The organism is Brotaphodocola sp. (assembly GCF_050873365.1).
Lineage (GTDB): Bacteria > Bacillota > Clostridia > Lachnospirales > Lachnospiraceae > Brotaphodocola.
Genome location: NZ_JBNMIQ010000019.1, coordinates 1 through 57,671 on the forward strand (window position 1 = coordinate 1; position 57,671 = coordinate 57,671).

Genomic DNA, 57,671 nt, shown 5'->3' on the forward strand with positions numbered 1-57,671 from the left:
ATCACTTTATTTCGATACTTAATGCACATAATCAGATGATAATTTAGTAAAAATACTGAATGATTATTCGTGTCAAGATTCATTTTATAAATACCTCTTATCTCAATTACGACTGAATGATAAGAAGATTATAATATGACCAAAAATAAAAGTCAACGCCGTGTATCTCGCAATTCATCCCACCACCTACACATTTGTTTAGAGGTGGGGGATTTCTTGCTCACAGCGTGTTAAATTTGGGTATAAAAAATACACCCCTTGCAGGGTGCTCGGAAAATGATATAATTCAGTTGCGCTTTGGATTACATCATCTTCCGGACAACCGGCAAGAGTAATTCTGCGAAAAGACCGTTCCTGTTGGCGCAGGGGCGGTTTTTTCATGTTTAACAGAAAAATGTTTGATCGTTAAATTGTTTTATCCATTCTTCTATGATGTCAGCACTGTTCGCTTCTATCATTCTAAGAATTCCACGAAGAATTTTGGGCGGAATTTTTGAATTGTTATTGCAAAGCAGAGCATGACCAGTTTTTGTGATCCAGACTTTAGTAGCGTTCTGGTAAGGCTTTCCTTCTGCGATATGCACATGAACTGGCTCTAATGGTCTTCCTTCGTTTGACCAGAAGTAAACCCTGTAAGATCCAATCCTAAAAATTTGAGGCATTCAATACGCCTCCTTCTTGTGCAAACTCCATGATAAGATGAGCATTATCTTGAATCAGACGCTTAAAATAGTCCATTTCTTGTTCGGAATATCCATGAATACTTTCCCATGTGTAGTCCGGAAGATAACAAGTTGCATCATGAAAACCATCTTTCTCATCGGGTGTTTCAATATAAACCTTTACTCGACCATCTGGATGCATCTCAGAGTGCGTGATCTCAGTATCATCATTTAGTGTCATGTATGGGTACATCATAAAGAACACATCCTTTCTAAAACTCAATCTGCATATTCTGTCAATTCTGTAAAGTCATCGATGGAATTAGTGAAACTTCTTCTCAAATAATCATTTCCGCCATCAACTGCAACTTTGCCACAACTACAAAATTTAAAATCATGTCTATCTTTTGATATGATAATATCTCCGCAATAGTTGCACTTAATCTTATTTACTTTTATCTTTTTGTCCATACAGCTTTTATAAACAACTCCTAAATCTACTCTAATCAATCAGATCATCAATCCTGATCGTCAGTCCCTGATAAATTCCAACAGAAATTTCTTGTGAGAAAGAATAAATGACTGGTGCAGCGTCCTCTTCGTAATGATACACCGTCACGCGTTCTTTGGCAGGATCAACAATCCAATATTCTCGAACACCAGCTTCTGAATAGATAGTGTTCTTCAAGCTATAATCCATTTTTCGGCTGGCAGGTGATACGATTTCAAAAATCAGATCTGGAGCGCCTGTGCATCCACGATCAGTCAGTTTGTTTGGATCACAGATCACGGAAATGTCCGGCTCTACCCATTTTCGATCATCAGCGTCAAGATTTACGGCAAATGGCGATGGATAAACCTGACAATTTCCGTGATGGCTCCGAATGAAGTCGCGGATTGTTCCAGACAGTTCCATTACCAGACGCTGATGAATTCGGCTCGGCGGTGCCATTGCATAAAGACGACCATCAATCAGTTCGGCGCGTTCGCCTTCCGGCAAGTTCCAGTAATCTTCAGATGTATATACCTTTGGTAATGGCATAAGCAAGACCTCCTTTTTCTTCTTGATAAAAAATTCTTTTGCCCCCAAATGTTATCCGCAAAAATCGTGAAAGAATAAATTCGCCATATTCCTTTATGTGCGTAGCAACAAATGGTAGTCATAGCACAAATTGCTTATTTCATTTATATTTTCCCTTATGTTTAAGTAATATTATAGGTAAAAAATAGAAACATGTCAATTTGGGATGTCTAAGCAGGATGTAAGATTTATCAAACATTTTTCAGATAAAAATAAAAGTTCCTTTTCAGTCTACGATATGGTAAAATTAAAACAGAATAGCACGAAAAGAAAACACAGAAAGGAAAGTAAACGAATATGGGACAGCAGGATAAGAGCAATAGTCTTGGAAAATTTATTTCTTTTATTTTACGGCATCATCCAGAAGCTGTCGGTATTGAAGTGGATGAGCATGGTTGGGCAGATACAGAAGAGTTGATTCATGGGATCGCACAGAGCAGAAACTTTGATATGCAGATGTTGGAAGAAATCGTGAGAACGGATTCGAAACAGAGATATTCTTTCAATGAAGATAAAACGTTAATCCGGGCAAATCAGGGTCATTCCATTCCTGTGGATGTTGAATTGGAACAAAAGAATCCGCCAGAAATCTTATGGCATGGGACCGCCGAGAAGTATGTGGAATCCATCAACCAGATTGGATTAATCCGCAAATCCAGACTGTATGTGCATTTATCAAAAGATTATGAGACTGCAAAAACAGTTGGAAGCCGGCATGGAAAACCATTTGTCTATCAGGTAAATGCAAAACAAATGGCAGATGATGGATATCCGTTTTATTTGTCTGTAAATGGAGTGTGGTTGACAAAAGAAGTACCTGTACGGTATCTCAGTATCACACAGTTGTAAAAAGAGTCGTAGAAGAACCAGAATACAGAAAAGAAGAGAACAAAAGGATAAAATCTCAAGACAGTAAAGGTCAAGATAATATAGGCAAAAAATAATAACAAAAAGAATAAATCATGCAGAATAATAAAAAATAATTCAGAACACAATATGCAGAATGAAAAATGAAGGAGGAAGAAAATGAGTAGAGTTGATTTTGGTGCGAAGCCGATTTTGTATCCAATGCCGGTATTGATTGTCGGAACATATGACGAGAATGGAGTTCCGGATGCGATGAATGCCGCTTGGGGATCGATCACCGATATGAACGAGATCTCCATCAGCATGTCCGAGCATAAGACAACGGAAAATATTGCAAAAACAGGAGCTTTTACTGTCAGCATGGCGACGGAAGATACGGTTATTCCCTGTGATTATGTGGGTGTGGAATCTGCGAAGAAGACGCCTGACAAATTTGCAAGAGCAGGTTTCCATGCAGTGAAGAGTACCCGCGTGAATGCCCCACTGATTGAGGAGCTTCCTCTGGCACTGGAATGTAAGCTGAAGAGCTTTGAGGATGGAATTCTGATTGGTGAAATCGTCAATGTGACGGCGGACGAGAGTATTCTCACCGATGGAAAAGTAGATCCGGCAAAGCTCAAACCGATCATCTTTGATCCGGTCAATAATACCTATATGGGACTGGGAAAGGTTGTTGGCAAGGCATTTGTGGATGGAAAACAGCTCAAATAAAAATTCAGACAATACAAAGAACCCAAAAAGCCAAGAACACTAAGAAAATAAAAAACTAAGAGAGCGAATTAAAGAAAGAGACGAGGCTCTGGAATATACCGACTTCCAAAAGTTAGACACAAGATCTAATAATTGGCAGTCGGTATTTTTATGGCCAAATATAGCGATGAAAATATAGCGATGAATTTGAGAAAAAAGTGAAGCTATTTAAAATTGTGTAAATTTTTCGTTAAAATTGACAGAAATTAGGATATGAGTATAATAACATATAGGATTAAACTTATAGGTGTTATATGTACGAGGTATAATGAGACACAAAGCCACAAAGTCAAAAATCGGAGATTGAGAAAATAGGAGATTGAAAGTGTATGGGGAAACTGTTCAAATTTATCAAGCTTATCAGGCAGGCAGATCAAAATGACTAAGGGGAGGGGCAGACAACAGATATGAATAAGATAAGAATTTCTATGCAAAAATATGGATCGATTCTTTTGTTCCTTGTTCTGTTTCTGACAGTGCTTTCTCCAATTTATGTATCAGCAAATGAATTTTCAAATTTTTCAAATAATTTTTCAAACAAATCTTCAAATAAATCTTCTATTGAATCCTTCAACGAATCCATGAATGACTCTTCAAAAGAGTCTTCAGAGTCTTCCGATGAGTCGTTAAACGAATCCTCCAAGAAGGTTGTTCGGATCGGTATGTTTGAAGATACTTATAACGTTGTCAATGAAGATGGGGAAATCAGCGGGTATGGATATGAATATATCCAGAAAATTGCGGGGTATACAGGCTGGACGTATGAGTATGTGCAGGCAGACTGGTCGGATTGTTTTGAAAAGCTGAAAAACGGGGAAATCGATATCCTGAATGGTATTTCCTACACCGAAGAGCGTGCCGAAAATATGCTTTTTTCTGACATTCCGATGGGGCAGGAACGGTATTATATTTATGCAGATATAGCGAATACAGATATCTCCTTTTCTGATCTGAATTCATTTGATGGGAAACGGATTGGAGTGCTCAAGGATAATATGCCGGAGATTGTGTTGAACGAGTGGGAAAAGAAGAATAATCTGCACTCACAACACATCGGTATTTCGAGCGGGGAAGAAGTCCTAAATAATTTAAAAAATGACAAAATGGATTGTTTTGTCTCGGTAGAGGAGCATTGGGACCAGGAAAACATCTTACCGGTAATCAATATCGGTAGCTCAGACATCTATTATGCGATCAATAAAGACCGTTTGGATCTGAAAGAAGAGTTGGACGGAGCGATGCGTCGAATCACAAATGACAAACCATTTTATGCAGATGAACTTTATAATCAGTATCTCTCCACTCCAAGAGTAGCGATTCTTTCCAAAGAAGAGCGGGTGTGGTTAAAGGAACATGGTCCGATTCGGATTGGTTATCTCTCAGATGATCCCGGTATTAGCCTCACGGGTTTCGCGAATTCCGGTCAGAATAAGAATAAAAATGTGATTGACGATTATATCAATTATGCGAAGAATTGTATGACAAATCAAGAACTATCTTTTGAGACAGTAGGATTTGACTCGATTGAGGCACAGCTTGAAGGATTGAAAAATGGCAAGATCGATCTGATCTTTAAAGTTCCAATGAATCCCTATTATGCGGAGAAAAATAACCTCTCATTATCAGATGTTGTCATGTCAATTCCGTATATTGCTGTCACCACGCAGGGATTTTTGGAAGAGAACGATGAGAGAACCGTTGCCATAGAAAAAGATAATCTGGAACAGAAGTGGTACATAAATTATAGCTATCCGAGTTGGAAAATTGTGGAGTGCGACTCAGTGAAAGAAGCCGAGCAAATGGTTCGACATGGGACGGCGGATTGTCTGATTGCCAGATCCGGACAGCTCAGAAAATACATGAAGAGCAATAAATTTCATGTATTCTTACTCGAAAAGAATGAAAAGATATCGTTTGGCGTAAACCGGGAAGAGGAAAAGCTGTTGTCGATCCTGAATAAGACGCTGATCACTATGCCATCTTCCATGCTTACAAATGCGTTGTCCATGTATGATGACAGCTTGAAGAGAGTTACGGTGACGGATTTTATCAACGATAATTTCTGGGGTGTTCTCATAACCTTCACCATTATAGTTGTGTTTATCTCTATCATTCTTGGACTGTTGAGAAAATCAACGCTTGCGGAAACAAAGGCGAAAGAGGCAATGAAACTTGCAGAAAGTGCGAATAATGCAAAATCTAATTTTTTGTTTAACATGTCGCATGATATTCGCACACCGATGAATGCAATTCTCGGGTTTGCGGAGTTAGCTGAAAAGAAAGTGGACGAGCCTCAGATGATTAAGGATTATCTTCATAAAATCAGAGTGAGCGGAACAGGAATGATGCTGATCTTGGATAAGGTGCTTGAATTTTCTCGCATTGAATCCGGAAAGACCATTCTGGAGGAGAGTCCGCAGGACTGCGAAAAAGTGTTGGAATCCTGTATGATCATGATGAATCCTTCCATAGAGAAGAAACATCTTCAGGTAACCATAGAAAAGCATCTTCAAATGCCATATGTCTATTTGGATGAGGCACGGATGACGGAAGTTGTTTTGAATATTCTCAGCAATGCAATCAAGTACACTGCGGATGGTGGAAAGATTCACTGTACAATGAGGCAATTCTCACATCCTACTATGGCTGATAAGATTTATCTGGAATTGTCAGTTGCCGATAATGGAGTTGGAATGTCGAAAGAATTCCAGAAACGCATTTTTGAATTATTTGCGAGAGAGCACTCCACAACGATCAGTGGAGTCCCGGGCACCGGACTTGGTATGGCGATCACAAAAAAACTGGTTGAATTGATGGATGGAACAATTCGTGTTGAAAGTCAGATTGGAGAGGGTTCTACGGTATCGGTCAGAGTTCCATTGCGCATCGCCTCCTATGAGGATACACAGCCGAAAAAAAGCAGTACATTTCTTGCCGAGAAAGAGCAGTTGCATGGAAAACGCATTCTGCTTGCAGAAGATAACGACCTCAATGCAGAAATTGCAATAACTCTGTTAGAAGAGGAAGGCTTACAGATTGATCGAGTGGCAGATGGCGTAGAATGTGTAGAAAAACTGGATCACTCTGATCCGGGATATTATGCACTGATTCTTATGGATATCCAGATGCCAGATATGAATGGATATCAGGCAACAGAAAAAATTCGTCAGCTTCCGGATAAAAGGAAAGCCGATATTCCTATTATTGCGATGACGGCGAATGCGTTTGCAGAGGATAAGGCAAAGGCAATCTCAGTCGGAATGAATGACCATGTAGCAAAACCGATTGATATGAATGTTCTCATTGAAAAAATATTGAATTATCTATAAGGAATCATAATGTTGAATGATCTATTGAATGATCTATATTGTTTATGAAATAATCTTTGACGCGACTGTCATAAAGAAAAGGGGAAAACGTGGACATTTTATCAGATAGAATCTGCGAGTGAATAAACTTTAAATCGATTTGCATCTTATGCGGATGACTTGGATGGAATATCCTCCTGAAAAAAATATGAATAAAAATAATAACAAGTTAAGTAAGCAGATTCGTTTTTACAAGCAAATCCGTATCTTTTTGAGCTTTGTTTTGCTTTTCTCGATGAGTGTTTCTCAGATTCCGATCTCTGCAAGAACAGAAGAAATGCAAAAAGCAGAGAAAAAAATAGAAGGAAGCAAAAGCACAGAGAAAAATACAGAAGAAAATATAGACGGAAACACAAAAGAAGGCACAAAAGAAGACACAAAAGAAAGAGCAAAAGAAAGCACAGAAGGCAACGCAAAAGAAACCGAACAGGCAAACGAGGGAAAACAGGAAGAGGAAAGCCGACAGGAAGGCAAGCAGGAGATCGTTCGCGTAGGCTGGTATGAAGATTCTTACAACATCACCGGAAAGAATGGCGAGCGGAGCGGATATGGTTACGAATTTCAGCAGGCAGTGTCTGCTTATACCGACTGGACTTATGAATATACCGTGGCCGACTGGTCTGAGTTGCTTAGGAAAGTACAGAATGGTGAAATTGATCTGATGAGTGGAGTCTCCTATACGGATGAGCGAGCAAAATCCATGCTGTTTTCTGAATTGCCGATGGGAGAGGAGAAGTATATCCTGTACGCAGATCTCACCAATACCGATATTTCCAGCTCGGATTTAAAAACCCTGAATGGAAAGCGCGTCGGTGTGCTGGAGGGAAGTATACACGAAACTTTCTTCAATACTTGGGAAAAGGAACACAACCTGCATCTGCAACATGTGTACATCACCGGTTTTGAGGATGCGAAGGAAAAAATTGCAAACCATGAACTGGACTGTCTGGTCTCTGCGGAAGCACCTCAGTGTGTGGAAATTGGTCTGTCTGCGATTTTCACGGTTGGAGGATCAGGGATTTATTTTGCGATCAACAAAGATCGCCCGGATTTAAAAGAAGAACTCGACAACGCCATGCGCGAATTGGAGCGGGATAAGCCGTTTTTTGCAGACCAGCTTTATCAAAAATATCTCTCAGCGGTCTCGAGCCCGACGCTTTCCGCAAGAGAGCAGGAATGGCTTTCCAACCACGGAGCCATTAAGGTTGGCTATGTGGATCATGATTTGGGTGTCAGTGCAGTCGATTATGAAAATGGTGAGATTGTTGGCATTATCAATGATTATGTAGCATATGCAAAAGACTGTCTCGGTCCTCAGACCCTGGATTTTGAGCTGGTCGGTTTTCACTCTCAGGAGGAGCAGTTTGAAGCCTTAAAGGATCACAAGATCGATATGGTTTTCCATGTCAGTCAAAATCCTTATGTGGCAGAGAAAAATCAGTTTGCACTGTCCAATACCGTCTGGACGTTTAACTTGGCTGGCATCACATCCAACCGAGTTTTTGATGAGAACGAGGAAAACAGTGTGGCCGTTCCCAAAGATGACTTTGTGTTAAAAGCCTACATTTCGTATAATTATCCAAAATGGGAAATTGTAGAGTGTGATTCCATGAAAGACGCGGAGCAGGCAGTACGAAAAGGACAAGTCGACTGCTTTCTCGTCAATGCCAGCAAGGTGGCGACCTACACAGAGAATCATCTGTTGCGCAGTGTCTTTTTGACGCAACAGAACAATACCTCTTTTGCGGTTAATCGGGGCAATACTATTTTGCTTTCCATTTTGAACAAAACCTTGAAGACCATACCGAGTTCCATGCTCACCGGGGCTTTATCGATGTATGACAGTGTGGTTGGAAAAGTTACGATTGTTGACTTTGTGAAGGATAATTTGCTGGTCGTTTCGCTTACCCTTCTCTCGCTGTTTTTGCTGGTTTTACTCGTAGTTCTCAACTTCTTAAAGAAAGCGAGAAAAGCGACGGCTCAGGCTTTAAATCTGAATAAAAAGTTACAGGAAAGCCAAAATGACTTGCAATCTGCATTATTGCAGGCAGAGAGTGCCAATTCGGCAAAGACAACCTTCCTCAATAACATGTCACATGACATCCGAACGCCGATGAATGCGATTGTCGGAATCACGAATCTGATGGAACATGAGGAGGGCACATCTGAGAAAATGCATTCTTACATACAAAAAGTGCAGATTTCCAGTCGCCACCTGCTTGGATTGATCAATGACATTCTCGATATGAGCAGAATTGAGTCCAATGAGGTTGTGTTAAATCAGGAGGAGGTCAGTCTCGCTGAGCAGATTGGTCAGATCGACAGTATTATTCGCGCTCAAACAAACGAAAACCATCAGACGTTTCATATTTATGTCAATGAAATCAAGCATGAATATCTGATCGGGGATGGAGTCAGACTGCGACAGATCTTCCTGAATTTGTTGTCGAATGCGGTGAAATATACGCCGAACGGAGGAACCATCACCTTTGAGTTGACAGAAGTTCCCTGTGAGATTTCGGGATATGCAAGGTTTGTGTATACGGTGACAGACAACGGATACGGAATGACAGAAGAATTCATGAAACATATTTTTGAACCCTTTACCCGGGCAGAGAACTCCATGATCAATAAAGTGCAGGGAACAGGACTTGGAATGACGATCACAAAGAACATCGTAGATCTGATGGGCGGAGAAATCCATGTTGAGAGTGCAGTCGGAAAAGGCAGTCGCTTTACCGTTACGCTGGTGCTCCCGATTGATGAAACGGTCAGTCATGAAGTGGGAGTCGATCGTGTTCTTCTGGTCTCAGCAGATGACAGACTGATCAACAATGTGAAGGCAGGAATTGCGGAGAGCCATGTACGACTTGGAATTGTATCAACGGAAGAGGAGGCAAAAGCGTGGCTGGAACAAGAGGGAACGGATGTCATTATGTTGGCAGGCTGTCTGAAATATAAGAGTCTTGCAGAGACAGTATCCACGTTGAGGGCAGTGGCAGAAACAGCGATTCTTGTCTTCTGTGTGGATTATGCGCAGGAGGATCATGTACAGTCGATGCTGACTGCCAGCGGAATTGACGGAATGATCTTGCGCCCGTTCTTCCTTTCGAATCTTGCGCTTGCCATCGCCCGGACTCGGACAAGTTCCGTTACCCGGACGAAAAACAGCACGATTTTGAATGGAATGCATTTCCTTTGTGCGGAAGACAATGAGCTGAACGCAGAAATTTTGTCAGAGCTTCTGCATATGTATGGTGCTTCCTGCACGATTTATCCGGATGGCGAAAAGATTGTGGAAGCCTTCAAAACGCTGAAACCGGGAGATTGTGATGCAATTCTGATGGATGTTCAGATGCCGATTATGAACGGAATTGAGGCAACAAGAGCAATCCGAGACAGCAAAAATCCTCTCGGAAAAGAGATCTTGATCATTGCAATGACGGCGAATGCCTTTTCCGAGGATGTGCAACTTTGTCTGGGAGCCGGAATGGACGCTCATATTTCCAAGCCTCTCGATATAGCCGTGCTGGAGAAAACATTGCGCGGACTCGCAGAGAAAAGACACAGATAGGAGGATATGATTCTTTCTAAAATGTTAAAGAGGACAATCCGGACACCTGCAAAAAGAGGAGTGTATGTGAAAATGCACTCCTCTTTTTGCAAAACAGACGAAAAAATGACAAACATCGACATGAAACTATAAAATTTCAACAAAAACATTGGTTAGAAAATGTTTACATATTCCCCAAGACATGTTATATTTGAGACAGATCTTATAAATCTGTCTCATTTTTTAAGGGGAGGAACTATGATTACCTATCAGGATGTCAAAACGGTTTACGATCTCGTGCAGAATGCCGGTCGTGAACACGGAGACCGTGTGTTTCTGGAGTATGAAGAGAATGAAAAGGTATTTCGCGTGACGTATCGCCAATTTGCAGAGGATTGCGATGCGATTGCAACGTGGGCGAGAGAGAAGAGAGCAAAAGTTGGTCACAAGCTCAAAGTGGGACTGCTCGGAATCAGCAGTTACCATTACCTTGCTGTGCTTCTCGGTGTGATGTCGGGCGGTGATACGGGAATTCCGCTGGATGTGCAGATGAATGCGGAGAAACTCGCAGATTGCCTCAATCGTTCCGATGTGGATGTCCTGTTTTACGACTGGGAGTTTCATCCGATCACCGATGATGTGCGCCCGAACTGTCCAAATGTGACCGAGTACATTTCGTTACAGCACGGCAAACACGTTCCATGCTCCGACCAGATTCTTAAGAAGTATGCCGGACAGAAAGTTCCGTCGGACGCAAAGGAAGATGAGTGTGCTATGATTCTCTTTACTTCCGGAACAACCGGACGGGGAAAAGGCGTCATGCTTTCCAATGGAAATCTGATGGACAATACGTTTTGTACAACAGATCTGCAGAATCCGGAGGATGAAGTTTACCTGAATGTTCTGCCGATTCACCATGTATTTTGCTTAAACGGAGATGTTTTCACGGTCATGCGCTATGGCGGAATCCTGTGCTTAAACCGGGATATGAAAAAGCTCGCGGATCACATTTTGCTGTTTGAGCCGACTGTGATGCGCCTAGTTCCGATGATGGCAAAGACGCTCTACAATCGAATTGCGATTCTGAGCCGTCAGAAACCGGAGATCCCGATCCGAAAGATCAAGGAGCAGATTCTAGGTCGACGCCTTCACAAGATCATCAGCGGTGGCGGTTACCTCGCACCGGATCTTGCAAAGAATTATCAGCGACTTGGAATCTCGATCGCACAGGGATACGGAATGTCCGAGTGTTCCCCTAAAATCTCCTCGCCGGATTGGTCACGACCGGATAAAGTGGATTCCGTCGGAAAGATTGTTGATCGCTGTCAGGTTCGCATTGTCGATGGAGAGATTCAGGTCAAGAGTCCGTCGGTGATGATGGGATATTACAAAGAGCCGGAGAAGACTGCGAAGGCGATCACCGAGGATGGATGGCTGTGCACCGGTGATCTCGGACGCGTGGACGATGAGGGCTTTTTGTATCTGACCGGAAGAAAGAAGAACCTGATTATCCTCAGCAACGGCGAGAATGTGGCACCGGAAGAAATCGAAAATATGTTTGAGGATGATCGCCTGATCGAAGATATTCTCGTGTACGGGGCAGATGATATGATCTGTGCGGAAGTTTATCCGAATTACAAATACGCGGAAGTCGCAGGAATCGAGGACATTGAAAAAACGGTATCCGCGATTGTCAAGAAGCACAATCAGGAGTTGCCAACGTTCAAGCGCATCATGCGCTGTACAATCCGTGAGACTCCGTTTGCAAAGACATCCTCCAAGAAAATCATCCGCAACCAGTATTTTGAGGGAAAGAAACTTGAAAAACAGGAAGAGCAGAATCTTCGCATGCCGGAGACGGAGTGTCAGAAACGGATTTATGAGTGTGTCGCAGGGGTACTCGGTCACAAAAAATTTGGAATCGATACGCCACTTTATGAGGCAGGACTTGACTCACTCGGAAGTGTGCTGTTGCTGACAGATCTCTATAAAACCATCAAGCTCTCGATGACGCTTGACGATCTTGTGAAGCATGATACCATCTTAAAACTGGAAGCTCTGGCAAGTACAGAGGACGAGAAGCATCAAGTCGATTACAGCGTTCGCCCGGTCTATCCGCTCACGAATCTTCAGCTGTATTTTGCCTATGTGATGAGAGGAAACACGACTGCCAATCTGCCGTTCCTCTATAAGCTGGATGAGAGGGTCGATCTGCGAAGACTGAAATTTGCGGTGGAATGGCTGTTTGAGATTCATCCGGAACTCAAGGCGATTATTCAGATGGCAGAGGGAAGATATCAGATTTTCCGTGATGACAAGCGAAAGATTGAGATTCCGATCACACATCTGAGCGATGAGCAGTGGGAGAAGACAAGAGAGAATCTGCTCTACCCCTATCTGTATGGAGAGGGCGAGAATTTGTACCACATTGGAATCTATCAGACGGATTCTGCAAATTATTTCTTCTTCGATATTGCACACATTATGGGCGATGGCATGACGATGAATGTGCTGTTTGAGGATTTGAATCAGCTTTATCTCAGAAAAGCGGTGGAGCCGGAGAGCTATACGTTCTACGAGTACATTCTCGATGAGAAAGATCGGGATGCAAGAGGACTTCGCACAAAGAATGAAGAGTATTTCCAGAACCTGATGAAGGGATTCAAGATTCGAAAGAGCATTCTGACGAGACCGGATGATTACGATCTTGAGCATGGAATCGATGCGGTTTTAAGAGGGCGTTTCCAGAAACTCAGCCGTCATCAGGTTACGGCATTTTGTAAGAAATACGGCGTCTCCGAGAATGTCTTTTTCCTGACCGCATACAATCTCAGCATTGGTATTTTCAGCAATGAGGACGACACCGTATGTTCATCGATTCACAGTGGAAGAACGGACAGCCGTTGGAATCGTCTTGCCGGTCCGCTGTTTTTGACCTACTATTTCCGCTGCACGCCAGACATTGACCAGACCGTGCCGGAACTCTTAAAGGTCTCCGGAAAACAGATCGTCGACACGATGCGCTGTTACATCTCTAATCTTCATGCGGACGAAATGTTCTTCCAGTACCAGGGCGATCTCTTGAACATTGGAACAATCGGCGGTTATCCGGCAAAGCGCGAAAAAATGCAACTCGATGCACTTCCGTTCCATCTTCAGGTATTCACCGATGAGAAGGGATATTACTACGAGCTTCGCTACTGGGAAAATCGTTTTGACCGGGCACAGCTTGAGTGCTTCATGACGATCATGGAGACTCTGATGGAAGCAATGCAGGAAGAAACTCTGGTTCGCCGTCTGAAACGTCATCTTCCGGACAAGCTCTTCCCTCTGCACTACACGGTGACCGCAGATCAGTTAAATCACACGGTTCAGCACCAGCTCTTAAGAAATGTGGATGGAAAAGAGCCGGTTAAGGTTTATGTATTTGATAAAAACTGCCGGAAAAAACCGTTTGGTGCGTGGGGCGAACTCTATGTGATGGATTATGAGCCGGACACTTGGAAAGATCGCATCACAAACCCGTATGGTCCTGGCATGCTCTACCAGACTGGATACATCGCGAGAATTCTTCCGGACGGATCGCTTGATCTTTTAGAAAATGGTGGACGCACGATTCTTCAGGAAGGTCTGACCGGTCGTCATTTCCTTGATCTGTATAAACTTGAGAGCACGCTCTGCCATTATCCGGGAATTGAACATGCCGAAGCCTATGTGCGCTATGCGGAGGGAAATAAACTGATTCTCACAGCGGAGGTGAGTCCTAAGGTGGAAGCGGGACCGTCTGGATTTGGCAAAAAAGCCGAGCTTGACACCGAAAAAATTCGGGAATATCTCGAGGACACTTGCGAAAAACCATTAATTCCGGCAGAAATTCGGATTGTGGAGCCATCAGAATCCGATGATGAAATGTAAAAAAACACTTGAAACCTTCTTTAAAATGATCTATAATACATCTATCGAACATTTGTTTGCTAATGGCGGGTTTCTGTGAGAATTGGAAAGATTCATGGGTCTTTTCTTCTTGTTCTCACACTTTCCGTGATCAGAGAGACTTGCTTTTTTCAAACAATTCTGTGATAATATGTCTCAGCGCCCGCACATGAAAGGTGTGCGGGCATCTGTTTCTCCTTTTGCGAAAAATTAAAATGAAATAATAAATCGTGATAAATCGTAAATTGCGATAATCATAAGTGATGGATGAGCATAAATAATAACCGTATCTAAAAGATAATGACAAACAATCAACTATTATAATAAATGATACTAAATGATTATAACCAATAATTATAATTAACAAAATTAATGATCATAATAAATCACAATAATAAGTCACAATAATAAATTACAGCGATAATCACAGCGATGATTGATGATCCGAATCGGACATGCAAAAAGCATAAAAAGCGCGAAGGAGCAGAAGAACAATGGAGGGGAAAGATTCATGGCAAAGACACAATACAATGCAGACAGCATCACCGTACTCGAAGGACTTGAAGCAGTCCGCAAGCGCCCTGGTATGTACATCGGTGGCGTTGGCAACAAGGGACTGAATCATCTGATCTACGAGATCGTGGACAATGCGGTGGATGAGCATCTTGCGGGTTACTGTGACAAAATCTGGGTAACTCTGGAAGCGGACGGTTTCTGTACCGTCAAGGATTCCGGACGAGGAATCCCGGTTGAGATGCATAAGAAAGGGGTTTCCGCGGAGCGCGTTGTCTTCACGACACTTCACGCAGGCGGAAAATTTGATAACAATGCATATAAGACAAGCGGAGGTCTTCATGGTGTAGGCTCCTCAGTTGTCAATGCACTGTCTGCCCATATGGATGTAAAAGTATATAAGAACGGACAGATTCACCACGATGCCTACGAGAGAGGAATCCCGACCGTGAAGCTTGTTGATGGTCTTCTTCCGGTTCTCGGAAAGACGAGATCGACCGGAACGGAAATCAACTTCCTTCCGGACGGAGAGATTTTTGAGAAGACGCGCTTTAAGGCAGACTGGTTAAAGAGCCGTCTCCATGAGACCGCTTATCTGAATCCCAAGCTGATGATTTTCTATGAGAATAAGCGTCAGGGCGAGGAGGAGAGCATTACCTATCATGAGCCGGAAGGCATCATCGCCTATGTCAAGGAAGTGAACAAGGGCAAGACACCGATTCATGAGCCGATCTATTTTAAGAGTGAGACAGCTGGAATCGAAGCCGAGATTGCATTCCAGTTCGTAGATGCGTTTGAGGAGAACATTCTTGGATTCTGTAACAACATCTTCACTCAGGAGGGTGGTACGCATCTGGTTGGATTCAAGACCCGCTTCACCCAGTTAATCAATTCCTACGCAAAGGAACTCGGTATTCTGAAGGATAAAGATCCGAACTTCACCGGAGCAGATACGAGAAACGGTATGACCGCGATTGTTGCCATCAAACACCGTGATCCGATTTTCGAGGGACAGACGAAGACAAAGCTCGCGAGCGCAGATGCGACAAAAGCCGTGTTCTCCATTACAGGAGACAAGCTCCAGCATTACTTTGACCGAAATGTGGAGACGCTCAAGGCGATCATCGGCTGTGCGGAAAAGTCCGCAAAGATCCGCAAGGCGGAGGAGAAGGCCAAGACGAACATGCTGACAAAATCCAAGTTTTCTTTTGACAGCAACGGAAAACTTGCAAACTGTGAGAGCAAGGATGCCGAGAAGTGCGAGATCTTCATCGTAGAAGGTGATTCCGCAGGCGGTTCTGCAAAGACGGCGAGAAATCGTCTCTATCAGGCGATTCTTCCGATCCGCGGAAAGATCCTGAATGTCGAGAAGGCTTCGATGGACAAGGTGCTTGCGAATGCAGAGATCAAGACGATGATCAATTCCTTCGGCTGTGGATTCTCAGAGGGATATGGAAACGATTTTGATATTTCCAAACTGCGCTATCACAAGATTATTCTGATGACGGATGCCGATGTAGACGGAAGCCATATCGATACTCTGCTTCTGACTTTTTTATACCGGTTTATGCCGGAACTGATCTACAATGGACATGTATACATTGCGATGCCACCGCTTTACAAGGTGATTCCGAGCCGTGGACAGGAGCAGTATCTGTATGATGACAAGGAGCTTGAGCGTTACAAGAAGAGTCATACGGGCGAATTCCGCTTACAGCGCTACAAAGGTCTCGGTGAGATGGATCCGGAACAGCTCTGGGAGACGACACTCGACCCGGAGCGCCGTGTGCTCAAGCAGGTCGAGATCGAGGATGCGAGACTTGCATCTGAGGTGACTGAGATGCTGATGGGAAGCGATGTTCCGCCGAGACGCCAGTTTATCCACGATCACGCGGATGAGGCAGAGATCGACGCATAAATTATGCATGCGGATACGGGAAATCAAAGATAAAAAAATAAGAAAAGTAGAATAAGCAGAAAAAATAAGAATAACAGAAAATAGGAATAAGAAACAAGAAACAAAAAACGAACAGGAACCATACAAGAACAGTAAAACAAGAAGAAATAAGAAAAAATAAAAAGAAGAAACAAGAACCAGAACGAAATAAAAATCAGAACTAGAAGTAGATAGACGAAGAACTAACTAGAAATAGACAGGGGAACAGAAACAATGTCAGAAAAGATTTTGCGAACAGAATATTCTGAGGAAATGCAACGCAGTTATCTGAATTATTCGATGAGCGTTATCACCGCGCGCGCGATTCCGGATGCCAGAGATGGTCTGAAACCGGTACAGAGACGCGTGCTTTACGATATGGGCGAGCTGAAACTTAGTCACGACAAACCACACCGAAAGTCGGCGCGTATTGTCGGAGATACGATGGGTAAATACCATCCGCACGGAGACAGTTCGATCTACGAGACACTGGTCGTTATGTCCCAGAACTTCAAGAAGGGCATGGCACTTGTGGACGGACACGGAAACTTTGGCTCCATCGAGGGAGACGGTGCCGCTGCAATGCGTTACACTGAGGCGCGCCTTGAGAAATTTGCAGAGGAGGTCTACTTAAAAGACCTCGATAAAACCGTAAATTTCGTGGCAAACTACGATGGATCGGAGAAAGAGCCCGAAGTTTTGCCGGTTCGCGTGCCGAACCTTCTGATCAACGGTTCTGAGGGAATTGCAGTCGGTATGAGCACAAGCATCCCGCCACACAACCTCGGAGAAGTCATCGACCTTGTTCAGGCATACATCGATAACCCGGACATGACGACGGAAGAGATGCTCACCTACATGCCGGGACCGGACTTCCCGACGGGTGGCATCATCGCAAACAAGAAAGATCTCGCAGAGATTTACGAGACGGGAACCGGAAAGATCAAACTGCGCGGAAAGATTGAGGTGGAGCTTGGAAAGCGTCGTTCCGATCGCGATAAGATGATCATCACCGAGATTCCGTACACGATGATCGGTGCCGGAATCAATAAATTCCTGATGGATGTGGCAGATCTCGTCGAGAGCCGGAAACTCACCGATGTCGTGGATATTTCCAACCAGTCGAGCAAGGAAGGCATCCGCATTGTTTTGGATCTGAAGAAGGATGCCGATACGGACCGAATCCGCAACATTCTCTACAAGAAGACAAAGCTCGAGGATACCTTCGGTGTCAACATGCTTGCAATCGCAAATGGTCGCCCGGAGACGCTGAATCTGAGAGGAATTCTCTCCAACTACCTCAAGTTCCAGTATGAGAATGCGACCCACAAGTATCAGGCACTTCTCGACAAGGAGCTTGAGCGCAAGGAGATCCGGGAGGGTCTGATCAAGGCGTGTGACATCATTGACCTGATCATCGCAATTCTGCGCGGTTCGAGAAATCTGCGCGACGCAAAAGCCTGCCTGGTGAATGGTGACATCTCAAACATTCATTTTAAGACACCGGGATTTGAGGAGGATGCCAAACAGCTCCGCTTTACGGAAAAACAGGCCGGTGCGATTCTCGAGATGCGTTTGTACAAGCTGATTGGTCTTGAGATCATGGCACTTGAGAAAGAGTACAAGGAGTGTCTGAAAAAAATTGCACAGTACGAGAAGATCTTAAAGAGCCGGGATACGATGAACGCTGTGATCAAGGAAGATCTCCAGAATATCCGTGCAGAGTTTGCGACCGAGCGTCACACAAAGATCGAGGATGGGAAGGATGCTGTCGTTGAGGAAATTGCTCCGGTTGTGCAGGAGGTTGTCTTCATCATGGATCGCTTCGGATATTGCAAGACGATTGACCGTTCGACTTATGACCGCAATCAGGAAACGATTGAAAATGATTACAAGTATGTGATTCCTTGCTTAAGTTCGGACAAACTGTGTATCTTCACGAATACCGGAAGCCTGCACCAGACAAAACTTTCCGACCTTCCATACGGAAAGATGCGTGACAAGGGTGTTCCGATCGACAACGTGAGCAAGTACGACGGAAGCAAGGAAGAGATCGTCTTCCTCACCGTGAGCGGACGCATGACGGGTCAGCTCCTTCTGTTTGCAACAAAGATGGGTATGCTCAAACAGGTTCCGGCAGAAGAGTTTGTCACAAACAATCGAACCGTTGCTTCCACAAAACTTCAGGAGGGCGACAGCCTTCTCGATGTGCGAATCGTCGGCACAGAGCAGGAGATCGTGCTCCAGTCGGCATCCGGAATGTTCCTGCGCTTTATGATGGAAGAGATCCCGGAGATGAAGAAGAATTCCCGCGGAGTCCGTGGAATTCGTCTCTCCGATAAGGATGAACTTGAGGACATCTATTTTGTCAGCCAGGACCCGGTTATCACTTACAAGAAAAAAGAAGTGCACTTGAACCGGTTAAAGATGGCAAAACGAGACGGAAAGGGAAGCAAAGTCCGCCTTTAAGGAATCCGAAAAACGGTCAGGAAAATCCTAAGAAAACGCGAAAAAATTCTTAAAAAGTTTCCCCGGAATGTAAACAATTCTTAAAGGAAACGTCAGACCTCCTTTTAGCAACTTGTGGTATGATGAAGGTGAAAGAAATCACCCACCAATGAAACCTTTCTTGCTCCTGTTACGGGAGTTTCCATATACGCAGAGACTTAAAAAGGAGGTCTTTTCTATGAGAAAAGTGATGAAAAAAAGAAAATGGATGGCACTTGCAGTCTGCTCGACTGCGGTGATGCTTGCGGTAACTGGCTGTCAGACTCAAAAATCTTCGACGGATGATGTCAGTCAGACGACGGTACAGGCTGATGAGAATTCCAATCATGAAAATCAATCCGAGGGGAATTCAAATGCGGGAAATGCAAATTCTGGAAAACAGGATTCCACAGACACCACAAACAATTCATCCAGCCAGAGTTCGGAGACTCTTTGTCTCACCTCTGTTCCAAAGTACCAATCTGAGTGGAAAGACCAGAAACAATTGTTTAACGGTCGTGTAGATCAGATGTATCTGATGGCAGACGGTCATGAAGCATTGAAACAGGCCTTAAAGACCTTTAACCAGAATCAGGAACAAGAGCTGGATCAGATCTATCAGGATAACAAGGAATTTTTTGACATGCAGACAGGGGAAGACAGCACTCCGCTTACCTATGAGGTATCTGTGATCCCGAAGCGATCAGATGAGCAAATTGTGAGTCTGTCGGTTGAGGAGTATGACTATCTTGGCGGTGCTCATCCCAATTCGATGATAACCGGCTACAATCTCAATCCGCAGACCGGAAAACGGTATACGCTTCAGGATATCGCTCAGGATTATGACGGGATTTTCGAGTATGTCCAAAAGAAGTTGAAGGAGGATTACGCTCCGGACATGTTTTTTGACGGCTATGAGGATACGGTAAAGAGCATGTTTTACGGGGATGCAGACGGCGCAAACGGAGCAGATGGCGTTCAGAATGCTCAGCCGACCGATTCAAGCGCAGATTCTTCGGACACCGAGATGCTTTCCTGGACGATGGACAAAAACGGCGTGACGATTGTCTTTAACAATTATGATCTTGCCCCTTATGCAGCGGGACGTCAGATCGTTGAGATTCCGTTTGCAGAGCAGGGAAATCTCTTTAAGAAAGAATTTATCCCGGAGAGCGTAACAACCAATGGTAACACAACCAAGGATGCAAAGACGTCAGCTGGCGAGGCAAGGATTCAGCCCTTATATGTAGAGCAGGAGGTTGCGGTTGATCTTGATGGAGACGGAAATAAAGAGACGGTGAAGCTCTCAACGCAGACCGATTCCCAGACCGGAGCTATTTCTCTTTTTGCAGAGACCGGAAGTGCTTCTGCCTTTCTCTTGTCAGACGGGGATGGTATGGATGATCTCGGGGATTTTGGCTGTTGGTTGATTCAGACCGGGGACAATCGGACTTATCTCTATGTCGAGACGAAAGAAGCCAATGATTTTCGCAGTCTTCACATCTTTGATTTAAGCACAAAGGGAATCACTTACTGTGGCGTTTCGGACGATTCGTTCTATGGTTCCGTCATGACCGATCCGGACGACTTTATCCTGTTCCGTCGGTCAGATATGCTCAGCACATACAGCATTTTCCGCCACTATGCAATCGGGGAGGATGGAATGCCGAAACCGCTCTCGGATGACTTTACGGTATCCGGAATCTATCTGGATGAAGAACTCACCCCGACGCTGACGACAAAACAGGAAGTTTCGGTGTGGGTGGACAATAAACAGGAAAAGATTCCGAAGGGAACGGTACTCAAGTTAAAAGCAACGGATGATTCGACTTATGTCACCGCAGAGACCGCAGACGGAAAGACCTGTCAGATCCGGCTTGATGCGAATGGAGAGGACGTTTATCCTCGAACGATCGATGGAATTCCGGAAAATGAGTGTTTTGATGGAATTCAGTACGCGGGATAATCCGTCTGTCGCGTGCAAATGTGCACCAGATACAGAAAATGTCGTTTCGTGGCGGACAAGTGTATTTTTATCGCGAATAAGGCTTGATTTTTTTACCAATATGAGATAGGATAATCAAGAATTGATTTCAATTTCAGCTTCGACGTGGAGGCTCAAGGCTCCCCCGGCGCCGTCGCTGTACGAACAAGGAGAGAAGGAGACTTTACAATTATGGAAAAGAAATTGAGAGTCGGCGTACTTGGCGCCACTGGAATGGTAGGACAGAGATTCATCTCTTTACTGGAGAATCATCCTTGGTATGAGGTAGTGACCGTTGCTGCAAGCCCGCGTTCCGCAGGTAAGACCTACGAAGAGGCAGTAGGCGGACGTTGGAAAATGGATACCCCGATGCCGGAGGGTGTCAAGAAGCTGGTTGTTATGAACGTGAACGAAGTAGAGAAAGTTGCTTCCAGCGTAGATTTCGTATTCAGTGCCGTTGATATGACGAAGGATGAGATCCGCGCCATTGAGGAGGCTTATGCAAAGACCGAGACCCCGGTTGTTTCCAACAACAGCGCACATCGCTGGACTCCGGATGTTCCGATGGTAGTTCCGGAGATCAACCCGGAGCACTTCAAAGTGATCGAGTTCCAGAAGAAGCGTCTGGGAACCAAGCGTGGATTTATCGCAGTAAAGCCGAACTGCTCGATTCAGAGCTACGCTCCGGTACTGACTGCATGGAAAGAGTTCGAGCCGTATGAGGTAGTTGCTACGACCTATCAGGCAATTTCCGGTGCAGGTAAGACTTTCAAGGATTGGCCGGAGATGGTCGGCAACATCATCCCGTACATCGGCGGTGAGGAAGAGAAGAGTGAGCAGGAGCCGCTGAGAATCTGGGGTAAGATCGAGGACGGCGTGATTGTGAAGGCTCAGGAGCCGAAGATCACCTGCCAGTGCATCCGTGTTCCGGTTCTGAATGGTCATACCGCTGCCGTATTTGTAAAGTTCAGAAAGAACCCGACAAAGGAACAGCTGATCGAAAAGCTCGTAAACTTTAGTGGACTTCCGCAGGAGCTGAAACTCCCGAGCGCACCGGCACAGTTTATCCAGTATCTTGAAGAGGACAACCGTCCGCAGGTATCTCTGGATGTAAACTTTGAGCACGGCATGGGAATCTCCGTTGGTCGTCTGAGAGAGGACAGCGTATACGACTGGAAGTTCGTAGGTCTCTCCCACAACACCGTCCGTGGTGCGGCAGGTGGAGCTGTTCTGTGTGCAGAGCTTCTGACCGCTCAGGGTTATATCTCTGCAAAATAAAATCATTTGACAAGCGTGACAAATGTGACAAACGCAAGAAGCAGGAAACAACGATTTTCACAAGAAACAGAGTGATCTGTGAGAAAGTGGGAACGTCTGGTTCCTGCTTTTTTCGTTTTCGGTGTTTTTTTCTGATGCTTTTGCCGGTCTGTTATTTGACTTCTTATCTCGTCAAAGACAGGTGCATGTGTTATAATAAGAGCGAGCGAAAAAATGTCTGTATATGTCCGTATGACAGACAACAAACAGAAAAATCCTTAAAGGGGAAAGGCAGAACAATCGTATGGCTTGGAAAAAAGAATTATTTGGGGAACTGGAAAACGGAGCACAGGTGTATAAGTATACACTGACAAATGAAAATGGCGTGTCCGCTTCCTTCACGGATCTCGGTGGAATCTGGCTGGAGATGAAGACTCCGGATCGCGATGGAAAGATCGATGACGTTCTCTTAGGTTATGACAGCGTGGATACCTGTCTGCATGAGGGCGGTCATCTTGGAGAGATCGTGGGAAGAAATGCAAACCGCATCGGTGGAGCAACTTTCACGCTCAATGGAATGACGTATGCGCTTGTAATCAATTCCGGCACAAAGAACAACCTGCACAGCGGACCGGATTATTACCGTGACCGTCTCTGGGATGCAGAGGTGGAGGAGACTGGTCTTGGCACAAAGATCACATTCTCCCTGTTCAGCCCGGATGGAGATCAAAATTACCCGGGAAATGCACAGATTGCAGTCAGCTACACTCTGACTCCGGATGACAGTGTCAAGATTGACTATCAGATGACCGCAGATGAGGACACGATCGCAAACTTCACGAATCACGCATACTTCAACCTCCGTGGACACAAGTCCGGAACCATCGAAGATCAGCAGGTCTGGATCGATGCAGACACCTTCACGATCACAGATGCCGAGTCGATTCCGACTGGAGAGCTTGTTCCGGTAGCGGGAACACCGATGGATTTCACGACAATGAAGGAGATTGGTCGCGACATCGATTCCGATTATGAGCCATTAAATCAGGCTAAGGGTTACGATCACAACTGGGCACTCAATCATGAGAAAGGCGATCTCGCCCTGTCTGCAAAGGCATACGATCCGAAGAGCGGACGCACGATGGATGTGTACACCGATCTTCCGGGTATCCAGTTCTACACCGCAAACTCCCTGCATTCTTCCCGCGGAAAAGATGGGGCTGAGTACGGATCGAGATCCGCTTACTGCTTTGAGACCCAGTATTTCCCGGATGCGATCAACAAACCGCAGTTTGATTCTCCTGTCTTAAAAGTTGGAGAGGAGTATCACACCACGACGATCTATCATTTCGGAGTGGAGAAATAGTAAAAAAATAAAACAGAACCATCAACAAACCGCTTAACAGCCATAGTTTCTCAGCAGGGTGAAAATCTCTTCTGCATTTTCGATTTTTATGGTAGAATCGGAAATCAGAAAGGAATAGCATAATAATGAAGAAATTAAAGAATTGGCTGGAAGGCGGTATGCATAAGGAACAAAACGGCGGACTCGAGATCCTGAAATATATCGGTCCGGGTCTGCTTGTGACAGTCGGTTTTATTGATCCCGGAAACTGGGCTTCCAATGTCGCTGCCGGATCGGATTACGGTTATGCACTTTTGTGGATGGTCACGCTGTCGACGATCATGCTGATTATCTTACAGCACAATGCCGCTCATCTTGGAATTGTCACGGGACTTTGTATGGCGGAGAGCGCCACGAAATATCTTCCGAAATGGCTGGGGCGATTTGCTCTTCTGACCGGATTGATGGCAACGACGGCAACGATTCTTGCCGAGATTCTCGGTGGAGCGATTGCGCTCTCTATGCTGTTTTCTATTCCTGTAAAACTTGGATCGGTGCTGATGACGGCGGTCTCGATGGGACTGCTTCTGACAAACTCCTACCGAAAGTTGGAGCGATGGATCATCGGATTTGTTTCCCTGATCGGTCTTGCGTTCCTGATTGAGATTCTGATGGTAAAAGTTGACTGGCCGGAGGCTGCGCGCGCCTGGGTCGTTCCGTCCGTGCCGACGGGTTCGATGCCGGTAATCATGAGTGTGCTCGGCGCGGTTGTGATGCCACACAACTTGTTTCTCCACTCGGAAGTAATTCAGAGCCGTCAGTGGAACGTACAGGAGGAGGCTGTGATTCGAAAACAGCTCAAGTACGAGTTTCTTGACACGTTGCTCTCCATGGGAATCGGCTGGGCGATTAACAGTGCGATGCTGATTGTCGCTGCGTCCACGTTCTTTCAGGCGGGAGAGCAGGTGAGCGAACTCGAACAGGCGGCAAAAATGCTGACTCCGTTAATTGGTCCCGCTGCCTCCGTGATCTTCGCAGTTGCCCTTTTGATGGCGGGAATCAGTTCCTCCGTGACAGCCGGAATGGCGGGAGGAAGTATCACAGCAGGCATTTTTGAGGAACCCTATGACATCCGAGACCGGCACAGCAGACTCGGCATCATCGTACTGTTTCTTCTGTCCCTCGCAATCATTTTCTTTATCAGAGATCCATTCACGGGGCTTGTGTACAGCCAGATGTTTCTGTCGATGCAACTTCCGATCACGATCATTTTGCTGGTCTATCTGACCTCCTCGAAAAAAGTGATGGGAAAATTTGCAAACAGTCGCCTCGATCTTTTTCTGCTTGTCCTGATCGGAGTGACGGTAATCGGACTAAATATCTGTCTTCTGGTTACGGGATTTTAAGAACCTGAGACTTAGAACTAGAACTAGAATTAGAAATCAGAGAAAATTTTAGAGGTAAAGAAGCAAAAAAGGAAACTTAAAAGTAAAAAAGTTGAGAAACTGAGAAACGTTAAGAAAAGAAGGAAGAGAGGGAGGAAAAGAGGGAAGCCCCGGGTAAGAAACACCGGAGCTTCTCTTTTTTTCATGTTTTTTCGTTGAAAATGAAATAACTCTGAATTTGACCGAAGTCCATTTAAGATCTTATTAAGATCTCATCTTACTTGTTTGAGATCTTACTTGCCGGCCATCTGCTTTTCCTGCGCCTCGATCATCTTTTTCACCATATATCCGCCGACAGAACCATTCTGAGCGGAGGTTAAGTTTCCGTTGTAACCGTTGGTCAGCGGAACACCCAGCTCACCGGCTACTTCCATCTTGAAACGATCCAGTGCCTCTTTTGCCTCCGGTACCTCTGCTCTGTTAGAAGATTTTCCTGCCATAAATATGGCCTCCTTTCCATTTTGCCTGCCACACAGCAGGCGAATGGAAATTCTTCTGCTCTGTGACTGGTTGGTGTTTGGTTACGATGTTAGTATGTGTTTCAAAAGGAATCTTACACTAGCATCTTCTGCGTAATTTGTCAGAAACTTGAAAAATCCACCTTGAAATCCGCCTTAAAATCCACTCTGAAATCTGAAATAGATAACCGAAAATCGAAAAAACTCAAAGAATTCGCGGAAATACGCCCCAAGCCGTGAAAACCATGTTCAAAGAAAAAAACAACTTGTGTATTGGAAAATTTCCCTATATAATGGTACATGAAAATTTGTCGAAGTGAAGAAAAGACAAGAAAAGAAATCGAGGAGAAGAGAAGCAATGCGAGTGATTGCCGGAAGCGCAAGACGCGTTTCTTTAAAAACGCTGGACGGGATGAATACAAGACCTACCCAGGACCGAATCAAAGAGACTCTTTTTAATATGCTCCAGTATGACTTGGCAGACTGCACCTTTTTGGATCTGTTTGCCGGAAGCGGTGGAATCGGAATTGAGGCGCTCAGCCGTGGCGCAAAGACAGCGGTGTTTGTGGAACAGAATGCAGATGCGGTACAGATTGTACGGGAGAATCTGAAAGCAACCCGCCTCGAGGACCGTGCAGTTGTGATGCACACGGACGCACTGACTGCCCTGAAACGTTTAGAAGGAAAGTATCGATTTGATTATATTTTTATGGACCCGCCTTACAATCACGAGTTGGAGCGACAGATGCTTGAGTATCTGGCAGGTTCCACGTTGATCGACAAGCAGAGCACGATCATCATCGAGGCCTCTCTTGAGACTTCCTTCGACTATCTGGAATCGCTTGGATTTGTTCTGGAGAAAAATAAAACATACAAGACAAACAAACATCTGTTTGTCTATCGAGGAGAATGAAATGGCAACAGCAGTTTATCCGGGTAGTTTTGATCCGGTTACCCTTGGACATTTGGACATCATCGAGCGGACGGCAAAGATGATGGACCATGTAATCATTGGAGTTTTGCAGAATAATTCAAAAACTCCGTTGTTTTCTGTTGAGGAACGTGTTAATATGTTAAGGAGTGTAACTTCCCATCTGGACAATGTGGAAGTCATGTCGTTTGACGGACTTCTTGTTGATTTTGTCCATCAGAATCACGCAAATGTGATTGTTAGAGGTCTCAGAGCGATTACAGATTTTGAGTACGAGCTTCAGATGGCACAGACAAACCGGGTCATCGCCGGAGATATTGATACGATCTTTTTGACAACCAACCTGAAATATTCCTATTTAAGTTCCAGCATTGTGAAGGAGATTGCGGGATACGGTGGCGACATCGATGCCTTCCTTCATCCGATGGTGGCAGAGCGGACACGGGAGAAATTCAGAGAGCGGATGACTGCGGGTAAGCACCAATAGCAATACCAATAGCAATATACGGTACGGTAAGGAGATAATTTATCATGAGCAGAATTGAACAGTTAATCGGGGAAATTGAAGAATATATTGACAGCTGTAAGTTTCAGCCTCTGTCCAGCACGAAAATTCTGGTAAACAAAGAGGAGTTGGAGGAGCTTTTAGTGGAACTGCGCCTTCGCATTCCAGATGAGATCAAGCAGTATCAGAAGATCATCAGCAATCAGGAAGCAATCATCAACGAGGCTCACACCCAGGCAAATGCGATCCTTGCAGATGCAACCGCTCAGACCAATGAGCTGGTAAATGAGCATGAGATCATGCAGAAGGCATATGCAGAGGCAAATCGTGTTGTTGAGGAGGCTCAGCAGCAGGCTCAGGCAATCGTGGACAGCGCAGCCGTTGATGCAAACAGCATCCGTCAGGGCGCAATCGACTACACCGACGATATGCTCAGAAGCCTTCAGACGATCATGAGCCACACGATGGAGGAGTCCAGAAGACATCTTGAGGCATTCAACGCTTCCTTGCAGTCTACCTATGACATTGTCACAGCAAACCGCAATGAGCTCTCTGCAGGAGTATCCAATGCGCCTGTTGCAGAAGAGCAGGCACAGCCGGTAGCACCCGCTCCAGCTCAGGAAGTATCCACAGAAGAAAAATAAGAGTTCCCGTTGCGAGCAAGGCATGAAGTGCCTTCCACAGGATATAATGCCGGATGGATAATCCGGCATTTTTTTGCTTATCTTGCATCGTTCTCTCGGTGGCATTTGCAAGAAGAACGCTTCGCGTCTGAAAAATTCCTGATCCCCCGCCAAAGGCGACACAGAGCGTTACAAGAATCAGGCAAAGCGTTGGGCTTCCCGAAAAAGCAGAGCAGAGGAGCGGGATTCCGGTCGTGATTTCTGCGATTCCACCAAGGATTGCCTTGATCGGAGGGGAAAAATAAGGAATCGTCTGCACCCATTTGGCGAGAATCGAAAACAGCATGATCCATCCGCCGATCAGAACCATCGTGTGAGCGGTGGAAAAGATCGCATCCTCCACAGAAACACCGGAAGGATTGGAGGAAGGATTCCCGTCGCGATGATCAGAGGATGGATGGGTTTTTTGATGGACTTGAGGATGCACCTGAACTTGATCTTTTTGGTGCTCTCGGTGCTCTTGATGTTTCTGAGGATTCTGAGGATTTTGAAGATCTTGGAAGTTCTGGGAATCTTGAGAATCCCGTTTTTCAAACTGGTAGAAATGCCTCGCGAGAAAGGAGAGCGGGATCACCGGAAGGTACAGGCAAAGCGGAATCAGCCACGGAAAGTATGAAAAAGGTAAAGAAGACGAAGCAGACAAGGACGAGGACAGACCCGGGTGCTCAAACACACGGACTACCTGCCGGTTTACGAATCCGAGCAGAAACATCGGACTCGGATGGTTTGCCGTCGCAAGCAGACATCTCGCCTCAGAAAGAGAGATTTCTTTGCTCTTGAGCTTTTCCGCACAGAGCCTTGCACCGAGCGGGTAGCCACAGAGAAGACCGCAGAGAAGGACATAAGATCCCGGCTCGGAAAATCCAAGAATTCCATGAATCAGCGGATAAAATGGGCGAATCAGAAGACGTTCCGCCCCAAGAACAGAAACCATTCTTGTACAGATCATAAACGGGGCGAGCGTCGGAAGAACGACGTTAAACCAGAGCAAAAGTCCGGCAGATGCCCCCTCAACGGCAAGCGCGGGAAAGGCAAGAAGCAGACCGAGAATGAGAATGGAGAGGCAGGACAGCATCCGATTTTTCCTTTTTGCGTTCTCTCTACTGATATATGCCAAATTTTGTGGATCATGATGGATTGTGATGATGGATCATAAAAACGAAAAATGATCAGAAATCCTATTTGAAATATTTTTAATAGGAATTGATGAGGATAGGTGAGGAGAAATAAATGAATTTACCACAGCGTTTTTTAGATGAGATGAAAACTCTCCTCGGGGAGGATTACGAGGCATGGCTTGCCTCCTACGAGCAGACTCCGCACCAGGGTCTGCGAATCAACCGCACAAAGACAACCGCCGAGCATTGGTCCGAGATCAATCCGTTTGAGGGCTGTGAGCCGGTGGCATGGACGGACAATGGCTTTTACTATCCGGATGAACTGCGCCCTGCCAGACATCCTTACTATTTTGCAGGTCTTTACTATCTGCAAGAGCCGAGTGCGATGACGCCGGCGCAGATTTTGGCGCCGAACCCGGGAGATCGTGTCCTCGATCTGTGTGCCGCTCCTGGTGGAAAGAGCACTGAGCTTGGCGCTCGCCTTGCGGGAGAGGGACTTCTCGTCTCAAACGACATCAGCAATTCGCGCGCAAAGGCACTTTTAAAGAATCTGGAGCTTTTTGGCATCCCGAATATCTGCGTGGTCAGCGATCCGCCGGAACGTCTCGCCGAGAATTTCGGAGAGTTTTTTGATCGGATTCTCGTGGATGCCCCGTGCTCAGGAGAGGGAATGTTCCGCAAAGATCCGGATCTGATCCGCTCCTGGGAGGAGCGCGGACCGGAAGAGTATGCGCCGATCCAGAAAGAGATCCTCTCGCAGGCAGTACGGATGCTCAAACCGGGCGGTTTTCTTCTCTACTCGACCTGTACCTTTGCGCGAGTTGAGGATGAGGAGGTAATCCACTGGCTTCTTGAAGAATTTCCGGAAATGGAGCTTGTTCCGATCCCTCTCTGGGACGGTGCAGTCGGCGGAATGGATGGAGAGCAGGTTGTTCGGCTGTTTCCGCACAAGATTCGCGGAGAGGGACATTTTCTGGCACTCCTGCAAAAGAAACCTGCACAGGAGAGCAAATCTAAGTCCGCAGAAGAATCTGAATCCGGAGCAAATTTAACGGAATCCGTGGAAGCAGCGGAAGTAACGGAAACAGTCGCAAATTCGCAGAATCAGAATCGAAAAAAGAAAAGCAAAGCGATTCCTCGCAAAAATCCATACGAGAAAGAGATCAAGCTCATGGAGAAGGAGAGCGATTTCCTTGAATGGGAAAAACAGTGTGCAGAACCGTTTGACCGCAGGCGCATGATGATCAAGAACAACTGCGTTTACCTGCTTCCGGAGGCATTTGACCCGTCCTGGAATCTTCGCTATCTTCGCACCGGACTTCTGCTTGGTGAGTGGAAGGGAAAGCGTTTTGAGCCGTCACAGGCTGTCGCAATGGCGATGAAGGCTTCCGATTTCCGCCAGACCCTGAATCTTTCCTGTGCGGATGACCGCGTGATCCGTTATTTAAAAGGCGAGACGATTGCGCTTGAGGAAGATGAGATAAAATGGAAAAAGGGTTGGGTGCTTGTCTGTGTCGACAATTATCCGCTCGGTTGGGCAAAATACGCAGGTGGCTCTTTAAAGAACAAGTATTATCCGGGATGGCGCTGGCAGTAATGGTTTAAACGCAATTAAATGCAATGAAAAGCAGTAAGCAGGAAATAGAAAGCTCGATCGCAACCGGAAGCGGGCAACCGCAATTTAGAAATGGAGAAGGAAATATATGGCAAAACCAATTCGGCTCGATAAATTTCTGGCGGATATGAACAAGGGAAGTCGCAGTCAGATTCGAGAAGCAGGAAAAAAGGGACGCATTCAGATCAACGGACAGACGGAGAAGAAGACAGACCGCAAGATTGATCCGGATCGCGACGAAGTGACGTTTGACGGGGAGAAAATTCTGTATCACGCATATGAGTATTACATGCTCTATAAACCGCAGGGCGTCATTTCCGCGACGGAAGATGGACGACACAAGACCGTCATTGACCTGTTGAGCGGGGAAAATCGCAGAGATCTGTTTCCGGTCGGCAGACTTGATATCGACACAGAGGGGCTTCTGCTTCTGACAAACGATGGGGATCTCACGCACCGCCTTCTTGCCCCCGGAAAACATGTCGACAAGCAGTATTATGCGAAGATCTCCGGCGTGCTCCCGGCAGATGCGAAAGAGCAGATGGCAGGGGGAATGACGTTGGAGGACGGGACGGAGGTAAAACCGGGACGACTGGAAATCCTTCATCTGGCACAGGATTCCTCATCTCTTTCGGAAGTACTGCTGACGATTCAGGAGGGAAAATTCCATCAGGTAAAGCGGATGTTTGAAGTGCTCGGATGTCGGGTAGAATACTTAAAACGCCTCTCAATGGGAAGTTTGAAACTGGATGAGACATTGGCTCCGGGAGAGTATCGACGTCTGACCGCAGAGGAAGTATCCGCGCTTCAACAGCATGGACAGCCTGGAATTGCGACCACAGAACATGAAGTCACCACAAATGCAGATAGGACAATGGAAAATGCAAATACAACCACCACAAGTGCACCAAGGGCAAATACAGTAATGGCAAATACAATAATAACAAATCCGACACTGGAAAATGCCGAAACGAATTTGAATGGGCAAAGGGTTATGGAAAAGGTAAATACCAAGAAGGCCATTTTGTTTGATCTTGACGGAACGCTTGTGGATTCGATGTGGATGTGGCATCAGATTGATATCGAGTATCTCTCCGGTTTTGGACTGGAATGTCCGCCAGATCTTGAGAAAACGATTGAAGGCATGAGCTTTTCGGAGACAGCGGTTTATTTCAAGGAACGGTTTCAGCTTCCGAAATCCCTCGATGAGATCAAACAGGCGTGGGTGGAGATGAGTCTGGAAAAATACCGCTCCCAAGTTCCATTAAAGAAAGGGGCGCGAAGATTTCTCGAATATTTAAAGGAACACGGGATTCTTGCGGGAATTGCGACGAGCAACGGACAGGCGATGGTGGAAGCGGTACTGGAATCTCTGGAGATTCGCCCGTATTTTCAGGTTGTCGCGACTGCCTGTGAGGTCGCAAATGGCAAACCGGCCCCGGACATCTATCTGGAGGTTGCAAGGCGTCTTGGCGTAGAACCTGCCTCCTGTATGGTATTTGAGGATGTTCCGGCGGGAATTCAGGCAGGAAAATCCGCCGGAATGGAGGTCTGTGCGGTGGAGGATGACTTCTCCACAAAGATGAGAGCGGAGAAAGAACAGCTTGCAGACTACTTCATCGAGGACTATGAGGAACTTTTTCGCTGAATTTAGAAATAGAAACGAAAAATCATGGAGAACGGAGAAAGGACGGATGAGCACATGAAAAACAACTCAAAACCGATTGCGATTGTGACAGGGGCTTCCTCTGGAATGGGGCGGGAAGCGGTGATTCAGCTTGCAGACCGTTTTGGAGAGAAATTTTCGGAGATCTGGGTGATTGCGAGACGGAGAGAACGGCTCGAACAACTTCAAAGTCAGGTGCCGGTGCCCCTGCACATCCTGCCTCTTGATCTTCAAAATGCGGACGATCGGACTTTGCTTGCGCACGAGCTTGAGACGCACCGTCCGCAGGTTCGCATGCTGGTCAATTCTGCGGGATTTGGAAAAATCGGAAAGATCGGGGAGCTTGATCTTGAGAGTGAGACGGGGATGGTTCAGTTAAATGTAGAAGCACTCTGCGCAGTCACGCACATGGTGCTCCCGTACATGCCATCCAACAGCCGGATCATCCAGTTTGCATCGTCCGCTGCCTTTCTTCCTCAGCCGGGATTTGCAATCTACTCGGCGACAAAGTCCTTTGTGCTCAGTTACAGCCGGGCACTGCGCGAGGAACTGCGCGGACGAGGAATCTTGGTGACCGCAGTTTGCCCGGGACCCGTTAAGACGGAGTTTTTTGATATTGCAGAGACGACAGGAAAGATTCCGCTCTATAAGCGTCTTACGATGGCAGACCCACGCAAGGTCGTGCGTCTTGCCCTGCGTGACAGCATGATGGGCAAGGCGATTTCCGTTTATGGTCCGTGGATGAAATCGTTTTTTGTGTTATGCAAAGTTCTTCCCCATTCATGGATTCTTGCACTTATGCGACATCTCTGAGTTTAAATGAAACATAAGAAAACGAAACTTAAAAGGCATAAAAAAGCATAGGAAACGGATTAGGATTAGAAAGTTAAAAAAGTTAGTTAGATTAGAAAGGATGAAAGAGATTGAGACAAAAGAAAAAAGAAAAGGGAGAGTACGGATACCGCACGACAAACCGGCGGATGCGCCTGATGATCACTGGAGTTTTGCTTCTCGCCATTCTTGCTCAGCTTTTCGCGCGTCATTTTGCGAGTGAGCAGGCGACGAAAAATGTCTTGACTGTGATGGCGATTCTGACGGTACTTCCGATGGCGAACATGGCGTCCCCGCTTCTTGCGTCGTGGAATTACCGGACTCCGAGTGAATCATTCCACCAGAAACTTGTGCCCTATGAAAAGAAAACCCTGCTTCTCTACGATCTGATTGTGACGACGAAAGAGTATGTCCTGCCGTTTGATGCGGTGATCGTGCATCCGGCGGGAATCTATGCGTACTGCCCGAAGAAGAATCTCAAGACGGCAAAGGCAGAGCAGGCGGTTTCCGACTTGCTTCGTGCAAACAAGATGACGCTGAACTTTAAGATTATTCCGGATGAGCATGGATTTTTCAAGCGTCTGGAGAGCCTGAAACCGACAGATTCCTACGAGGATGATGGAAGCATAGAGTATGCATCCCGTCTTCTGAAAAATCTCTCCATGTAAACGACGGGAAGGATAGCAGAAAGAGAGCGAACGGGAACAAGAACGCGAAGAACAAAGAAAAGAAATCACGAAAAAATCAAGATCAAACGAAAGACTTAACGAAAGGATTTCATTATGAAGGAAATTCATGTTAGCGCAAATGAGGCAGGTCAGCGTCTCGACAAACTGCTGGCGAAATATCTGAATCTTGCCGGAAAAAGTTTTCTTTATAAGATGATGCGCAAGAAAAACATTACCTTAAACGGAAAGAAATGTACCGGAGCGGAAAAACTCGAGCAGGGCGATCTCGTTCGCCTGTTTCTCGCAGATGAGACGATCGAAAAGTTTTCTGAGGTGAAGGTGCAGAAGGTTGTCAAGAAAAAGCTGGATATCATCTATGAGGATTCGGATATCCTGCTGATCAATAAGCCGTCTGGAATGCTCTCCCAAAAGGCAAAGGAGACCGATGAGTCCCTTGTCGAATATCTGATTGACTATCTGCTTGATTCCGGTCAGCTCACGAAGGACCAGCTTCGCAGTTTTCGCCCGTCGATCTGCAATCGCCTTGACCGTAACACGAGTGGTCTTGTCGCCGGAGGAAAGTCTCTCGCAGGTCTTCAGATGCTCTCTGCGATGTTTAAGGACCGCTCCCTGCACAAGTACTATCTGTGTGCGGTAAAGGGAAGCGTGCGGGAGCGTCAGCACATCAGCGGTTGGCTCTATAAAAACGAGAAGACAAATCAGGTGACCGTTTTTGAGAAGGAGCACAAGGATGCTCTGCCGATCCAGACCGAGTATGTTCCGGTCGGGGAGGCGAACGGATATACGCTCCTGAAGGTCACGCTGATCACCGGTCGCACCCACCAGATCCGCGCACACCTCGCATCGATCGGTCATCCGCTCGTCGGGGATTACAAGTATGGAAATCCTGCTGTCAACGAGGAGGCAAAGAAGCGTTTTCATATCACGTCCCAGATGCTTCACTCATTTGAGATGGAATTTCCGAAACATTTGGATGATCCATTCTCTTATCTGGAGGGCAAGCGCGTGTTTGCACCGGCTCCGAAGCCATTCGTTGCGGTGTTTGGTCAGGAACTGTTAGAGACCTGTATGGAAGAGGCGCGAAATAAGTAGAAACGTAGAGGAAAAGGAGGCTTGAAACGGCATGGGAACCTGGAAGAGTCGTGGACTGCGAGGATCAATCCTCGAGGATATGATCAACCGCACAAATGATCTTTACCGCGAAAAACATCTGGCATTGATCCAGAAAATTCCGACCCCGATCACGCCGATCAACATCGACAAATCCTCGCGCCATATCACGCTTGCGTATTTTGACCAGAAGAGTACCGTCGATTATATCGGAGCGGTTCAGGGAATTCCGGTCTGTTTCGACGCAAAAGAGTGCGCGGTCCGCACATTTCCACTTGCAAATGTCCACCCGCATCAGGTCGCATTTATGGAGGAATTTGAACAGCAGGGCGGGATCGCCTTTCTGATCCTCTATTTCAAGTCCGAGGAAGAACTCTACTACCTTCCTCTGCGCGATTTAAAACGCTTCTGGGAGCGGATGCAAAATGGCGGGCGAAAGAGTTTTACATACGATGAGATTGACCATCATTTTCGCATTTATGCAAAGAAAGAATTTCTTGTTCACTATCTCGAGGCGATCCAGCTCGATCTCGACTGGCGCGACGCCGAGGAACATGAGCATACATCCGGAAAAATCGGGTGAATGAGCGCTCCCCCTCCAATGCACGGAGACGATAATGATAGGGCGAAAATCAAAAGTTTCAAAAGATCTAAGTGCGGGTAGGGGGAGACAAGATTAAGAAGAAAAAGAGAAAAAAGAGGATAAATGGAAGAAAAGAGGAGATGAGGGACAACAATGGTATTCTCAATTGTAAAACAATCTGTGGATATCCGGCTTCGGCTTGCGCTTGAGAAGACTCCGAAGCTGAGTGCCGATACCGAGTGTGCCGTGTCCATCGGAATGCTTGCAAAGATGGGAGGACTTGCACTTCCGGAGAGAAAAGAGACACTCGAGGAGATGGTTGCAGATCTCAAAAAGCAGACAGAGGCACGGACAAATTCTTCTGTTGCCACTCAGACCGCTCAGTCAGGCGACCGGATGCAACGATTAAAAGAAATCCTGTTTGCCTATGAGCCAAAGGGCGGGATGGACGATGAGAAGTATGAGCTTGTTCGGTACGGCTATGAGCAGGAGGCAAACTGATTAACGAACGGATTGGCTTGGTCAAAGCAACCATGCAACCATTCGACAGGTCGACAGAATTTCAATGAAAATTTCAACGAAAAAAGGTCATGGACATTCACATCCATGACCTTTTTGTGCGTTTTTATCCTTCAAACCATTTATATTTTAAACCATTTATGCTTTAAAACCATTCATGCTTAAAACCATTGATGCTTCAAAATCTCTGGTTGTCTTTTACCACGCGATCAGCTCATAGCCGGTCTCGGTCACGAGCACCTGGATCTCCCACTGAGCAGACGGACTTCCGTCGTCGGTGCGGATCGTCCAGCCGTTTGAGTCGTCCTCGTAGATGTCAGCGCGTCCGAGGTTGATCATCGGCTCGATCGTGAACATCATGCCCGGAGCCATCACCATCTCCGTGCCCTTCTTCGTCACGAAGCTCACCCACGGCTCCTCGTGGAAGTCGACACCGACACCGTGACCGCCGATCTCACGGACAACGCTGTATCCGTTCTCCTTTGCATAGTCGTTGACTGCCTGACCGACATCACCGAGATATCCCCACGGTTTTACCTGTGCAAGTCCACGCATCACAGCTTCCTTTGTCACCTCAACGAGCTTGCGCTTCTCATCGGATACATTTCCGATGCAGAACATACGGGAGGCATCGGCATAGAATCCATGGTAGTTCGTGGTACAGTCGACATTGATGATATCGCCGTCCTTCAGAACAACATCCGGGGACGGAATTCCGTGGCAGACCTCCTCATTGATTGAGGTGCAGACGCTCTTCGGGAATCCCTCGAAGTTCAGCGGAGCCGGAATCGCACCGCGCTTTGTCGTCTCCTCGTAAACCCAGCGGTCGATGTCCTCGGTCGTGATGCCGGCGCGGATATGCTCTGCAACATAGTCGAGAACCGCGATATTGATCGCAGCACTCTCCTTGATCTTCTCCACCTGCTCCGGAGTCTTGATCATATTATGGCTCGGCACCTGATGACCGCCCATCTTTAAGAGATTCAAATGGCTGTCAAACTCAAGATGACAGTTCTTATATTTCTTTCCGCTTCCACACCAGCATGGATCATTTCTTCCAATTATCTTCAAAACACTCATCCTTTCCCTGATCGATGATGCATTGTCCCTTCATGGATACGGATATCGATTACCCATCCTATTACAATCCTATTCCATATGCATACATCGATCTCTGATTTCATTTTGATCATTTAACAGCATTATAGCACATTTTCTAAGGTGTGTGTAAAAACTTTTATGGCAAAAAAATCTCATAAAAGAACGGATTCTCGTTCAAAACCTTCTTATCCATCTACAAAAACGAACAAGAATAAACCGACATCTTTTCAATAATAGTGGACGAATCCTCCGAAATGTGAAATAATAGATAGGATACAAAGTACCGAAAAAGTACGATACAAGTACAAGTAGGAAAAAACAGGAGGCTAAAAACGTATGGAACACAAACGAATCATTCAGGTAGACGAAAAGGTACCGTTTAACCTGTTGCTCCCGCTGAGCATCCAGCACATGTTTGCGATGTTCGGAGCATCAGTCTTGGTACCGTTTCTCTTCGGAATCAACCCGGCAATCGTTCTCTTGATGAATGGTTGCGGAACTCTGATCTTTATGACGGTGACGAAGGGAAAAGCACCGGCATATTTGGGATCTAGCTTTGCATTTCTCGCACCGGCGAGCATTGTTATCAGCAAATTTGGTTATCCGTATGCACTCGGCGGTTTCGTCGCAGTCGGATTCTGCGGATGCATTCTCTCTCTGATTATCTACAAATTTGGTACAAAATGGATTGATGTCGTGCTTCCGCCGGCAGCAATGGGACCTGTCGTTGCACTGATCGGTCTGGAGCTTTCCTCCTCCGCTGCAAGCAATGCCGGTCTTCTCGACGAGACGATCAATCCGAGCAACGTCATTGTATTCTTTGTCACCCTTGGTTTTGCAGTATTTGGTTCTATTCTTTTCCGTGGATTTCTCTCAGTAATTCCGATTCTGATTGCCGTGATCGCAGGATATATTGCAGCGGTCGCATGTGGAATTGTAAGTTTTGAGGAGGTTGCACAGGCATCCTGGATCGCACTCCCGAACTTCACTGCGCCGAAATTCAACGTGGAGGCGATTTTGATCATTCTCCCGGTTATCCTCGTCATCGCGTCCGAACATATCGGTCACCAGGTTGTCACGAGTAAGATCATCGGCAGAGATCTCTTAAAAGATCCGGGACTTCACCGCAGTCTGTTCGGAGATAACTTCTCCACAATGATTTCCGGTATGCTCGGTTCTGTGCCGACGACCACTTACGGAGAAAACATCGGTGTCATGGCAATGACCGGCGTGTACAGCGTTCGCGTCATCGCAGGTGCCGCAGTTCTTTCGATCATCTGCTCCTTCATCGGAAAACTGTCTGCCTTAATCAGCACGATTCCGGGACCGGTTATCGGCGGTATCTCATTCCTGCTTTACGGAATGATCGGAACATCCGGTCTGCGTATTCTCGTTGATTCCAAGGTGGATTTCGCGAAGTCCCGCAATCAGGCACTGACTTCTGTCATCTTTGTCACCGGTCTTTCCGGAATTGCAGTCAACATCGGAAATATTCAGTTAAAGGGAATGGTTCTGGCATGTATCGTCGGAATGGCAATGAGCCTGGCATTCTATATCCTGGATCGTTTCCATCTGACAAACGACTAAAGAAATGGGAACTCTGGTCAGATAACTTTTGCCAATTTGTTGAAAATACAGTTGACAACTGTCCATTCTTACCATATAATAGCAACAACACGTTACTATATTATCACTGTACCATACGAAAGTGTTCTGTGCGTGCCACAGGACACTTTTTCATTTGATCGATCTCCAGGGATCGGGATGCATCGTGAATTTTATGATTATTATACAGATTAATATACACCGTGAGCGTCGACTTGAATCGAAAAGGAATCGGGAGGACATGAGGACATTATGAATAATCAGTTACTGCATACCCCGGATGGTGTCCGGGACATTTACGGAGACGAATGTGCGAGAAAACTTGCTGTACAGGAGCAGATCCAGAATGTATTTCACCTGTATGGCTATCAGAATATCGAGACCCCGGCATTTGAGTTCTTTGACATTTTCAAGGCAGAGCGCGGAAGCGTGGACAGTCGGGAGATGTACAAGTTCTTCGACCGCGAGAACAATACGCTCGTTCTCCGACCGGATATCACCCCGTCGATCGCGCGCTGTGTGGCAAAGTATTTCATGGATGAACAGCTTCCCCTGCGCCTGTGTTACCTCGGTTCTACGTTCCAGAACAGCACGAGCTACCGCGGAAGACTCAAGGAGGCGACGCAGACCGGTGTGGAGATGATCGGAGATGATCTGATCGACGCAGATGCCGAGATGATCGCGATCGCAATCGATGCGTTAAAGGCAACCGGACTCAAGGAATTTCAGGTGGAGCTCGGTCAGGTGGATTTCTACCGCGGACTTCTCGAGGAAGCACACATGGACGAGGAGACTCAGGATCAGCTCAGAGAACTGATTGAGAACAAGAATTACTTCGGCGTTGAGGAGATCTTGAGTGAGCAGACGATGTCTCCGGAACTGAAGCGCCTCTTCTTAAAACTTCCGGAGCTCTTCGGTGACATTGATCAGATCCGCCTCGCAAAGTCGATGACCTCCAATCTGCGCGCGGTTCGTGCGATTGAGCGTCTTGAGAAGATTCAGGAAATTCTCGACAGCTACGGTCTTGGCGATTACGTTTCCTATGATCTCGGCATGCTGAGCAAGTACAGCTACTACACCGGTATCATTTTCAAGGCGTACACCTACGGAACCGGCGACTACATCGTGGCAGGAGGTCGTTATGACAAACTCCTTGAGCAGTTCGGAAAGAGCGCACCGGCAGTCGGATTCGCGATTGAGGTAGACCGCCTGATGTCCGCTCTGTCCCGCCAGAAGATCTGCACGAAGACGACAGGCGTTGACACGATGATTCTCTATGAGGAGAGTGCAAGAGCGGAGGCAATTCGCATGGCAGGAGAGTTCCGTGCCGAGAAAAAGTCTGTACAGCTTTTGAGAAAAGATTCCCTGCACAGTTTTTCCGAATATCTTGCATGTGCTTCCCGCCAGAAGATCAAAACGCTGATTTATCTTGACGGTGACGGCAAAAAAGCAGTAAAATACAGCACAGAAGACGGGGAGGTACAGGCATGAGATATCTGACCTTTGCGCTGGCGAAAGGCCGGCTTGCAAGTAAATCACTGGAGATGTTTGAGAAGATCGGCATTACCTGCGAGGAGATGAAGGACAAGAACTCCAGAAAGCTGATCTTTACGAATGAGGAACTCGGCTATCGTTTCTTCCTTGCGAAGGCGACGGATGTCCCGACTTATGTCGAGTACGGGGCAGCGGACATCGGAATCGTCGGAAAAGATACGATTCTCGAGGAGGGAAGAAAGCTCTACGAGGTTCTTGATCTCGGCATCGGACGCTGTCGGATGTGTGTCTGCGGTCCGGAGGAGGCGAGAGAGCGCTTAAAGCACCACGAGCTGATCCGCGTTGCGACAAAGTATCCGGCAATCGCAAAAGACTATTTCTACAACAAGAAGCACCAGACGGTTGAGATCATCAAGTTAAACGGCTCGATTGAGCTGGCTCCGATTGTCGGTCTGTCTGAGGTGATTGTCGACATCGTGGAGACCGGAACCACGCTTCGCGAGAATGGTCTGACGGTTCTCGAGGAGGTTTGTCCTCTTTCCGCACGCATGGTGGTCAATCAGGTCAGCATGAAGCGGGAAAATGAGCGCATCGGAAAAATTATCCGTGATTTAAAAACCCTGATTCAGGAACAGCAGGAGGCATAAAAAGATGAGAATTGTGACACTGGACGAGCAGAGCAAGAAAAATATCATGTCGGATCTGTTAAAGCGCGATCCGAACAATTATACCGAGTATGAGGATACGGTACAGGCGATTGTGGATGATGTCCGCAAGAGAAAGGATACGGCTCTTTTTGAGTACACGGCAAAGTTCGATAAGGCATCCCTCGATGCTTCCACGATCCGTGTGACGGATGCAGAGATTCAGGAGGCGCTGTCTCTCGTAGATCCGAACCTTCTGGCTGTGATGAAGAAATCCATGAAGAACATCCGTGAGTACCACGAGAAGCAGAAGAGATGCAGTTGGTTTGACAGCAAGCCGGACGGCACGATCCTCGGTCAGAAGATGACGGCTCTTGAGAGTGTCGGTGTCTACGTTCCGGGTGGAAAGGCAGCTTATCCGTCCTCCGTTCTGATGAACATCATTCCGGCAGAGGTTGCAGGTGTAAAGAGAATCGTCATGGTGACTCCTCCGGGAAAAGACGGAAAAGTCAATCCGGTTACCCTGATCGCCGCTCACCTTGCAGGTGCAACGGAAGTCTACAAAGTCGGCGGAGCACAGGCAATCGCAGCCCTCGCATTTGGAACCGAGTCGATTCCGCGCGTCAACAAGATCGTTGGACCGGGCAACATCTTCGTCGCACTCGCAAAGAAAGCGGTATATGGATATGTGAGCATCGACAGCATTGCCGGACCGAGTGAGATCCTTGTTCTCGCAGATGACAGCGCAAACCCGCATTTCGTTGCAGCGGATCTTCTGTCTCAGGCAGAGCATGATGAGCTTGCTTCCGCAATCCTTGTCACAACGAGCATGGAGTTTGCAAAGAAGGTATCCGCTGAGGTGGATGGCTATCTTCCGAAACTTTCCCGCCGTGAGATCCTTGAGAAGTCTCTCGACAACTACGGCTACATTCTTGTGACCGAGACGATGAAAGAGGCGATTGACACCGTCAATGAGATCGCACCGGAGCATCTTGAGATTGTGACCCGCAATCCGTTCGAGGATATGACGAGAATCCAGAATGCCGGAGCAATCTTCCTCGGTGAGTACAGCTCCGAGCCTCTCGGTGACTATTTTGCAGGTCCGAACCATGTCCTTCCGACAAACGGCACGGCAAAGTTCTTCTCCCCGCTCAATGTCGATGATTTCGTGAAGAAATCCAGCATTATCTACTACTCGAGAGAGGCTCTTGAGCGCGCACACAAGGATATCGAGACGTTTGCAGAGGCAGAGCATCTGACGGCTCATGCAAATTCTGTCCGCGTTCGTTTTGAGGATTAACGATAAATAACGATAAAACATCCAAGAAGCAAAATAAAAATGGATGAAGGATACTTGCAGGGTTCTTTGAAGAACTCGGAACATAAATTGAAATACAAATTGTAACATAAATTGGAAGATCAATAAAAACTCAAAAAATAAATAAAAGCAGGGAGCAGAAAGATGAGCGGGATGGAACGAATCGCGAGCATGGAGCGAAACACGAATGAGACGAAGATCAAGATGACTCTGAATCTGGATGGAACGGGAAAGGCAGAGATTCACACGGGAATCGGATTTTTTGACCATATGCTGAATGGATTTGCCCGCCACGGACTTTTTGATCTGTCCGTCACGGTCGATGGAGATCTCGAGGTGGATACCCATCACACGATCGAGGATACCGGTATCGTGCTTGGAAAGGTAATCCGCGAGGCAGTCGGCGACAAGAAGGGAATTGTGCGGTATGGATCAAGCATTCTTCCGATGGATGAGGCTCTGGTTCTGTGTGCGCTGGATCTGTGTGGTCGCCCGTATCTCGTCTACGATCTGAATCTTGACCGGGAAAAAGTTGGAGATCTCGAGACGGAGATGGTCAGAGAATTCTTCTATGCGGTTTCCTACGGTGCGGAGATGAATCTGCACATCAAGCAGATCAATGGTCTGAACAACCACCACCTCATCGAGGCGACGTTCAAGGCATTTGCAAAAGCTCTCGATCAGGCAACCCGCTTTGATCCCCGCATCACCGATGTGCTCTCCACAAAAGGCACGCTTTGATTGAAAACATAGGAGGAAAAACTCATGCAGTTATATCCCGCGATTGATATGAAGGGCGGACGTTGTGTCCGTCTCACACTTGGTCTGTTCGACCAGGAAAAGGTGTATTCCGACCGTCCGGCAGAGATGGCAAAGCGCTGGGTGAGCGAAGGAGCAACTTTTCTTCACCTTGTCGATCTCGACGGTGCACTCGCCGGTCACTCGGTCAATGAGGAGGCGATCCGCGAGATCGTGAAATCGGTCAATGTTCCGGTTCAGCTCGGCGGTGGTATCCGCAGTGCAGAGGCAGTCCGCTACATGCTTGATCTCGGAATTACCCGCTGCATCATCGGCACGAAGGCAGTGGAGAATCCGGAGTTTGTCAAGGAACTGGTTGAGACCTTCGGTCCGGAGCACATCGTGGTCGGTGTGGACGCAAAGAATGGCATGGTTGCCGTCGAGGGCTGGGAGAAGACGAGCAGTATCTCCGCGACTGATCTCTGCCTTCAGATGAAGACATATGGCGTGGAACACATCGTGTATACCGATATTTCCCGTGATGGAACGCTTTCCGGTCCGAACGTAACGGCAACGAGAGAGCTGACGGAGAAGACCGGACTTGATGTCATCGCTTCCGGCGGTGTTTCCTGCATGGAAGATCTCGTTGCCTTAAACGAGAATCACATTCGCGGAGCGATCATCGGAAAAGCACTGTATGAGAACCGCATTGCACTTCGTGACGCGATCGAGCGTTTTGAGGGTCAAAAATAATAACGGATAAGTAAAGTAAAAGAGGGGAAACTATGACAACAGAGACAAAACGACTGATCACAGCCGTCGGATGTAAAAACAAACAGGCAATTCAGCTTGGAGCAGACGGAAAACTTTTAAAACCGCTTGCGCCGTTAGAGGAGTCCCTGCTCGCAGTCGCAGAGAAGATCAATAACAGTGGAGCGGATGAACTCTTGATTCTTGACCTCTCTGAGAACGATGAGGAGCATGAGGCAGTTATCGGATCGATCAAGGAGACCGCCCGTGTGATCGATCTGCCGATTCTTGTCGGTGGTCGTGTAAAACGCATGGAGGACGTCAAAAAGTACCTGTATGCAGGTGCAAAAGCAGTCTTCCTCGATGCAGACAAGCCGGAGAATGTTGATCTGATCCGCGAGGTTTCCAACCGTTTCGGAAATGAGAAGATCTTCGTGGCTGTTTCTGATGAAAACGCACTTGCGCGCGCAGAGGAGTTTGCACAGCTTGGAGCCTCACTTCTGATCGTTGATGCTTCTGTTTCGGAGACAGAAAACGCGACAGATGCGACTGCCAAAAAGCCGGGAAGCCTTCCGTATCTTGCTGTCTGTGCAGAGAATCCGACTGCCGAGACCATTTACCAGGATCTCAAGGCAGAAACCTGCGAGGGTGTGATCCTGACTGCAATCGAGGGCGAGGAGATTTCCTACATGGAGCTCAAACAGGAGCTCTCTGCGATGGGATGCCAGATGGATACGCTGACTTCTTCTGTGCCGTGGAGTGATTTCAAGCTCGGTCCGAATGGACTGATTCCGGTCATCGTTCAGGATTTCAAGACCGATGAGGTGCTGATGCTCGCCTACATGAACGAGCAGGCATTTGAGGATACGCTGAGAACCGGAAAGATGCACTATTACAGCAGAAGCCGTCAGAGTCAGTGGATGAAGGGAGAGACCTCCGGCCATTTCCAGTATGTGAAATCCTTAAAACTTGACTGCGACAACGATACGATCCTTGCAAAGGTTCACCCGATCGGACCTGCCTGCCATACCGGTTCTCACAACTGTTTCTTCCAGACGCTTGCAGAGAAGGATTACAAGGAGACGAATCCGTTAAAGGTATTTGAGGATGTCTATGCAGTCATCAAGGATCGCAAGATTCACCCGAAGGAAGGTTCTTACACCAACTACCTGTTTGACAAGGGAATTGATAAGATCTTAAAGAAAGTGGGAGAGGAATGTACGGAGATTGTCATTGCGGCAAAGAATCCGGACCCGGAGGAGATCAAGTATGAGATTTCCGATTTCCTGTATCACGCAATGGTTCTGATGGTTCAGAAAGGCGTGACCTGGGAGGAAATTACCGAGGAATTGGCAAACCGTTGATTGCTCTGATTGCGCTGATTGCGCTGATTGCGCGAATCGGAGCAAATTTGGAGATTTCGTTGCCGTTTTGAAATCTGAAATCTTTCCTTGACTTTTTGGGGAAGTTTCGATACTATTAGAACAATAACTTGATTCATATTCGTGATGATAGGATGATAGAACGAGTTATTCAACAAAAACATCAACAAAGTCGAAAGAAAAAGGGGCTGTGCACGTGAGTTGCAGATTTGCAATCAGGTGCCAGTCCTTTTTTCCTGTGTCGAGCGATTATCTGTCTATGATCGATTACTGATCGATTATCCATCGAGCGATTTGTGTCGATGCTTTTCTTTGTTTTTCTTTGGAGGTATGATTACCAATCTTTGACAGAACCGTCAAAGGCACGGCGGGCAGAGTTGCTACCGCGCTCGTTTGCCGGATAAAGCTCTACCGCGTCATCGGCAAGCTCAATTCCGATACCCGGGGCATCCGGAATCATCATGCATCCATTCTCAAAGCGAAGCGGTTCTTTGACCATTCGATCCTCCGCGCCGTTTAAGCAGAAGCCCGGAAGTTCCTGAATTCCAAGGTTCGGAATCGACGCGCAGATCTGAAGGCAGGCAGCGGTGGAAACCGGTCCGAGCGGATTGTGCGGGATGACGAGAACATCGTGTGCTTCCGCGAGGGCGCAGATCTTTTTGCTTGTCGTGATACCGCCGACTGCGCAGACATCCGGGCGGACATACTGGCAGGCATGGCGCGCCATCAGAACCTCAAATTCGCGCAGGTCGATGGCTCTCTCTCCGGTCGCGATCGGAACCCCAACTTTGGATGCGACCTCCGCCATGGTGTCTACATTGTCCGGTGGAACAGGGTCTTCAAGAATCATTGGGCGATACGGTTCCACGGCACGTCCGAATGCAACCGCCTCCGGGAGCGTCATTCCACGGTGAACTTCTAAAACAAAGTCAAAGTCGTCGCCAACGGCTTCCCGGCAGATGCGCACTTTCTCGACTTCCCTTGTAATTCGGCTTGAGAAAAACTCCCCTTTGCCGTCAGGAGCGTTTACCGGACCGTTACAGAAGATCTTTGCAGCGGTAAATCCCATCTGCTGAAGCTCTTGGTATTGTTTTGCGAGTTCCTCGTTGTTCTCAGTCAGATGCATGACGGAGGCATAGACGCGCACCTTATCGCGGGTCTTTCCGCCCAAAAGCTCGTAGACCGGAACACCGAGCGCTTTTCCCTTGATATCCCACAGTGCAATGTCGATTGCGGAGATTGCGCTCATGATGACGGAACCGCGGAAATAGACGGAACGCAGGAAGTTCTGGTTGAAATCCTCAATGCGAAACGGATCTTTTCCGATCAGATAATCGGCAAATTTTTCAATCGCGCTGGCAGTCGCCTGCAAGTATCCCCAGTTTCCAGCCTCACCAAGTCCGACAATTCCGGCATCGGTATAGATCTGCACAAACAGATAGTGTTTTGCGAAACGAAGTTTTACGTCTGTAATCTTCATAAACGAATTCCTTTCTTTTTCTTTCCGTTAGTGAAAGTATTAGTGAAATATAAGATAAAACTATTAAAATGGCGGTAAAACGGTCATTGTATATGTCGTTGTGTTTATCCTACCAGAATCCATTCGTCTTGTCGCTCCAAATATTTACAGATTTTTTACATCACACCTGTCTCACCCTCGGGATTTTATCCCATTTTCCCAAATCGAGTTCCACATAAAATCAAAACATTTCCCCTGTGAACCTTGTCAAAAACTTGACCATTTTCTTGTGCATTCTGCCGATTCTCTCGTTTGTGATTTTTGTATAAATCTGAAAACAATCGTTGACAGACATGATTTCATCGGATATGCTGAGAGTAATACATGGAGAAACAAATTGATGAAAGGTTTTCTTCCTGTTCTTTGTTCCAAATTTTTTGACAGGGAAAATGTTTGGATTTTCAATAAGAAATTTGAATACCAAAATTGAATATCAAAATACAGAAATGACAGGAAAGGAGGAAAAAACATGAATCAAGCGAACTATGAGATGGATCTCTTGCGTGAAAATATTCATCTGCGCTGTTTTGCACACAGCATTATGAATTACCGTTATCACTGGCATCCGGATGAGTATGAACTGAGCATTGCACTTCAGGGGACTCAAGAATACTGTCGTGGAACAGAAACCCATGTGTTAGAAGAAGATGACCTTATTCTGACCGCACCTGGCAATGGTCACGCCTCGATGCGACGACAGGCGGGAACCCGTGCGCTGGTACTCCATTTTTCTGCAAATGCGTTAAAATTGCTTGTGAAAAAGGGATATATCTATCAGTTTCCATCCTGCCTTTCCAGTGCGGAAACACGTCAGGAAAAACGGTTTTGTCAAATTCGATTTTATGCCAGTCAGATCTGGAATGCGCTTGAATCAGGCGAGTCGGGTGGGCTATATGCACAGTTGAGCGCAAAGGCAAACCTGGAACTGCTGTTGATTACCCTATTTACGGAATTTGATCCTCAGCAGTTTAATCTGATTTCGGAGGACGATAAACGGCGGGCATCGATGCGTCTTCTGCTCAACTATGTGGAAGAACACTATACGGAGAAGCTCACCTTGGAGAATCTCGCGGACTATGCCCAGTATAACCGTACCTATGTCTCCACACTGTTCAAACAGATGGTGGGAATCAATTTTCATGAATATCTGACTCGGGTGCGTTTTCAGCACGCCTTAAACGACCTGACTTACACGAAGGAAAATCTGACGGATATTGCACTGAAAAACGGATTTCCGGACTTAAAAACGCTGACAGCTCGTTTCCGATCGACTCTGCTTCGCACACCGGCAGAATTCCGGGCATCTTTAAATCCGGATGATCTTTTCTACGAGAAACAGAGACGATTTCTCACCCCGGAGGATGTGGTGTTGAGGAGAAAACTTGAGGAATATACACGGATAGGCGGAATCGCCTGAAAATCGCATAAAAAGGAGAAAACTTAAGGAGGAGTTCTTATGAGTGATCTGACAGAAAAAGAAAAAATGCAAAGACAGATGCTTTACGATGCAAACTACAATCAGGAGTTGAAAGCGGAGCGACTGCACGCGAAAGAGCTGTGTTACGAGTACAATCACTTGCGTCCGACAGAAGAGACAAGACAAAAAGAAATCATGAAGGAGCTTCTCGGCAAGACGAAGGAATCCTTTGAGATTCTGGCACCGTTTTTCTGCGATTACGGGTACAATATTGAAGTGGGGGAAAACTTCTTTTCCAATTACAATCTGGTCATTCTGGACTGTGCAAAAGTGACGTTCGGAGACAACGTATTCATCGCGCCGAACTGCGGATTCTATACGGCAGGTCACCCGATTGATTTTGAACGTCGAAATGCAGGGCTTGAGTACGCCTATCCGATCACAGTCGGCGACAATGTGTGGATTGGTGGCGGTGTTCAGGTGATGCCGGGAGTCACGATCGGCAGTAATGTCGTGATCGGTGGGGGAAGTGTTGTCGTCAAAGACATCCCGAGCAATTCTGTGGCGGTCGGCAATCCCTGCAAGGTGATTCGCCCAATCACGGAAAACGATAAAAAAACGCAATGGGATCGTTAGACGGATGTCGAGTGGAAGTATTCAGAAAAATGTGCTATAATAGGAGCACTTTAAGTCAGCGAAAACTTCTCTGACAAAATGGTAAATAGTAAATAAGGGTAAATAAAGGAGCAAAAAATCATGTCAAATATTACGGATCGTTTTCTTCGCTATGTTTTAGTCGATACAGAATCCATGAGTGATCAGGAGGCATTTCCGAGCACAGAAAAGCAGAAAAACCTCGGAATTATGTTAAAAGAAGAGCTGACCGCCCTTGGCGCACAGGATGTGCGGATGGATGATTACGGATATGTCTATGCACGGATTCCGGCAAATACGACAAAGAAGATTCCGGCGGTTGGATTTATCTCTCATATGGATACTTCACCGGATTGCCCGGGAAATGGCATTCATCCACAGATCATCCGCAATTATGACGGAAAGACGATCCGCATGAACGCCAAGACCGGGGAGACGATGAGCCCGGAGCGTTTTCCGGAGCTTTTGCGCTATATGGGACAGGATCTGATCACGACCGATGGCACGACACTCCTCGGCGCAGATGACAAGGCTGGTGTTGCCGAGATTATGACGATGGCAGAGTATCTGCTGACGCATCCGGAGATCGAGCACGGAACGATTTGCATTGGATTTACACCGGATGAGGAAGTCGGACGCGGTGCAGATTTCTTTGATGTGGAGGGATTTGGCGCAGATGTGGCTTACACCGTCGATGGCGGGGCACTCGGAGAGATCGAGTACGAGAACTTCAATGCCGCTTCCGCAAAGCTCCATATCAACGGAGTCAACATTCATCCGGGTTCCGCAAGAGGTCAGATGAAAAATGCACTCTTGATCGGAATGGAACTTCAGCAGATGCTTCCGATGTTCCAGAATCCGGCATGTACAGACGGCTATGAGGGATTCTTCCATCTGAACAACATGTCCGGAGACGTGGAGAATGCTTACATGAACTATATCATCCGTGACCATGACCGCGCAAAGTTTGAGGAGAAGAAGGCGCTGATGACCAGTGTTGTTTCCTATCTCAACACAAAGTACGGGGAGGGAACGGTTGAGCTGAATCTGAAAGATTCCTATTACAATATGCGCGAGAAGATTGAACCGCACAAGTACCTGATCGAGATTGCGGAGAATGCGATGAAGTCTCTCGATGTAGAGCCGGTCGTGTGTCCGATCCGCGGAGGTACAGACGGTGCTCGCCTCTCCTACAAGGGACTTCCATGCCCGAACCTGTGCGCAGGCGGTCACAATTTCCACGGAAGATATGAGTACGTCTGCATTCAGTCGATGGAAAAGATTGCAGATATTCTCGTGGAGATCGTCAAAGCGTTTGCAGAGCGCTAAAAAAACGTTTGCAAAGTGCTAAAAGAATCTTTTGAAAGAAATAAATTCTAATTGGGTAATGGGTAAGTGGAAGAAAACTCAATGAAACTCAGAAACTCAATAAAAAAGGACAGAATAAGACAGAGAGACAGGGGGAAAACGATATGAATGAAATTTGTCTGAGAGAGATGTGCTCCTACATTTCAGAAGAGACAGAGAACCTTTTTCTGGAATATACCGCACGCTTTATTCGCCAGACAACAAGACGCCAGTACGCCGGTCTTCTGGCTCTGTTCTGTCGCGAGACAAAGTGTGATTTTATGGAGATCACACCGGAAAAGACGGATCGGTTTTTCCGGAATCACACAAAGAGCAGTACCATAAAGACACTCCAGTGGCAGATCGCAGCTTTGCGGGGCTTTGCGCGTTTTATAGACGAGAAACAGGCGGCGGCGCAGGAAGAAGAGCAAGATCAAAATCAGAAACAAGATCAAGAAAAATCAGAAGCTCAAGAAGAACAAGAAGTAGAAGGGGCAGCGGGTGCAGACAGAGTATCAGCAAAAGCACAATTCCAAGACGTGCCAGCCCAAGAGGCCAAAGATGCGCAAGGGTCGGAGACAACTGCAAACCCAGAAGGTCATTTCGAGAGTGCATTTCCGAAAATGCAGTTTGAGTGGTCTCTGCAACCGATCGCGCCGATCCCCAAACTTGAACATGTGGATCAGGTGTTGACTTACTTCTATGAGAGGGACGATCTCACGATGTTTGTGGCGATCTCCACGATCTTGCGCTGTGGTCTGACAACGAGGGAGTTGTGTGGATTAAATGTCGGTCACATCTTTATGGATGCAGATGGAAAAAAGGGAATGATCATTCCGGATACTCATCGCAGAGAGAGAAAGATTAAGATTCCGGATGATCTGTTTGATCTGATTGTCCGTCTGATTCCGGCGCAGGCAGAAAAAGACTTTCCTGTCTTTCGCTTACGGCGCTTTGAAAAACGTCTGTCTGCCCGTATGCTGGAACACTACATCAAGGATGCGTGTGAAGCACTTGAGATCCCCCCGTTTACGATGACTCAGCTTCGCAACCTCGCTGTCGCAAGCATGGTTCAGGGAGGTGCTCCGGCACAGGCTGTCTCCGATTATCTTGGAACAGATATTCTCTGGATCACCCGATATGATGTTGCTGTACCGGAACTCAAGGACTCCGCTGTGGATTATCATCATATTTACATTAAAAAAATCTGATGATAAAAGATGATAAAAAATAAGTAATTGACAAGAACTTCCCGCATATGATAGAATCAGAACACATATTAGGGAGTAGTTCACATCGGATGATTTTGATCTTTTTGATCTCCGGTGTTGTGCTGGTCGTCATCACGCAACTGTTTTTTCGTTGCCGGACAGCACACATAATAGAAATTAGAAATGGAACGAGACTTTTATTGCTTTGCATGTCAAGAAAAGTGACAAATGCCACTGGTATTTTCACTGCTTGTACATGTTTTGTGCAGTAAAGGTCTCTTTTTTGTTGCCAAGATTTTTGATCCATATTTACGAATTTCTGAAACAAAAAAGCGTTTTCTGCACATGATTTTCTTATCATTTCATCAAATGAGATCCTCGTCATCAAAGATTAAAGATTTATCAAACAATGAAAAAGGAGCGAAGAAAAATGATGCAGAAAGAAGTATGGAGCCAGTCGGTTGACGAAGTACTCCGCCGTTTCAAGACAACGCGGTCAGGATTATCGAGTGAGACTGCCAGAGAGCGGTTGCAGACAACGGGTGAAAATATCTTAGAGGAGGGAAAAAAGAAGACAGCGGGACAGATTTTTCTCAGTCAGTTTTGTGATCTTCTCGTCGTGATTCTGCTGATTGCAGGAGGAATTTCGATGATTTCCGGAAATTTGGAGAGCACTGCCGTAATCCTGCTTGTTCTGGTGGCAAATGCGATTCTCGGAACAATCCAACAGATCAAAGCGGAGCAGTCTCTTGCAAGTCTCAAAAATCTCGCCTCTCCGAACAGCCGAGTGATTCGTGATGGGAAAAAGATTGAGATTCCGTCACGGGAAATCGTGACCGGGGATCTTCTGGAATTGGAAGCGGGAGATCTCATCCCCGCAGATGGAAGAATTATAGAGAGTTACTCGCTTCAGGTCGATGAGAGTTCTCTGACCGGAGAGACTACCCACATAGAAAAAAGAGAAGTTCTGCTTTCAGGCGAGACGCCGTTAGCTGACCGCACCAATATGATCTACTCGGGAAGCCTTGTCGCGTATGGGCGAGCGGTAGCGGTTGTGACGGCAACGGGAATGCAGACAGAGATTGGAAAAATTGCAGGGATGATTCATCAGGCAGGTGAACGCAAAACTCCGCTTCAGCGAAGTTTAGATCAGTTCAGCCAGAAACTCGCAATTCTGATTCTAATGGTATGTGCTCTCGTTTTTGCACTCTGCATTTCCCGTGGAATGACGGTTCTTGATGCGTTGCTCTTTGCAGTCGCACTTGCCGTTGCAGCGATTCCGGAAGCTCTGACCTCGATTGTGACGATCGTGCAGGCATTTGGCACGCAGAGAATGGCAAAAGAACATGCCATCATCAAAAAGCTCAGTGCGGTGGAGAGCCTTGGCTCGGTTTCTGTGATTTGCTCCGATAAAACAGGAACACTGACTCAGAATAAGATGACAGTTCAGCAGATTTTTGTAAATGGAAACGTAATCGAAGCAAAGAATCTCGATATGGCTGACCAGACACAGCGATATTTGGTTTATGATGCAGTTTTGACAAATGACTCGAGCATGGTCAATGGACAGAGACTTGGAGATCCGACAGAATCCGCACTCTTAGAGATGTTTCGGGAAATTCCGGCATTTTCTGATCAGAGTTATCTTGGAAAACAGGGAATGAGTGAGGAGATTCTCCGAGAGATGATGAGAAGACTTGAAGAAATCCCGTTTGATTCAGATAGAAAACTGATGAGCACGAAATATCGAATTCACGGTCAGGAAACGATTCTGACGAAAGGGGCGGTAGATGTTCTGCTTGATCGCTGTATCTGGGTTCGAGATCAAAATGGGGCTCATCCGATGACAGAAAGCGAAAAAGAGAAGATTCGGAGGCAGAATCAGCGCTTTTCGGAAAAAGGACTGCGCGTATTGGCATTTGCATACAAGGAATCCTGCGAACCGCTGTGCAAAGAAGCAGAGTGCGACTATGTGTTTCTCGGACTGATTTCCATGGCTGATCCACCACGTGCAGAGTCCATCAAGGCAGTGAGAGATGCCAAATCTGCGGGAATCCGAACCGTCATGATTACAGGCGATCACAAGATAACCGCAGTCGCAATCGCCCGTGAGATTGGTCTGTTTGAAGATGGGGATCTGGCGTTGACCGGCATGGAGTTGGATCGGATGAGTGAGGAGGAATTAGACCAAACGATTGAGAAAATCTCAGTCTATGCGCGAGTTTCACCGGAAAATAAGATCCGAATTGTCCGTGCCTGGCAGAGGTCCGGAAAACTGGTCGCAATGACCGGAGATGGAGTCAACGATGCTCCTGCACTCAAAAAGGCAGATATCGGAGTGGCAATGGGAATCACCGGAACCGAAGTGTCAAAAGATGCGTCTGACATGATTCTCACGGATGACAACTTTGCCACGATCATTCGGGCGGTCGCAAACGGAAGAACCGTATACAGAAATATTAAAAATGCAGTAAGCTACCTGTTGTCGGGGAATACCGCTGCCATTCTCGTCGTTTTATATACTTCCTTGCGGGCACTTCCGCTCCCATTTGTGCCTGTACAGCTCTTATTTATCAATCTGCTCACCGACTCCCTTCCGGCACTGGCAATCGGAATCGAGCCTGCAGATGAGGGTGTTCTGAAAGAAAAACCGAGAGATCCGAAAGAAGGGTTACTGAACCGGGAATTCTTGATCAAAATGTTTACGGAAGGCGCACTGATTGCACTCTCAACAATTTTCGCCTTCTCGATTGGGCTTAGACAGAGCGATGTTATGGCATCAACGATGGCATTTGCAACCATCACGCTCGCAAGACTTTTTCATGGATTTAACTGCCGAAGCAAGTTATCCCTTCTGGCGCTTGGTTTAAAGAGCAATCCTTCTAGCCTGCTTGCGTTTGGAATCGGAGCCGGCTTTCTCGCATTTGTTGTGGGAGTTCCGGCATTTCACGGTCTTTTTCAGATTCAGGCGATGAGCATACAAGATTTGTGGCAGACGGTATTCCTTGCTCTGATTCCAACATTGGTAATTCAGAGTTCTCGGGTGATTTACGAAAGAAGAAAGGGAGAAAAAACTCGTTGAGTTTACATAATTTATTTATGTAAACTATATGCAATTCAAAGTCGATGTTTCCCTCCTTTACAGGGGGATCGTATATATGGGGATCGCAAACTTTCTCAGGGTGGAATGGACTTTCACTTGTGGTCTCTTTATATTATAATAAGAATAAGACAAACATTTTTATTTAATTGTATTTAACAAAAATCAGTAATTAGTAGGGTGAGGAAAGAAAAGTATGAAGGCAATCTCGGTTTATGCGCTCACGAGGACTCAGAGTCTGGAACATTTGCAGAAATTGGAACGACAGCTATCGGGAAGAACCAGCTTTCTGAAAATGCGAAAGTGGGAATGGGAGAGTATGCGAGATCTGACGGATCAGTTGGAGGCTCATATGCCAGAAATAGCCCACCTTCGTTTTTTCTACTCGTTCCAGATTCCACGCCTTGGAAAAGAATTTGATCTTCTTCAAATCAAGGAAGACCAGATTTTAAACATCGAGTTGAAGAGCGGGGTCGTATCCGATGAGGCGATTCGACGACAGCTTTTGCAGAATCGATATTATCTGTCTGTCCTTGGAAAACCGATCCGTTCCTACACCTATATCAGTAGTCAGAAACGGCTTGTGCGCCTGACAAATCATGATCATCTTGCAGAGACTGACTGGGGAAAACTGTGTGAAGAACTGAAAAATACAAGCAAGGATTATGATGGAAATATTGAGGAACTGTTTCGCGCAGAGCTTTATCTGATTTCTCCGCTCACGGAGCCGTCACGCTTCTTAAAAAAAGAGTATTTTCTGACGGCTCAACAGAGGGAGATTGAACGGCAGATCTTAAAGAAAATTCGCGCGGAGAAAACAGGATTGTTCTGGTTTACCGGTCTTCCAGGGACCGGAAAGACTTTGCTTTTGTATGATCTTGCAATGAAACTCTCTGTCAAACAGCAGGTTTGCATGATTCACTGCGGAGATGCGAAAGCACAGTGGAATCTCCTCCATGAGCGTCTGCAACGAATTGAATATGCGCCGCTTTCTTCCATCGGTAATCTCAGTACCACTCCGATTTCAGACTGTACTTGTACTTATCGTGATCATAGCGATCACTGTGACGAGGCTCGTGACGGTGAGTGTGACTGTAACTTCGATTTTTCGCGATTTCATGCAATCTTCGTTGATGAGGCACATCTGCTTTCACCGAAGACACTGGCACTGTTACTGAAATCCTGCAAAGACCGCCCAATCATCTTTTCAAGCGACTGTGAGGATATGATTTCACCAGAAGAGTTAGATCGAACGACGCTACATGAGCTGAAAAACTTATCCGGTATTCAGACCTATCATCTGACAAACCGAATCCGCACAAATGCCGAATTGTCTTTTTATATTCAGAGCATGATGCATCTTTCTCACAGACGACCGTCATTCTCTTATCCTCATATCTCGGTTGTCTATGCCAACAATGAGAGTGAGGCGGACTGTCTGCTTGCAGATTACCGAACCCGCGGATATATCTGCGAGAGAGAAACACAAAGTCCAGAGCTGGAGCGAGTGGCTGACCGAATTGCAGTCCTGATCGATGAGCGGTACTATTATGATGAGCAGGGCTATCTGCGTTCGACAGATCAAAGTGTCTGGAATCTCTTCAGCCGTCTGAATCAGGCAAAAGAAGAGTTGGCTTTTGTGGTAAAGGCGAATGAGGCGGTGTATGCAACGCTGTTGGGACTGTTGTTTTAACACGCCGTGAGCAATTCATCCCCCCACCTCTTTCGGGTCGCTTAAAAGAAATTCACATTTTGTTTCGAGGACAGCCAAATACCGAAATCAGTAAATTTATTAATGCATATAAATCCGCAAGTAGTCGTCTCAAAGTCGGAGTAGTTCACATAGCTATTTGAACAGCTACGCTACATCCAACAAATTTATATATTGATATTGACGAGGAAAAACACAGCAATGGACATTTATCAAAGAATGAAAGAAGTTTTCAAACGAATCCCGGACAAGACGGTGACCACCTATGGGCAGATCGCACTCTTATGTGGGGCACCAAACCATTCCCGACAGGTGGGGTATGCCCTGCGCTCAGATCGTCTGGGCGATGTTCCTGCCTTTCGAGTTGTCAACTCCAAGGGATTCTTGAGTGGCGCGAGTGCCTTTGAATATCCGGGACTTCAACGAAAACTTTTGGAACAGGATGGGATTTATGTACAGATAACACAAGATGGTGATCGCGTCGACTTAAAACGATATGGCTGGCGACCGTCCATGGAGGAAGCTGAGGAGCTATATACGCTTTTTCAGTCACTGGGAATCTAAACGTAAATGCGTTTGGCTCTGAAAATCGGCGAAAAAGAATAAAAACGGAAAGCGAAGAATGAAAAGCAGAAAAGAAAGGATATAGGCAAACAATGCATCAGATGAATCGTCAAGAATTACTCTATAAAATTAAAGCATATAAACCGTACAACGAACAGGAAGAAAAAGATCAAATTTTGATTGCAAATTGGATCGAAGACCACGAAGATGCATTTTCGCGCGAGAATCCGGTGGCACATATGACAGCATCAGCTTGGGTTGTCAATAGGGACAGAAGCAAGGTTCTGATGGTGTACCACAATATTTATGATTCCTGGTCGTGGCTTGGAGGACATGCGGATGGTGAGACAGATCTTTTAGCTGTCGCAATTCGCGAGGTAAAGGAGGAAGCGGGGCTCTCCGATGTTCGCCCAGTATCAAGTGAGATTTTTTCGTTGGAGTCTCTTACCGTGGATGGTCATGTAAAAAAAGGCAAATATGTATCCAGCCATCTGCACCTGAATGTGACGTATCTGTTAGAAGCAGATTCGGATGAGCATGTGTCGATAAAGGCAGACGAAAATAGTGGAGTGGCATGGTTTACACCGGAGGAAGCCTTAAAAAAGTCTACGGAGCCGTGGTTCGTGGAGCATGTGTATACAAAACTCATAGAAAAAGAACGGGAAAATCGAATTTAGAAATTTAGAATTCAATTGGGACAGAAAAGTAGGCAAAAATTAAACGTGGATAAAACAAATAAAACAAGAAAGAAGAAAAGAAGACCATATGAAATTATATGAAGTAAAGGAAAATGAAAGAAAATCTTTGATAGATCAATTAGTAGCGGTTTGGGAATCTTCTGTTCGAGAGACTCATCTGTTTCTCAGTGAGGAGGAAATTCAGAGGATTAAAACATATGTTCCCTATGCGCTTAATGGGGTAACACATTTGATTGTCGCTGAGCGTGAGCCTGAATGTCCGGTGGCTTTTATGGGAGTGGAAGGGCAGCGGTTGGAAATGCTGTTTCTCTCTCCAGACAAACGGGGAGCGGGACTTGGCAGAAAACTTTTGGAGTATGGAATCAAGCACTATGGGATACAGGAAGTCACAGTCAACGAACAAAATCCTCAGGCAGTCGGATTTTATGAACATATGGGTTTTGAGACTTACAAGAGGACAGAGGTTGATGAGGAGGGTGGACCGTACCCGCTGTTATATATGAGACTTGTATAACTAGAAAAATAACTC

At 46.3% G+C, this 57,671-nt stretch carries 45 protein-coding genes and 3 pseudogenes; 39 read left to right on the forward strand and 9 right to left on the reverse strand.

Features of this window, described 5'->3' with window-relative positions; translation table 11 throughout:
- The 5 genes and pseudogenes from ACR0QT_RS09660 to ACR0QT_RS09680 all read right to left on the reverse strand — a co-directional run.
- A pseudogene (locus tag ACR0QT_RS09660) lies at positions 1–83 on the reverse strand (IS200/IS605 family transposase); the annotation flags it as partial.
- A 300-nt stretch (positions 84–383) separates the two neighbouring features.
- Positions 384–662, reverse strand: a complete 279-nt coding sequence (locus ACR0QT_RS09665) for a DUF4160 domain-containing protein (protein WP_432630592.1) — start codon at positions 660–662, stop codon at positions 384–386.
- Positions 646–918 (reverse strand): hypothetical protein, encoded by a 273-nt coding sequence (locus ACR0QT_RS09670; RefSeq protein ID WP_432630593.1) that lies wholly within the window; start codon positions 916–918, stop codon positions 646–648. The genes ACR0QT_RS09665 and ACR0QT_RS09670 overlap by 17 nt, the downstream gene beginning before the upstream one ends.
- Before the next feature lie 23 nt (positions 919–941).
- A complete protein-coding gene (locus ACR0QT_RS09675; protein WP_432630594.1) occupies positions 942–1,172 on the reverse strand; it encodes a DUF7695 domain-containing protein in 231 nt (76 codons plus the stop codon).
- Entirely contained in the window at positions 1,165–1,704 is a 540-nt protein-coding gene (locus ACR0QT_RS09680) for a Uma2 family endonuclease (RefSeq protein WP_432630595.1), read from the reverse strand. Before ACR0QT_RS09680 ends, ACR0QT_RS09675 begins: the two co-directional genes overlap by 8 nt.
- A gap of 336 nt (positions 1,705–2,040) precedes the next feature.
- Between ACR0QT_RS09680 and ACR0QT_RS09685 the strand changes: the two genes are divergently transcribed.
- The 11 genes from ACR0QT_RS09685 to ACR0QT_RS09735 all read left to right on the forward strand — a co-directional run bounded on the left by ACR0QT_RS09685 (position 2,041) and on the right by ACR0QT_RS09735 (position 25,142).
- Positions 2,041–2,592: an RNA 2'-phosphotransferase gene (locus tag ACR0QT_RS09685; protein WP_432630596.1), complete on the forward strand. Its 552-nt coding sequence runs from the start codon at positions 2,041–2,043 to the stop codon at positions 2,590–2,592.
- Between the two features lie 177 nt (positions 2,593–2,769).
- The gene (locus tag ACR0QT_RS09690) at positions 2,770–3,321 is read left to right on the forward strand and encodes a flavin reductase family protein (protein ID WP_432630597.1); all 552 of its coding nucleotides are present in this window, start codon (positions 2,770–2,772) and stop codon (positions 3,319–3,321) included.
- 701 nt (positions 3,322–4,022) lie between these two features.
- Positions 4,023–6,689 (forward strand): ATP-binding protein, encoded by a 2,667-nt coding sequence (locus tag ACR0QT_RS09695; RefSeq protein WP_432630598.1) that lies wholly within the window; start codon positions 4,023–4,025, stop codon positions 6,687–6,689.
- A gap of 316 nt (positions 6,690–7,005) precedes the next feature.
- Positions 7,006–10,302, forward strand: a complete 3,297-nt coding sequence (locus ACR0QT_RS09700; RefSeq protein ID WP_432630599.1) for an ATP-binding protein — start codon at positions 7,006–7,008, stop codon at positions 10,300–10,302.
- 237 nt (positions 10,303–10,539) lie between these two features.
- Positions 10,540–14,196 (forward strand): AMP-binding protein, encoded by a 3,657-nt coding sequence (locus tag ACR0QT_RS09705; protein ID WP_432630600.1) that lies wholly within the window; start codon positions 10,540–10,542, stop codon positions 14,194–14,196.
- Between the two features lie 529 nt (positions 14,197–14,725).
- Entirely contained in the window at positions 14,726–16,645 is a 1,920-nt protein-coding gene (locus tag ACR0QT_RS09710; RefSeq protein ID WP_432630601.1) for a DNA gyrase/topoisomerase IV subunit B, read from the forward strand.
- Positions 16,646–16,897: 252 nt separating this feature from the next.
- Positions 16,898–19,132, forward strand: a complete 2,235-nt coding sequence (locus ACR0QT_RS09715; protein WP_432630602.1) for a DNA gyrase/topoisomerase IV subunit A — start codon at positions 16,898–16,900, stop codon at positions 19,130–19,132.
- Positions 19,133–19,349: 217 nt separating this feature from the next.
- On the forward strand, positions 19,350–21,116 hold the full coding sequence (locus tag ACR0QT_RS09720; RefSeq protein WP_432630603.1) for a DUF3298 domain-containing protein: 1,767 nt from the start codon (positions 19,350–19,352) through the stop codon (positions 21,114–21,116).
- 210 nt (positions 21,117–21,326) lie between these two features.
- Entirely contained in the window at positions 21,327–22,412 is a 1,086-nt protein-coding gene (asd, locus tag ACR0QT_RS09725) for an aspartate-semialdehyde dehydrogenase (protein WP_432630604.1), read from the forward strand.
- A gap of 283 nt (positions 22,413–22,695) precedes the next feature.
- Positions 22,696–23,757, forward strand: coding sequence for an aldose epimerase family protein (locus tag ACR0QT_RS09730; RefSeq protein ID WP_432630605.1), 1,062 nt, complete (start codon positions 22,696–22,698; stop codon positions 23,755–23,757).
- A gap of 125 nt (positions 23,758–23,882) precedes the next feature.
- Positions 23,883–25,142 carry an Nramp family divalent metal transporter gene (locus ACR0QT_RS09735; RefSeq protein ID WP_432630606.1) on the forward strand — a complete coding sequence of 420 codons (1,260 nt, stop codon included), beginning with the start codon at positions 23,883–23,885 and terminating at the stop codon, positions 25,140–25,142.
- 272 nt (positions 25,143–25,414) lie between these two features.
- Here the strand turns inward: ACR0QT_RS09735 and ACR0QT_RS09740 are convergent, their stop codons facing one another.
- The gene (locus ACR0QT_RS09740; RefSeq protein WP_177976774.1) at positions 25,415–25,621 is read right to left on the reverse strand and encodes a small, acid-soluble spore protein, alpha/beta type; all 207 of its coding nucleotides are present in this window, start codon (positions 25,619–25,621) and stop codon (positions 25,415–25,417) included.
- Between the two features lie 376 nt (positions 25,622–25,997).
- Between ACR0QT_RS09740 and rsmD the strand changes: the two genes are divergently transcribed.
- Genes rsmD through ACR0QT_RS09755 form a run of 3 tightly spaced genes read left to right on the forward strand, consistent with a single transcriptional unit; the run spans position 25,998 to position 27,719 of the window.
- A complete protein-coding gene (gene rsmD / locus ACR0QT_RS09745; protein WP_432630607.1) occupies positions 25,998–26,552 on the forward strand; it encodes a 16S rRNA (guanine(966)-N(2))-methyltransferase RsmD in 555 nt (184 codons plus the stop codon).
- Between the two features lies 1 nt (position 26,553).
- Positions 26,554–27,057 (forward strand): pantetheine-phosphate adenylyltransferase, encoded by a 504-nt coding sequence (gene coaD / locus ACR0QT_RS09750; protein WP_432630608.1) that lies wholly within the window; start codon positions 26,554–26,556, stop codon positions 27,055–27,057.
- Positions 27,058–27,098: 41 nt separating this feature from the next.
- On the forward strand, positions 27,099–27,719 hold the full coding sequence (locus tag ACR0QT_RS09755; RefSeq protein ID WP_432630631.1) for a vacuolar family H+-ATPase subunit H: 621 nt from the start codon (positions 27,099–27,101) through the stop codon (positions 27,717–27,719).
- Here ACR0QT_RS09755 and ACR0QT_RS09760 read toward each other — a convergent pair.
- The gene (locus tag ACR0QT_RS09760) at positions 27,604–28,833 is read right to left on the reverse strand and encodes a nucleoside recognition protein (RefSeq protein ID WP_432630609.1); all 1,230 of its coding nucleotides are present in this window, start codon (positions 28,831–28,833) and stop codon (positions 27,604–27,606) included. The two genes, ACR0QT_RS09755 and ACR0QT_RS09760, sit on opposite strands and share 116 nt — an antisense overlap.
- 155 nt (positions 28,834–28,988) lie before the next feature.
- Between ACR0QT_RS09760 and ACR0QT_RS09765 the strand changes: the two genes are divergently transcribed.
- The 8 genes and pseudogenes from ACR0QT_RS09765 to ACR0QT_RS09800 all read left to right on the forward strand — a co-directional run bounded on the left by ACR0QT_RS09765 (position 28,989) and on the right by ACR0QT_RS09800 (position 35,871).
- Positions 28,989–30,473, forward strand: coding sequence for an RsmB/NOP family class I SAM-dependent RNA methyltransferase (locus ACR0QT_RS09765; protein ID WP_432630610.1), 1,485 nt, complete (start codon positions 28,989–28,991; stop codon positions 30,471–30,473).
- A gap of 106 nt (positions 30,474–30,579) precedes the next feature.
- Positions 30,580–31,311 (forward strand): annotated as a pseudogene (locus ACR0QT_RS09770) (pseudouridine synthase); the annotation flags it as partial.
- A gap of 174 nt (positions 31,312–31,485) precedes the next feature.
- Positions 31,486–32,139: an HAD family hydrolase gene (locus ACR0QT_RS09775; protein WP_432630632.1), complete on the forward strand. Its 654-nt coding sequence runs from the start codon at positions 31,486–31,488 to the stop codon at positions 32,137–32,139.
- Positions 32,140–32,193: 54 nt separating this feature from the next.
- Positions 32,194–32,970, forward strand: coding sequence for an SDR family NAD(P)-dependent oxidoreductase (locus ACR0QT_RS09780; RefSeq protein ID WP_432630611.1), 777 nt, complete (start codon positions 32,194–32,196; stop codon positions 32,968–32,970).
- Between the two features lie 110 nt (positions 32,971–33,080).
- A complete protein-coding gene (locus ACR0QT_RS09785; RefSeq protein WP_432630612.1) occupies positions 33,081–33,656 on the forward strand; it encodes an O-linked GlcNAc transferase-like protein in 576 nt (191 codons plus the stop codon).
- Between the two features lie 114 nt (positions 33,657–33,770).
- On the forward strand, positions 33,771–34,769 hold the full coding sequence (locus ACR0QT_RS09790) for an RluA family pseudouridine synthase (RefSeq protein ID WP_432630613.1): 999 nt from the start codon (positions 33,771–33,773) through the stop codon (positions 34,767–34,769).
- 31 nt (positions 34,770–34,800) lie between these two features.
- Positions 34,801–35,370, forward strand: a complete 570-nt coding sequence (locus tag ACR0QT_RS09795; RefSeq protein WP_432630614.1) for a Holliday junction resolvase RecU — start codon at positions 34,801–34,803, stop codon at positions 35,368–35,370.
- Positions 35,371–35,523: 153 nt separating this feature from the next.
- Positions 35,524–35,871: a DUF3837 family protein gene (locus ACR0QT_RS09800; protein WP_432630615.1), complete on the forward strand. Its 348-nt coding sequence runs from the start codon at positions 35,524–35,526 to the stop codon at positions 35,869–35,871.
- Between the two features lie 216 nt (positions 35,872–36,087).
- On the opposite strand, the gene ACR0QT_RS09805 is transcribed toward ACR0QT_RS09800, so the two are convergent.
- Positions 36,088–36,969 carry a methionyl aminopeptidase gene (locus ACR0QT_RS09805; protein WP_331682053.1) on the reverse strand — a complete coding sequence of 294 codons (882 nt, stop codon included), beginning with the start codon at positions 36,967–36,969 and terminating at the stop codon, positions 36,088–36,090.
- Between the two features lie 357 nt (positions 36,970–37,326).
- On the opposite strand from ACR0QT_RS09805, the gene uraA reads away from it, so the two are divergent.
- The 7 genes from uraA (at position 37,327) to hisIE (ending at position 44,903) form a co-directional block, all read left to right on the forward strand.
- Complete coding sequence (gene uraA / locus ACR0QT_RS09810; protein WP_432630616.1) at positions 37,327–38,577, forward strand: uracil permease; 1,251 nt, start codon at positions 37,327–37,329, stop codon at positions 38,575–38,577.
- A 270-nt stretch (positions 38,578–38,847) separates the two neighbouring features.
- Entirely contained in the window at positions 38,848–40,086 is a 1,239-nt protein-coding gene (gene hisZ / locus ACR0QT_RS09815) for an ATP phosphoribosyltransferase regulatory subunit (RefSeq protein ID WP_432630617.1), read from the forward strand.
- Complete coding sequence (hisG, locus tag ACR0QT_RS09820; RefSeq protein ID WP_432630618.1) at positions 40,083–40,736, forward strand: ATP phosphoribosyltransferase; 654 nt, start codon at positions 40,083–40,085, stop codon at positions 40,734–40,736. Before hisZ ends, hisG begins: the two co-directional genes overlap by 4 nt.
- A 4-nt stretch (positions 40,737–40,740) precedes the next feature.
- A complete protein-coding gene (gene hisD / locus ACR0QT_RS09825) occupies positions 40,741–42,033 on the forward strand; it encodes a histidinol dehydrogenase (protein ID WP_177976759.1) in 1,293 nt (430 codons plus the stop codon).
- Between the two features lie 171 nt (positions 42,034–42,204).
- Entirely contained in the window at positions 42,205–42,792 is a 588-nt protein-coding gene (gene hisB, locus ACR0QT_RS09830) for an imidazoleglycerol-phosphate dehydratase HisB (protein ID WP_432630633.1), read from the forward strand.
- Between the two features lie 24 nt (positions 42,793–42,816).
- Positions 42,817–43,542: a 1-(5-phosphoribosyl)-5-[(5-phosphoribosylamino)methylideneamino]imidazole-4-carboxamide isomerase gene (gene hisA / locus ACR0QT_RS09835; protein WP_432630619.1), complete on the forward strand. Its 726-nt coding sequence runs from the start codon at positions 42,817–42,819 to the stop codon at positions 43,540–43,542.
- 32 nt (positions 43,543–43,574) lie between these two features.
- Complete coding sequence (gene hisIE / locus ACR0QT_RS09840) at positions 43,575–44,903, forward strand: bifunctional phosphoribosyl-AMP cyclohydrolase/phosphoribosyl-ATP diphosphatase HisIE (protein WP_432630620.1); 1,329 nt, start codon at positions 43,575–43,577, stop codon at positions 44,901–44,903.
- 352 nt (positions 44,904–45,255) lie between these two features.
- On the opposite strand, the gene ACR0QT_RS09845 is transcribed toward hisIE, so the two are convergent.
- Positions 45,256–46,401, reverse strand: a complete 1,146-nt coding sequence (locus ACR0QT_RS09845; RefSeq protein ID WP_432630621.1) for a mandelate racemase/muconate lactonizing enzyme family protein — start codon at positions 46,399–46,401, stop codon at positions 45,256–45,258.
- A 508-nt stretch (positions 46,402–46,909) separates the two neighbouring features.
- Here ACR0QT_RS09845 and ACR0QT_RS09850 point away from each other — a divergent pair.
- The 10 genes and pseudogenes from ACR0QT_RS09850 to ACR0QT_RS09895 all read left to right on the forward strand — a co-directional run bounded on the left by ACR0QT_RS09850 (position 46,910) and on the right by ACR0QT_RS09895 (position 57,656).
- Positions 46,910–47,857 (forward strand): AraC family transcriptional regulator, encoded by a 948-nt coding sequence (locus ACR0QT_RS09850; RefSeq protein ID WP_432630622.1) that lies wholly within the window; start codon positions 46,910–46,912, stop codon positions 47,855–47,857.
- A gap of 48 nt (positions 47,858–47,905) precedes the next feature.
- Positions 47,906–48,493, forward strand: a complete 588-nt coding sequence (locus tag ACR0QT_RS09855; protein ID WP_432630634.1) for a sugar O-acetyltransferase — start codon at positions 47,906–47,908, stop codon at positions 48,491–48,493.
- A 120-nt stretch (positions 48,494–48,613) separates the two neighbouring features.
- Complete coding sequence (gene pepT / locus ACR0QT_RS09860; protein WP_432630623.1) at positions 48,614–49,840, forward strand: peptidase T; 1,227 nt, start codon at positions 48,614–48,616, stop codon at positions 49,838–49,840.
- Positions 49,841–49,983: 143 nt separating this feature from the next.
- On the forward strand, positions 49,984–51,069 hold the full coding sequence (locus ACR0QT_RS09865) for a tyrosine-type recombinase/integrase (RefSeq protein WP_432630624.1): 1,086 nt from the start codon (positions 49,984–49,986) through the stop codon (positions 51,067–51,069).
- 430 nt (positions 51,070–51,499) lie between these two features.
- Positions 51,500–54,151 carry a cation-translocating P-type ATPase gene (locus ACR0QT_RS09870; protein ID WP_432630625.1) on the forward strand — a complete coding sequence of 884 codons (2,652 nt, stop codon included), beginning with the start codon at positions 51,500–51,502 and terminating at the stop codon, positions 54,149–54,151.
- A gap of 214 nt (positions 54,152–54,365) precedes the next feature.
- Entirely contained in the window at positions 54,366–55,862 is a 1,497-nt protein-coding gene (locus ACR0QT_RS09875) for an ATP-binding protein (RefSeq protein ID WP_432630626.1), read from the forward strand.
- Between the two features lie 50 nt (positions 55,863–55,912).
- Positions 55,913–55,993: pseudogene (locus tag ACR0QT_RS09880) on the forward strand (transposase); the annotation flags it as partial.
- 88 nt (positions 55,994–56,081) lie between these two features.
- Positions 56,082–56,444: an MGMT family protein gene (locus ACR0QT_RS09885; protein ID WP_432630627.1), complete on the forward strand. Its 363-nt coding sequence runs from the start codon at positions 56,082–56,084 to the stop codon at positions 56,442–56,444.
- Positions 56,445–56,536: 92 nt separating this feature from the next.
- The gene (locus ACR0QT_RS09890) at positions 56,537–57,121 is read left to right on the forward strand and encodes an NUDIX hydrolase (protein ID WP_432630628.1); all 585 of its coding nucleotides are present in this window, start codon (positions 56,537–56,539) and stop codon (positions 57,119–57,121) included.
- Between the two features lie 88 nt (positions 57,122–57,209).
- Positions 57,210–57,656, forward strand: coding sequence for a GNAT family N-acetyltransferase (locus tag ACR0QT_RS09895; protein WP_432630629.1), 447 nt, complete (start codon positions 57,210–57,212; stop codon positions 57,654–57,656).
- Positions 57,657–57,671: the final 15 nt, after the last annotated feature.

What these genes read in the sequence shown, in the direction of transcription:
- hisA (WP_432630619.1), top strand. Translation starts at nt 42,817, where the DNA reads ATGCAGTTATATCCCGCGATTGATATGAAGGGCGGACGTTGTGTCCGT.
- ACR0QT_RS09765 (WP_432630610.1), top strand. Translation starts at nt 28,989, where the DNA reads ATGAATTTACCACAGCGTTTTTTAGATGAGATGAAAACTCTCCTCGGG.
- asd (WP_432630604.1), top strand. Translation starts at nt 21,327, where the DNA reads ATGGAAAAGAAATTGAGAGTCGGCGTACTTGGCGCCACTGGAATGGTA.
- ACR0QT_RS09885 (WP_432630627.1), top strand. Translation starts at nt 56,082, where the DNA reads ATGGACATTTATCAAAGAATGAAAGAAGTTTTCAAACGAATCCCGGAC.
- ACR0QT_RS09695 (WP_432630598.1), top strand. Translation starts at nt 4,023, where the DNA reads ATGTTTGAAGATACTTATAACGTTGTCAATGAAGATGGGGAAATCAGC.
- ACR0QT_RS09775 (WP_432630632.1), top strand. Translation starts at nt 31,486, where the DNA reads ATGGAAAAGGTAAATACCAAGAAGGCCATTTTGTTTGATCTTGACGGA.
- ACR0QT_RS09720 (WP_432630603.1), top strand. Translation starts at nt 19,350, where the DNA reads ATGAGAAAAGTGATGAAAAAAAGAAAATGGATGGCACTTGCAGTCTGC.
- ACR0QT_RS09730 (WP_432630605.1), top strand. Translation starts at nt 22,696, where the DNA reads ATGGCTTGGAAAAAAGAATTATTTGGGGAACTGGAAAACGGAGCACAG.
- ACR0QT_RS09735 (WP_432630606.1), top strand. Translation starts at nt 23,883, where the DNA reads ATGAAGAAATTAAAGAATTGGCTGGAAGGCGGTATGCATAAGGAACAA.
- hisIE (WP_432630620.1), top strand. Translation starts at nt 43,575, where the DNA reads ATGACAACAGAGACAAAACGACTGATCACAGCCGTCGGATGTAAAAAC.
- ACR0QT_RS09760 (WP_432630609.1), bottom strand. Translation starts at nt 28,833, where the DNA reads ATGCTGTCCTGCCTCTCCATTCTCATTCTCGGTCTGCTTCTTGCCTTT.
- pepT (WP_432630623.1), top strand. Translation starts at nt 48,614, where the DNA reads ATGTCAAATATTACGGATCGTTTTCTTCGCTATGTTTTAGTCGATACA.
- ACR0QT_RS09710 (WP_432630601.1), top strand. Translation starts at nt 14,726, where the DNA reads ATGGCAAAGACACAATACAATGCAGACAGCATCACCGTACTCGAAGGA.
- ACR0QT_RS09795 (WP_432630614.1), top strand. Translation starts at nt 34,801, where the DNA reads ATGGGAACCTGGAAGAGTCGTGGACTGCGAGGATCAATCCTCGAGGAT.
- ACR0QT_RS09875 (WP_432630626.1), top strand. Translation starts at nt 54,366, where the DNA reads ATGAAGGCAATCTCGGTTTATGCGCTCACGAGGACTCAGAGTCTGGAA.
- ACR0QT_RS09685 (WP_432630596.1), top strand. Translation starts at nt 2,041, where the DNA reads ATGGGACAGCAGGATAAGAGCAATAGTCTTGGAAAATTTATTTCTTTT.
- hisZ (WP_432630617.1), top strand. Translation starts at nt 38,848, where the DNA reads ATGAATAATCAGTTACTGCATACCCCGGATGGTGTCCGGGACATTTAC.
- ACR0QT_RS09690 (WP_432630597.1), top strand. Translation starts at nt 2,770, where the DNA reads ATGAGTAGAGTTGATTTTGGTGCGAAGCCGATTTTGTATCCAATGCCG.
- hisB (WP_432630633.1), top strand. Translation starts at nt 42,205, where the DNA reads ATGGAACGAATCGCGAGCATGGAGCGAAACACGAATGAGACGAAGATC.
- ACR0QT_RS09845 (WP_432630621.1), bottom strand. Translation starts at nt 46,401, where the DNA reads ATGAAGATTACAGACGTAAAACTTCGTTTCGCAAAACACTATCTGTTT.
- ACR0QT_RS09670 (WP_432630593.1), bottom strand. Translation starts at nt 918, where the DNA reads ATGATGTACCCATACATGACACTAAATGATGATACTGAGATCACGCAC.
- ACR0QT_RS09865 (WP_432630624.1), top strand. Translation starts at nt 49,984, where the DNA reads ATGAATGAAATTTGTCTGAGAGAGATGTGCTCCTACATTTCAGAAGAG.
- ACR0QT_RS09790 (WP_432630613.1), top strand. Translation starts at nt 33,771, where the DNA reads ATGAAGGAAATTCATGTTAGCGCAAATGAGGCAGGTCAGCGTCTCGAC.
- ACR0QT_RS09715 (WP_432630602.1), top strand. Translation starts at nt 16,898, where the DNA reads ATGTCAGAAAAGATTTTGCGAACAGAATATTCTGAGGAAATGCAACGC.
- ACR0QT_RS09665 (WP_432630592.1), bottom strand. Translation starts at nt 662, where the DNA reads ATGCCTCAAATTTTTAGGATTGGATCTTACAGGGTTTACTTCTGGTCA.
- hisG (WP_432630618.1), top strand. Translation starts at nt 40,083, where the DNA reads ATGAGATATCTGACCTTTGCGCTGGCGAAAGGCCGGCTTGCAAGTAAA.
- ACR0QT_RS09800 (WP_432630615.1), top strand. Translation starts at nt 35,524, where the DNA reads ATGGTATTCTCAATTGTAAAACAATCTGTGGATATCCGGCTTCGGCTT.
- ACR0QT_RS09705 (WP_432630600.1), top strand. Translation starts at nt 10,540, where the DNA reads ATGATTACCTATCAGGATGTCAAAACGGTTTACGATCTCGTGCAGAAT.
- ACR0QT_RS09895 (WP_432630629.1), top strand. Translation starts at nt 57,210, where the DNA reads ATGAAATTATATGAAGTAAAGGAAAATGAAAGAAAATCTTTGATAGAT.
- ACR0QT_RS09870 (WP_432630625.1), top strand. Translation starts at nt 51,500, where the DNA reads ATGATGCAGAAAGAAGTATGGAGCCAGTCGGTTGACGAAGTACTCCGC.
- ACR0QT_RS09805 (WP_331682053.1), bottom strand. Translation starts at nt 36,969, where the DNA reads ATGAGTGTTTTGAAGATAATTGGAAGAAATGATCCATGCTGGTGTGGA.
- ACR0QT_RS09680 (WP_432630595.1), bottom strand. Translation starts at nt 1,704, where the DNA reads ATGCCATTACCAAAGGTATATACATCTGAAGATTACTGGAACTTGCCG.
- ACR0QT_RS09850 (WP_432630622.1), top strand. Translation starts at nt 46,910, where the DNA reads ATGAATCAAGCGAACTATGAGATGGATCTCTTGCGTGAAAATATTCAT.
- ACR0QT_RS09780 (WP_432630611.1), top strand. Translation starts at nt 32,194, where the DNA reads ATGAAAAACAACTCAAAACCGATTGCGATTGTGACAGGGGCTTCCTCT.
- ACR0QT_RS09890 (WP_432630628.1), top strand. Translation starts at nt 56,537, where the DNA reads ATGCATCAGATGAATCGTCAAGAATTACTCTATAAAATTAAAGCATAT.
- rsmD (WP_432630607.1), top strand. Translation starts at nt 25,998, where the DNA reads ATGCGAGTGATTGCCGGAAGCGCAAGACGCGTTTCTTTAAAAACGCTG.
- coaD (WP_432630608.1), top strand. Translation starts at nt 26,554, where the DNA reads ATGGCAACAGCAGTTTATCCGGGTAGTTTTGATCCGGTTACCCTTGGA.
- hisD (WP_177976759.1), top strand. Translation starts at nt 40,741, where the DNA reads ATGAGAATTGTGACACTGGACGAGCAGAGCAAGAAAAATATCATGTCG.
- uraA (WP_432630616.1), top strand. Translation starts at nt 37,327, where the DNA reads ATGGAACACAAACGAATCATTCAGGTAGACGAAAAGGTACCGTTTAAC.
- ACR0QT_RS09740 (WP_177976774.1), bottom strand. Translation starts at nt 25,621, where the DNA reads ATGGCAGGAAAATCTTCTAACAGAGCAGAGGTACCGGAGGCAAAAGAG.
- ACR0QT_RS09700 (WP_432630599.1), top strand. Translation starts at nt 7,006, where the DNA reads ATGCAAAAAGCAGAGAAAAAAATAGAAGGAAGCAAAAGCACAGAGAAA.